Annotated in this window: 56 protein-coding genes and 1 pseudogene (2 of these 57 cut by a window edge); 32 read left to right on the top strand and 25 right to left on the bottom strand. The window is 61.2% G+C overall.

What is annotated here, in order from left to right:
• From PO860_RS03610 to PO860_RS03625, 4 genes are all read right to left on the bottom strand, one after another.
• Positions 1–109, bottom strand: partial view of a hypothetical protein gene (locus PO860_RS03610; protein ID WP_183606065.1) — the 5' portion only. The gene continues 38 nt to the left of window position 1, outside the view; 109 of the gene's 147 nt are visible here — the first part of the coding sequence; the start codon lies at positions 107–109; its stop codon lies off the left edge, out of view.
• A 70-nt stretch (positions 110–179) separates the two neighbouring features.
• Entirely contained in the window at positions 180–542 is a 363-nt protein-coding gene (locus PO860_RS03615; RefSeq protein WP_275038157.1) for a hypothetical protein, read from the bottom strand.
• A gap of 40 nt (positions 543–582) precedes the next feature.
• On the bottom strand, positions 583–846 hold the full coding sequence (locus PO860_RS03620; RefSeq protein WP_183606067.1) for a DUF1488 family protein: 264 nt from the start codon (positions 844–846) through the stop codon (positions 583–585).
• 38 nt (positions 847–884) lie between these two features.
• On the bottom strand, positions 885–1,187 hold the full coding sequence (locus PO860_RS03625) for a hypothetical protein (protein WP_275038158.1): 303 nt from the start codon (positions 1,185–1,187) through the stop codon (positions 885–887).
• 169 nt (positions 1,188–1,356) lie between these two features.
• On the opposite strand from PO860_RS03625, the gene PO860_RS03630 reads away from it, so the two are divergent.
• Both PO860_RS03630 and PO860_RS03635 read left to right on the top strand, forming a co-directional pair.
• A complete protein-coding gene (locus PO860_RS03630; RefSeq protein ID WP_183606069.1) occupies positions 1,357–1,746 on the top strand; it encodes a hypothetical protein in 390 nt (129 codons plus the stop codon).
• A gap of 64 nt (positions 1,747–1,810) precedes the next feature.
• On the top strand, positions 1,811–2,182 hold the full coding sequence (locus PO860_RS03635) for a hypothetical protein (RefSeq protein ID WP_275038159.1): 372 nt from the start codon (positions 1,811–1,813) through the stop codon (positions 2,180–2,182).
• Between the two features lie 192 nt (positions 2,183–2,374).
• Here PO860_RS03635 and PO860_RS03640 read toward each other — a convergent pair whose 3' ends face one another.
• Positions 2,375–3,880, bottom strand: coding sequence for a DegQ family serine endoprotease (locus PO860_RS03640; protein ID WP_275038160.1), 1,506 nt, complete (start codon positions 3,878–3,880; stop codon positions 2,375–2,377).
• A gap of 471 nt (positions 3,881–4,351) precedes the next feature.
• Between PO860_RS03640 and PO860_RS03645 the strand changes: the two genes are divergently transcribed.
• The 12 genes and pseudogenes from PO860_RS03645 to PO860_RS03700 all read left to right on the top strand — a co-directional run bounded on the left by PO860_RS03645 (position 4,352) and on the right by PO860_RS03700 (position 17,715).
• Complete coding sequence (locus PO860_RS03645) at positions 4,352–5,389, top strand: LacI family DNA-binding transcriptional regulator (protein ID WP_275038161.1); 1,038 nt, start codon at positions 4,352–4,354, stop codon at positions 5,387–5,389.
• A 110-nt stretch (positions 5,390–5,499) separates the two neighbouring features.
• Positions 5,500–5,630: pseudogene (locus PO860_RS03650) on the top strand (LysR family transcriptional regulator); the annotation flags it as partial.
• 434 nt (positions 5,631–6,064) lie between these two features.
• Positions 6,065–7,321, top strand: a complete 1,257-nt coding sequence (locus tag PO860_RS03655; RefSeq protein ID WP_275038162.1) for a polysaccharide biosynthesis/export family protein — start codon at positions 6,065–6,067, stop codon at positions 7,319–7,321.
• A 116-nt stretch (positions 7,322–7,437) separates the two neighbouring features.
• On the top strand, positions 7,438–8,211 hold the full coding sequence (locus tag PO860_RS03660; RefSeq protein WP_183606073.1) for a glycosyltransferase family 2 protein: 774 nt from the start codon (positions 7,438–7,440) through the stop codon (positions 8,209–8,211).
• 26 nt (positions 8,212–8,237) lie between these two features.
• Positions 8,238–9,398: a glycosyltransferase family 4 protein gene (locus tag PO860_RS03665; protein WP_275038163.1), complete on the top strand. Its 1,161-nt coding sequence runs from the start codon at positions 8,238–8,240 to the stop codon at positions 9,396–9,398.
• On the top strand, positions 9,385–11,484 hold the full coding sequence (locus PO860_RS03670; RefSeq protein ID WP_275038164.1) for a hypothetical protein: 2,100 nt from the start codon (positions 9,385–9,387) through the stop codon (positions 11,482–11,484). The genes PO860_RS03665 and PO860_RS03670 overlap by 14 nt, the downstream gene beginning before the upstream one ends.
• Complete coding sequence (locus PO860_RS03675; RefSeq protein ID WP_275038165.1) at positions 11,481–12,368, top strand: DUF6492 family protein; 888 nt, start codon at positions 11,481–11,483, stop codon at positions 12,366–12,368. The genes PO860_RS03670 and PO860_RS03675 overlap by 4 nt, the downstream gene beginning before the upstream one ends.
• Positions 12,365–13,189 carry a hypothetical protein gene (locus tag PO860_RS03680; protein WP_275038166.1) on the top strand — a complete coding sequence of 275 codons (825 nt, stop codon included), beginning with the start codon at positions 12,365–12,367 and terminating at the stop codon, positions 13,187–13,189. Before PO860_RS03675 ends, PO860_RS03680 begins: the two co-directional genes overlap by 4 nt.
• Entirely contained in the window at positions 13,182–14,183 is a 1,002-nt protein-coding gene (locus PO860_RS03685; RefSeq protein ID WP_275038167.1) for a glycosyltransferase family 2 protein, read from the top strand. Before PO860_RS03680 ends, PO860_RS03685 begins: the two co-directional genes overlap by 8 nt.
• Before the next feature lie 2 nt (positions 14,184–14,185).
• A complete protein-coding gene (locus tag PO860_RS03690) occupies positions 14,186–15,565 on the top strand; it encodes a polysaccharide biosynthesis protein (protein WP_275038168.1) in 1,380 nt (459 codons plus the stop codon).
• A gap of 16 nt (positions 15,566–15,581) precedes the next feature.
• Positions 15,582–16,763, top strand: a complete 1,182-nt coding sequence (locus PO860_RS03695) for a glycoside hydrolase 5 family protein (RefSeq protein WP_275038169.1) — start codon at positions 15,582–15,584, stop codon at positions 16,761–16,763.
• A 448-nt stretch (positions 16,764–17,211) separates the two neighbouring features.
• A complete protein-coding gene (locus tag PO860_RS03700; RefSeq protein ID WP_272783205.1) occupies positions 17,212–17,715 on the top strand; it encodes a hypothetical protein in 504 nt (167 codons plus the stop codon).
• Positions 17,716–17,897: 182 nt separating this feature from the next.
• Here PO860_RS03700 and PO860_RS03705 read toward each other — a convergent pair whose 3' ends face one another.
• Positions 17,898–18,869 carry a quinone oxidoreductase family protein gene (locus tag PO860_RS03705; protein WP_183606656.1) on the bottom strand — a complete coding sequence of 324 codons (972 nt, stop codon included), beginning with the start codon at positions 18,867–18,869 and terminating at the stop codon, positions 17,898–17,900.
• Positions 18,870–18,938: 69 nt separating this feature from the next.
• On the opposite strand from PO860_RS03705, the gene PO860_RS03710 reads away from it, so the two are divergent.
• The gene (locus tag PO860_RS03710) at positions 18,939–19,805 is read left to right on the top strand and encodes a LysR family transcriptional regulator (RefSeq protein WP_430523298.1); all 867 of its coding nucleotides are present in this window, start codon (positions 18,939–18,941) and stop codon (positions 19,803–19,805) included.
• 219 nt (positions 19,806–20,024) lie between these two features.
• Here the strand turns inward: PO860_RS03710 and PO860_RS03715 are convergent, their stop codons facing one another.
• The 5 genes from PO860_RS03715 to PO860_RS03735 all read right to left on the bottom strand — a co-directional run bounded on the left by PO860_RS03715 (position 20,025) and on the right by PO860_RS03735 (position 25,291).
• Positions 20,025–20,438 (bottom strand): GFA family protein, encoded by a 414-nt coding sequence (locus PO860_RS03715; protein WP_080686066.1) that lies wholly within the window; start codon positions 20,436–20,438, stop codon positions 20,025–20,027.
• 398 nt (positions 20,439–20,836) lie between these two features.
• Positions 20,837–21,478 carry a peroxiredoxin-like family protein gene (locus tag PO860_RS03720; protein WP_275038171.1) on the bottom strand — a complete coding sequence of 214 codons (642 nt, stop codon included), beginning with the start codon at positions 21,476–21,478 and terminating at the stop codon, positions 20,837–20,839.
• A 467-nt stretch (positions 21,479–21,945) separates the two neighbouring features.
• Positions 21,946–23,442: a sulfate adenylyltransferase subunit CysN gene (cysN, locus tag PO860_RS03725; RefSeq protein ID WP_183606088.1), complete on the bottom strand. Its 1,497-nt coding sequence runs from the start codon at positions 23,440–23,442 to the stop codon at positions 21,946–21,948.
• A gap of 1 nt (position 23,443) precedes the next feature.
• Positions 23,444–24,397, bottom strand: coding sequence for a sulfate adenylyltransferase subunit CysD (cysD, locus tag PO860_RS03730; RefSeq protein WP_183606089.1), 954 nt, complete (start codon positions 24,395–24,397; stop codon positions 23,444–23,446).
• A gap of 135 nt (positions 24,398–24,532) precedes the next feature.
• Positions 24,533–25,291, bottom strand: a complete 759-nt coding sequence (locus PO860_RS03735; protein ID WP_275038172.1) for a phosphoadenylyl-sulfate reductase — start codon at positions 25,289–25,291, stop codon at positions 24,533–24,535.
• A gap of 420 nt (positions 25,292–25,711) precedes the next feature.
• Here PO860_RS03735 and PO860_RS03740 point away from each other — a divergent pair, with 420 nt between their 5' ends.
• The 5 genes from PO860_RS03740 to PO860_RS03760 all read left to right on the top strand — a co-directional run bounded on the left by PO860_RS03740 (position 25,712) and on the right by PO860_RS03760 (position 27,951).
• A complete protein-coding gene (locus PO860_RS03740) occupies positions 25,712–26,158 on the top strand; it encodes an RrF2 family transcriptional regulator (protein WP_183606091.1) in 447 nt (148 codons plus the stop codon).
• Between the two features lie 106 nt (positions 26,159–26,264).
• Complete coding sequence (locus tag PO860_RS03745) at positions 26,265–26,651, top strand: DUF6152 family protein (protein ID WP_272783212.1); 387 nt, start codon at positions 26,265–26,267, stop codon at positions 26,649–26,651.
• Between the two features lie 18 nt (positions 26,652–26,669).
• A complete protein-coding gene (locus PO860_RS03750) occupies positions 26,670–27,143 on the top strand; it encodes a DUF6644 family protein (RefSeq protein ID WP_272783213.1) in 474 nt (157 codons plus the stop codon).
• Positions 27,144–27,251: 108 nt separating this feature from the next.
• A complete protein-coding gene (locus PO860_RS03755; RefSeq protein WP_183606094.1) occupies positions 27,252–27,539 on the top strand; it encodes a type II toxin-antitoxin system HigB family toxin in 288 nt (95 codons plus the stop codon).
• 4 nt (positions 27,540–27,543) lie between these two features.
• Positions 27,544–27,951 (top strand): helix-turn-helix domain-containing protein, encoded by a 408-nt coding sequence (locus PO860_RS03760; protein WP_183606095.1) that lies wholly within the window; start codon positions 27,544–27,546, stop codon positions 27,949–27,951.
• 68 nt (positions 27,952–28,019) lie between these two features.
• Here PO860_RS03760 and betA read toward each other — a convergent pair whose 3' ends face one another.
• The 3 genes from betA to betI all read right to left on the bottom strand — a co-directional run bounded on the left by betA (position 28,020) and on the right by betI (position 31,910).
• Complete coding sequence (betA, locus tag PO860_RS03765; protein WP_273880485.1) at positions 28,020–29,669, bottom strand: choline dehydrogenase; 1,650 nt, start codon at positions 29,667–29,669, stop codon at positions 28,020–28,022.
• Between the two features lie 179 nt (positions 29,670–29,848).
• On the bottom strand, positions 29,849–31,312 hold the full coding sequence (gene betB, locus PO860_RS03770; protein ID WP_275038173.1) for a betaine-aldehyde dehydrogenase: 1,464 nt from the start codon (positions 31,310–31,312) through the stop codon (positions 29,849–29,851).
• A 1-nt stretch (position 31,313) separates the two neighbouring features.
• Positions 31,314–31,910 (bottom strand): transcriptional regulator BetI, encoded by a 597-nt coding sequence (gene betI, locus PO860_RS03775; protein ID WP_183606098.1) that lies wholly within the window; start codon positions 31,908–31,910, stop codon positions 31,314–31,316.
• Positions 31,911–32,049: 139 nt separating this feature from the next.
• On the opposite strand from betI, the gene PO860_RS03780 reads away from it, so the two are divergent.
• The 4 genes from PO860_RS03780 (at position 32,050) to PO860_RS03795 (ending at position 36,205) form a co-directional block, all read left to right on the top strand.
• Positions 32,050–32,598: an HdeD family acid-resistance protein gene (locus PO860_RS03780; RefSeq protein ID WP_183606099.1), complete on the top strand. Its 549-nt coding sequence runs from the start codon at positions 32,050–32,052 to the stop codon at positions 32,596–32,598.
• Positions 32,599–32,804: 206 nt separating this feature from the next.
• Positions 32,805–33,047: a ribbon-helix-helix domain-containing protein gene (locus PO860_RS03785; RefSeq protein ID WP_126826347.1), complete on the top strand. Its 243-nt coding sequence runs from the start codon at positions 32,805–32,807 to the stop codon at positions 33,045–33,047.
• Positions 33,048–33,202: 155 nt separating this feature from the next.
• The gene (locus PO860_RS03790; RefSeq protein WP_275038174.1) at positions 33,203–35,026 is read left to right on the top strand and encodes a GGDEF domain-containing protein; all 1,824 of its coding nucleotides are present in this window, start codon (positions 33,203–33,205) and stop codon (positions 35,024–35,026) included.
• Positions 35,027–35,206: 180 nt separating this feature from the next.
• Positions 35,207–36,205: an NAD(P)H-quinone oxidoreductase gene (locus PO860_RS03795; RefSeq protein ID WP_183606101.1), complete on the top strand. Its 999-nt coding sequence runs from the start codon at positions 35,207–35,209 to the stop codon at positions 36,203–36,205.
• Between the two features lie 26 nt (positions 36,206–36,231).
• On the opposite strand, the gene PO860_RS03800 is transcribed toward PO860_RS03795, so the two are convergent.
• The gene (locus PO860_RS03800) at positions 36,232–37,671 is read right to left on the bottom strand and encodes an MFS transporter (RefSeq protein ID WP_275038175.1); all 1,440 of its coding nucleotides are present in this window, start codon (positions 37,669–37,671) and stop codon (positions 36,232–36,234) included.
• Between the two features lie 94 nt (positions 37,672–37,765).
• On the opposite strand from PO860_RS03800, the gene PO860_RS03805 reads away from it, so the two are divergent.
• Positions 37,766–38,398 (top strand): helix-turn-helix transcriptional regulator, encoded by a 633-nt coding sequence (locus PO860_RS03805; protein WP_183606103.1) that lies wholly within the window; start codon positions 37,766–37,768, stop codon positions 38,396–38,398.
• A 28-nt stretch (positions 38,399–38,426) separates the two neighbouring features.
• Here PO860_RS03805 and PO860_RS03810 read toward each other — a convergent pair whose 3' ends face one another.
• Positions 38,427–39,638, bottom strand: coding sequence for an MFS transporter (locus PO860_RS03810; RefSeq protein ID WP_183606104.1), 1,212 nt, complete (start codon positions 39,636–39,638; stop codon positions 38,427–38,429).
• A 582-nt stretch (positions 39,639–40,220) separates the two neighbouring features.
• On the opposite strand from PO860_RS03810, the gene PO860_RS03815 reads away from it, so the two are divergent.
• Positions 40,221–40,559 carry a hypothetical protein gene (locus PO860_RS03815; protein ID WP_183606105.1) on the top strand — a complete coding sequence of 113 codons (339 nt, stop codon included), beginning with the start codon at positions 40,221–40,223 and terminating at the stop codon, positions 40,557–40,559.
• Positions 40,560–40,828: 269 nt separating this feature from the next.
• Positions 40,829–41,836, top strand: a complete 1,008-nt coding sequence (locus PO860_RS03820) for an asparaginase (RefSeq protein ID WP_275038176.1) — start codon at positions 40,829–40,831, stop codon at positions 41,834–41,836.
• Between the two features lie 76 nt (positions 41,837–41,912).
• On the opposite strand, the gene PO860_RS03825 is transcribed toward PO860_RS03820, so the two are convergent.
• On the bottom strand, positions 41,913–42,668 hold the full coding sequence (locus tag PO860_RS03825) for a DeoR/GlpR family DNA-binding transcription regulator (RefSeq protein ID WP_273880494.1): 756 nt from the start codon (positions 42,666–42,668) through the stop codon (positions 41,913–41,915).
• A gap of 142 nt (positions 42,669–42,810) precedes the next feature.
• On the opposite strand from PO860_RS03825, the gene PO860_RS03830 reads away from it, so the two are divergent.
• Together PO860_RS03830 and PO860_RS03835 are read left to right on the top strand one after the other, a co-directional pair.
• The gene (locus tag PO860_RS03830; RefSeq protein ID WP_275038177.1) at positions 42,811–43,167 is read left to right on the top strand and encodes a DUF4406 domain-containing protein; all 357 of its coding nucleotides are present in this window, start codon (positions 42,811–42,813) and stop codon (positions 43,165–43,167) included.
• A gap of 307 nt (positions 43,168–43,474) precedes the next feature.
• Positions 43,475–44,095 (top strand): glutathione S-transferase family protein, encoded by a 621-nt coding sequence (locus PO860_RS03835; RefSeq protein ID WP_273880495.1) that lies wholly within the window; start codon positions 43,475–43,477, stop codon positions 44,093–44,095.
• Here the strand turns inward: PO860_RS03835 and PO860_RS03840 are convergent.
• Positions 44,080–44,439 (bottom strand): MmcQ/YjbR family DNA-binding protein, encoded by a 360-nt coding sequence (locus tag PO860_RS03840; RefSeq protein WP_275038178.1) that lies wholly within the window; start codon positions 44,437–44,439, stop codon positions 44,080–44,082. The two genes, PO860_RS03835 and PO860_RS03840, sit on opposite strands and share 16 nt — an antisense overlap.
• Before the next feature lie 37 nt (positions 44,440–44,476).
• Positions 44,477–44,671: a hypothetical protein gene (locus PO860_RS03845; protein WP_183606112.1), complete on the bottom strand. Its 195-nt coding sequence runs from the start codon at positions 44,669–44,671 to the stop codon at positions 44,477–44,479.
• A gap of 112 nt (positions 44,672–44,783) precedes the next feature.
• On the opposite strand from PO860_RS03845, the gene PO860_RS03850 reads away from it, so the two are divergent.
• Positions 44,784–45,680 carry a LysR substrate-binding domain-containing protein gene (locus PO860_RS03850; RefSeq protein WP_275038179.1) on the top strand — a complete coding sequence of 299 codons (897 nt, stop codon included), beginning with the start codon at positions 44,784–44,786 and terminating at the stop codon, positions 45,678–45,680.
• A gap of 3 nt (positions 45,681–45,683) precedes the next feature.
• Here PO860_RS03850 and PO860_RS03855 read toward each other — a convergent pair whose 3' ends face one another.
• From PO860_RS03855 to PO860_RS03875, 5 genes are all read right to left on the bottom strand, one after another.
• Positions 45,684–46,349 (bottom strand): glutathione S-transferase family protein, encoded by a 666-nt coding sequence (locus PO860_RS03855; protein WP_183606114.1) that lies wholly within the window; start codon positions 46,347–46,349, stop codon positions 45,684–45,686.
• A 192-nt stretch (positions 46,350–46,541) separates the two neighbouring features.
• A complete protein-coding gene (locus PO860_RS03860; protein WP_183606115.1) occupies positions 46,542–47,114 on the bottom strand; it encodes an NADPH-dependent FMN reductase in 573 nt (190 codons plus the stop codon).
• Positions 47,115–47,147: 33 nt separating this feature from the next.
• Positions 47,148–47,813: a nitroreductase gene (locus tag PO860_RS03865; protein WP_183606658.1), complete on the bottom strand. Its 666-nt coding sequence runs from the start codon at positions 47,811–47,813 to the stop codon at positions 47,148–47,150.
• A gap of 73 nt (positions 47,814–47,886) precedes the next feature.
• Positions 47,887–48,798: an MBL fold metallo-hydrolase gene (locus tag PO860_RS03870; protein WP_275038180.1), complete on the bottom strand. Its 912-nt coding sequence runs from the start codon at positions 48,796–48,798 to the stop codon at positions 47,887–47,889.
• Positions 48,799–48,996: 198 nt separating this feature from the next.
• Positions 48,997–50,364, bottom strand: coding sequence for a TIGR03808 family TAT-translocated repetitive protein (locus tag PO860_RS03875; RefSeq protein ID WP_275038181.1), 1,368 nt, complete (start codon positions 50,362–50,364; stop codon positions 48,997–48,999).
• A 239-nt stretch (positions 50,365–50,603) separates the two neighbouring features.
• On the opposite strand from PO860_RS03875, the gene PO860_RS03880 reads away from it, so the two are divergent.
• Complete coding sequence (locus PO860_RS03880; protein ID WP_275038182.1) at positions 50,604–52,901, top strand: sensor domain-containing protein; 2,298 nt, start codon at positions 50,604–50,606, stop codon at positions 52,899–52,901.
• A 33-nt stretch (positions 52,902–52,934) separates the two neighbouring features.
• On the opposite strand, the gene PO860_RS03885 is transcribed toward PO860_RS03880, so the two are convergent.
• Positions 52,935–53,657, bottom strand: a complete 723-nt coding sequence (locus PO860_RS03885) for a helix-turn-helix transcriptional regulator (protein ID WP_183606119.1) — start codon at positions 53,655–53,657, stop codon at positions 52,935–52,937.
• A 473-nt stretch (positions 53,658–54,130) separates the two neighbouring features.
• Here PO860_RS03885 and PO860_RS03890 point away from each other — a divergent pair, with 473 nt between their 5' ends.
• A protein-coding gene (locus PO860_RS03890; protein ID WP_183606120.1) for a methyl-accepting chemotaxis protein crosses the window boundary here: on the top strand, positions 54,131–55,887 show its 5' portion. 37 nt of this gene lie beyond the right edge of the window; 1,757 of the gene's 1,794 nt are visible here — the first part of the coding sequence; its start codon is at positions 54,131–54,133; its stop codon lies off the right edge, out of view.

Below are 55,887 nucleotides of genomic sequence, written 5' to 3' on the forward strand. Positions count from 1 at the left end.
AGGCCACACTGACTGCGGGTGTCAATTTCACCAGGAAGTCGATGTACCGGAACCTGCCGATAGACTGGGCCAGGCTTTTCCAAGAATGGATGCTTACCATGGAAGACATGATGTCCTCCTTCTGTTGGGGCTGGGGGTCTCTCACTACCCCGGAAGCAGCGCCCGTTCACAAACTGCCGCTATAGCAAATATGGGCGCCCATCAGTTTCACTACAAGGCGTGGGGGATTGCCGGTCCGGCAGAATGATCACACAACTGCGCACAATTGCACAGGGCGGCGCCGGCGTGCCAGGATGGTGGAGCGCGCCCGTACAAGATGGGGCCCTTACCTCAACCATCGCTTCGATCAATTTCAGGCGATCAAGTTTTCGCCGTTGATCGTCGTAGAGCCTGCCCAACAGCTCGTAGGCCAATCCTGAAGGTCTGCCTTTGAGCGACAGTTTTCTGATCACCATTTCCTGATCGGCAACGCGGTGCGCCGCTTTCACGATATGGCAGCGTGCCAGCTTCAGGTCTTTCGGGCGGAATCGTGTGGAAACCATAGGCTTTGCTCCCCTGTCTCAGCTCGCCGCGTTCCAGCGATTAGCGAAAGTCTTCGGCCTTGAGCGTGAAGTTGTTGCCGCGTCGATGCTGATAAGCTCTCGATGCGGCTTCCTGAATGGAAGCGCGCGCAGCATCGAAGGCATTCAGGTATTCGGCTTCGGAAGAATTCCGGGTGATCGCACCGCCGAGTGCAGCTTCTTCGACCAGAAACCTCACCTCGAACATACCATCATATCCGGTGAAACGGACAGCTTTTCTCGCTTCGTCGAAGCTCCGACTTCTGTTGGGAAAGATAAGTGCCATTGCGGTTGATCCTTGGAAGTGAGTGCGGCCGGCTGTTCTCAGTGGATGGTCTCGACGATGACCCGGTTATCAAGCAAAGCTTGTGATGTCTTGATCAAGTGCACCGTGCTGGTGATGACCTCGTCGGAATGAAGAGGGTCGGCGCGGGAAATTTCGTCGGTCATGTCCCGCAGAACCCGGTTAATTTCCGCGAGAGGCGGCAGGAATTCCACCAATCCGCCGGCGGCCAGCCCGTGGCTCAGACGCGCGATCGCCGCCCTCAGGTGATCTATGAGAGCACGTCTCTCCGAAACCGAAAGAGCCGACGGCTTTCTGAGGGTCGCTTCACCGTTGAACAGCATGATGCGTATCCTCCTCTCCCTAAAATGGGTTCCGCCACGGCGTTATCAATGGCTGCCGCCGAATGAGGTTGCGGTCGGACGACAAAGGGCGCAAGCTGATCTATCGGCGGGCACGACAAGGGCACCGCTGCTTGGGGCGTGAACCCTAGCCCCAACGAAGGAGGACTGTATGTCTTCCACACCTGATCCGTTTTTCGATGTCACCAATTTGAGAATGCTGGAGCGCATTCTTCGAAAGGCCGGCTTTCGCGGTGGCGAAACTTACGCGATCGATATCAGCGAGATCAGCGCGACAAGTTTTCTCATTCACTGTTTCCAAATGGGAATCGTCGATGAGGCCGCGCTGAAATCGGCTCTGAGAATGTATCTCGCAACCCAGTTGAGTTCGGGCCCGCTTCCTCCGGCGATCGACGACGCTTCTTTTGCGAGATGGCAGGATGATGGCGGCGCTCCGGCGAAGGCCTATCGCATTGCCCGGTATACGGCGCCGAGGCGTGCGAACGCATGGCAACGGCCGCTCGGTTACCGCTTTCCAAAAACCAGGCTGCCTGAGCGATAACCGGCGAACGCCGCCGAAGGTGGCAACGCAGCAGCGGTGACGACACAACGACAAGGATGAAGACATGTCCCGGAATCGCGCCGATCAGGACGGCGCCAGGAAAGGCGAAATCGTCGCCTCCGCCCAGAAGAGCGCAACGCCAAGCCCGACCGCAGACGATCTGATAACCCAGGCTCGTCGTGCCCGCTCCCCGTCAGCGGAGCAGGGGATAGATAGCGCCGATAGCCAAGCCTATGGTGTGGCGCGGACACACAAGGGGCCGTTCGACAATGCGACGGCCTTCAGCGATCCGATCTACGAGCATGATCTGCCGACGCGGCAGCAATTGGAGGCCGCCCAACGCAGCCAATCCGATGCGATAAAACAGCAAGAGGCAAACCGCCAAAGAGGCAGATCCCGCACTCGCGCAAAGAAGACGAAGCTGACATCCCCCTGAACAAGATAGGAAGCAGGAGCGGACGGCTTCCTGTATGGACTTCTTCGCTGACGGAGCCGAGCGCGGTTCGAAGGCGCTGCACTCCGGCCGGTCGAAAAGCCCGCTTTTACGGGCCTCTCCTTCCCAAGCGATCCGTCTCAGGCCGCGGCAAATGGCACGGCGACGAAGGTCTTGCTGCCGGACGCGGCCGCCTCAGGCCGCGGTGAATGGCACGGCGACGAAGGTCTTGCTGCCGTCGCGTTCGACGAGCAGCAGCACCGATTTGCGGCCTGATTTGCCTGCGTCGGCAATCGCGGTCTTGGCGTCGCGGGTGTTGTGGACCGGCCTGTCGTTGACCGAGACGATGACATCGCCCGGCTGGATGCCGGCGGCAGCCGCCGACTTATCCGGATTGACGCTGGCGACCACCGCACCGCTGACGGCGCGCGGCAGGTTGAGCTGCTGGCGCATGTCGGGCGTCAGATCGGCAAGGCCGATGCCGAGGCTCGGCTGGCCGCTGCTCTCGCCCTTGCTGTCGGGGCTTTCGACGGCGGCCTGTTTCTGGCCGTCCTCATTGCCGCCGACGGTGACATTGAGATCGATCGTCTTGCCGTCGCGCCAGACGCCGAGGGACTTTTGGGCCCCCGGCGAAAGGTCGGCCACCAGCCGCGACAGGTCCTTCGGCGTCTTGACGGTCTCGCCGCCGACCGATGTGATGATATCGCCCGGCTTCACGCCGGCATGCGCCGCCGGCGTATCGGCGGTGACGGCGGCAACCAGCGCGCCGCCTGTTTTATCGAGGCCGACGGCATCGGCGACATCCCGGGTGACCGGCTGGATCTGCACGCCGAGATAACCGTGATCGATCGAACCGTCCTTCTGCAGCTTGGCGACGATCGCCTTGGCCTCGTCGGAAGGAATGGCGAAACCGACGCCGACGCTGCCGCCGTTCGGCGAATAGATCGCGGTGTTGATGCCGACGACATTGCCGCTGCGGTCGACGAGCGGCCCGCCGGAATTGCCGTGGTTGATCGGCGCGTCGATCTGGATGAAGTCGTCATAGGGGCCGCTGTGCAGGTCGCGGCCGCGCGCCGAGACGATGCCCGCCGTCACCGTGGTGCCGATGCCGAAAGGATTGCCGATCGCCAGGATCTGGTCGCCGAGCTTCAGCCGGTCGGAATCGCCCCAGGCAATGGTCTGCAGCGGTTTCGGCGCCTCAATCTTGACGACGGCGACATCGGATTTCGGGTCGGTGCCGATCAGCTTGGCCGGCAGTTCGGTGCCGTCGTCGAGCGTCACCTTGATGTCGACGGCATTGTCGATGACATGGTTGTTGGTGACGATCACGCCGTCCGGGCTGATGATGAAGCCGGAGCCGAGCGCCATCGCCTGCTGCGAAGGCCGGTTTTTCGGCGCCTGGCGCGGCAGCGGGATGCCCTGATCCTCGAAGAACTGGCGGAACTGCTCGTCCATCGGCGAATCCTGCTCTCCGGCGCTGACATCGGTCGCCTTCATCGTCGTGGTGATGGTGACGACGGCAGGCTTGTCGGCGTCGACGATCGACGCGAAGGAGCCGCCGGCTGCGAGGACGCCGCCGGTATCCGAAGGTGCTGCAATGGCGTTGGAGGCGTTGATGGCGAACGGCAGGCATGCTGCGCCGGCGATGATGGCGGCCCCGACCAGGGCTGCGGCGCGATGTTTGCGGAGGATGCGTGACATGGTGATGGTCCTTGGATGGGCGCTTGCGGGAGCGTTGGCTTGGGATGGCGTCGGGTTTCCCCCCTGGACCTGGCGTCGGATGGCGTTTGGCGGCAATTCTCTCGTCGCAGCGCAGTCGTTGGGTGCGGCCGGGCGAAAAGAAGAATTCGCGCTCGGGATTCATATGATTGCGGCCCGCGGATTTACAAATTAAATATTGATCATGTTTATATTGCCGATTTGTAAGACATTACTGGAATTTAATCTTCGTTTCCGTTCGAAAGTAAATGCACCTCTTCCCGAAGGCGGTGATCCGGCCGCCCGGCACGCCCGTATGTCACGTCAGACGATCCAGCGGCTCTTCCCGCCGGTTAATTCCCAGATTCTGGTGCTAATTTAAAACGTTAGTAGACTCTAAATTATTTCTTCTTCAGAAAGTAAGGTGCCTCGAATCGAGGGCAGGTGAGTCTCGCAGGCAGTATTTGAGGGGCAATGACCAATTCAGTGGGGCCGGGGCGGAAGGCCAGGCGCGGCACGCAGGTGAAACTGAGCGATGTTGCGAAAAAGGTGGGCGTCAGCCCCATCACCATCTCGCGCGCGCTTCGCAATCCTCAGATCGTCTCGGAGGATCTTCGCGAGGTGATCCTGCGCACGGTCGGCGAGATGGGCTATATTCCCAATCTTGCTGCCCGGGCGCTGGCCGGCCGCCACAACGGCGTCGTCGGCGTCATCACCCCCGCCTTGCACCAGTACGGCTTCACCGGCCTGATGATCGGGATCGAGGAACGCTTCCGCGACACCGAATTCACCGTGCAATATTCCAATACGCTGCGCCATGCCGAGGGCGAGGCCGGCCTGCTGAAATCCTTCCTGACGCAGAAACCGGCCGGCGTCATCATCGTCGGCGCCGAATCCTATCGTAATCTTCTGCCGCTGATCGACAGCGCCGCCTGTCCGATCGCCCATATCACCGATCTCAGCCAGGAGCCGCAAACGCTGGTCGTCGGCCTCGATCACTATACGGCAGGCGTCGAACCCACCCGTTTCCTGTTGTCGAGGGGCTACAAGCGGATCGCTTTCATGGGCCGCGGCGCCGATGTCCGCTCGCGCCGCCGCATCGAAGGTTATGAGGCGGTGATGCGGGAAGCCGGGCATTTCGACCCCGATCTCATCATCGGCGGGGAGGCGGCAAGCCGCACCGGCCTCGGCAGGGAGCTGTTTTCCCGCCTGTTGCAGCGCGTGCCCGATGTCGATGCCGTCTTTGCCCAGAGCGACGAACTGGCGCTCGGCGTCCTCATCGAATGCAAGGAGCGCGGCATCCGCGTGCCGGAGGATCTCGGCGTCTGCGGTTTCAACGATCTGGAATTTTCGGCCTTCATCGAGCCGTCGCTGACGACGGTGCACATCCCGCGCTACGATATCGGCTACCGCGTCGCCGACATGCTGCTGCGCGCCGTCCGCGACGAGCCCCCCGACGAGGACAAGGCCGACCTCGGCTTCTCCATCATAGCGCGCGGTTCGACGCGGTAGCGCGGTACGATCTGCCGAATGAAATACCACTGAATTGTCGGCCATGCTCGAACTAGGCGCAGCCCAGATTATTCCCTATATGGAATGAATGAGCATCACTGTACTGAAAAATGGATAGCGCGGGACTGTCTCTCGGCAGAATGCGCACCTTTGTTCGTCGCCGAACGCGGTAACCTGTCGATGGTTGCAAGAGAGCTGGGTGTCGGTCAATCCACTTGTGACACGGCACCTCAATGAACTCATCCAGGATCGCGACGGCGCAAGTATCGTCCTCGAAGCCATTCTCTAACGCTGGGCTTGGTTCAGAAATCTCCCCGCCGATGGCTGGTGGACCAAAGCTAAGGCCTGGATTGCAAAAGGTCGTAAAGATCACCCTGCAAATCGTCAAATAAATCGATAAGACCAAGGGTTTAGAAGTCCTGCCCGTCGCTGCAAGTTATTACGTTTATTGAATTTTTTCCAAGTTAGACTCTTGGGCTGCTTGGAAGATGTATTAATCATTCTTAAGTACTATTGAATATGATTAATATTATGTTAACCTTAAACAGATCCGGGGGCGATCCAGCGCTTTCAAGGCGGAAATCCGAAAACATGAAGCTTTCGAAGATAATATCGCCAGATATGCCTGAATATAGGTTGAGAAGCGGTTCTCGCCTAAAGCAAACAATACTCTGTATGGTATTTGCAGTAATTGTTCCATTGACGTCAGCAGCGGAAGAGTTGCCTGCGCCCACGGAATCTGTCTCGGTTGTGACATCTGGTGAGACTTCGGCCCGGCAGCCTCAATTGTTGCGTGACGGTCTTCGCTCAGGCGATAAATTGAATCTCGCATTTTACGAAAGCTTGGCCTCCGTCGAAGATCGCTGGACGGGCTCACGGGGCACGGTTCCCTGGAACTTTTACCAGCGGCCCGAGCTCACGGGCGAATACGTCGTTGAAGCGGACGGAACGATTTCGCTTCCGCTTTTGGGACGCTTCCCGGTTCGAGGGCTTCCTCCGGCGGATGTGGAGGCGATAATTCTTCCTTCGTACGAAAGCTTGGTCGGCAGAAAGGGGTTCGTGAGTATCGGCAAGATTGAGCACCAGCCTGTTTATATTACCGGCCCGGTTCGTAATCCCGGCTCGTTTCGATATGTTGACGGCATGACTGTTCTGCATGCCGTTGCGCAAGCGGGTGGCATGGCGGCGAAGAGTATCGAGCCATGGCAGAGCGTGGAAATTACACGCCAGATCGAGCGGTTGAAGGCTGAGTTGGCCGATCTGAAGCGGCTTGCGTCGCGAACCGAGGTGCTCAGGGCGAAGCGCGATTCCGTGCAAATTGCCAGCATTGGGACACCTGTTCTTGGTCCCGATCCCGATGCCCAACGGTTGCTGGATGATGAGACATGGCAGCGCCAATTGGTAACGACGAGCAAGGATGCGCAGAGCAGTGCTTACGCACAATCTGTTGTCAATGCTCAGGCCGATCTCGATCTGCGTCAGGCACGCGTCGGCAATTATGACGCCACCATTCGGGTCCGTCAGGATCGGCTGGCAAGTATCGAGAATTTGGCCAAAAACAAACTTGTCACCAGCATTGAGTTGACCCGGGCTCAGAGCGAACTGACCGAGTCGGAAGATCGAAAGCAGCAAGCCGTCATCGATGTCGAGAGCGCAAAGCAACGGCTGGCGGCAGCGAAACAGGACGTTGAGCGCGATCGTATCGAACGCAAGATCGAGATCGAAAAGTCGGCAGCGGATGCCGAAAGAGGCCTATCCACGGCGTTGAAGACGACCGAGAGCGATCTTGAAATTTTTCGGTCCATGGTATCGTCGAATGATACCGCTGATGTTGAATTCGAAATCGTCCGGCCTGGACCGAATGGTGTCATCGTCGAACCTGCGACCGAAGAAACGGTCTTACAGCCTGGCGATCTGATCAAAGTACATTGAGGCTTAACCACATACTCTTCCCGACTGGGAGAGTTTAGTCCTCCTCTCGGGCAAAGAGCTCAGGGGCATCGTCGATTTGCGATTTGTCACGCGGTCCAAAACGCCAAGGAGAGCTTATGTCTACAATCGAAGCTTTAGAATCATCGCATTCCTCGATGCCGGTCCAAGGTCCGATGTTCAATTTGCCAAGGACCTCACTCGTCATTCCAACCTTGAACGAAGCGGAAAACATTAAGCTGCTTTTGCCCCGCATACCGACATGGGTGCATGAGATTATCATCGTCGATGGGCGATCGACAGACGGAACGCCTGACATAGCGCGAAGCATGCGCGATGATGTCAAGATCGTACTTCAGCCTAAGAAGGGCAAAGGCATCGCATTGCGGACGGGCTTCGAAGCCGCATCTGGTGATATGATCGTGATGCTTGATGCTGACGGATCGATGGATCCCTACGAAATCATCCTGTTCGTCGCGGCTCTTGTTGCAGGTGCGGATTTCGTCAAGGGGTCGCGCTTTATGCAGGGTGGCGGCACCAGCGACATGACGGTCATCCGCCGTTTCGGCAATCTGGGCCTGACCCTGCTGGTCCGGATGCTCTATGGCAGCTCTTTTAGCGATCTGTGCTACGGCTACATGGGTTTTTGGAGACGGCATGTTCCCTTGCTGCGTGCCGATTGCGACGGCTTCGAAATTGAGACGCTGATCAATTTGCGGGCCCTGAAGAACAATCTCAAAATCATGGAAGTCGCGAGCTTTGAATCGGAACGTATCTACGGCGTCAGCAATCTGCGTGCCCTTCCGGATGGCTGGCGCGTGCTGAAGACGATCTTCCGAGAACGCGTCAGTACGCCGACGGGCGTCCAAGTCCTCGAGCAGGGCATTTCCTGAGGTCTGGATTTAATTGGCGAGGCCGCATGATGCGCATTTTGATGCTCAGCGCGAGATACCTGCCTTTTGCCGGAGGAACGGAAACCCATGTAAGCGAGGTCGCAATCCGGCTCGTGCGCAAGGGGCATACGGTGACGGTATTGACGGGCAATCCCGACGGCCTTCTTCCGCCAACGGAAACCCGAGACGGCGTGCAGATTGTCAGGCTGAAGACGTTTCCCCGTGGGCGGGATTGGTGCTTAGCCCCCGGCGTCTTCAGGGCGGTCGCCGAAGGTGATTGGGACCTGATGCATGTTCAGGGCTACCACACCTTTCTGGCACCGCTGGGAATGGCCGCCGCATCGCGCGAGGGGCTTCCTTTCGTGGTCACCTTTCACAGCGGTGGCCATTCGTCACGATTTCGGTCCTCGATCCGGCGCTTCCAACATAGAATGCTTGCGCCTCTGGCTGCCAGGGCAGCGCAACTCATTGGCGTGTCGCGGTTCGAAGCCGATCTATTCAGCCAGAATATGGCAATCGAGCGAGACCGGTTCATCGTTATCCCCAATGGCGCGCGCCTGCCGGAAACGTCCGGGCGGCGGCTGGCTCCACCTCACGACAGGCCGCTGATTGTCTCGCTCGGCAGGCTGGAGCGTTATAAAGGTCATCATCGCGCGCTTGCTGCATTTAGTGTGCTGGCAACAAAAATCCCTGATATGCGCCTTCGGATCCTAGGAGAGGGGCCCTATGAGGCGAAGCTGCGTCAGCAGGTGGCCGAACTCGGGCTCGGCAACCGTGTCGAGATCGGGGCAATTCCGCCGGCCGACCGGTCCGCAATGGCCGCTCTTTTGTCTTCGGCCGCTCTGGTCGTGCTCCTCAGCGATTATGAAGCTCATCCCGTGGCGGTTATGGAGGCGCTTTCGGTCAAGGCTCCCGTACTGACCACCGACACATCCGGCTTTCGGGAGCTGGCTGAGGAGGGCCTCGTGCGATCCGTTCCGCTCAACGCTTCGCCAGCCTTCACCGCGCGTGAAATGCTCGCTGCCATGGACGCGGGGCCGATCTCAATCGAGACGAGGTTGCCGGACTGGGACGATTGCACGGACCGGCTGCTGATGGTGTACAGACGCGTACTTTCGCATCCGCAGCCTGAACTGCGAACCGGTCCAGCACTGCTTGGAGATTTGAAGCACGATGACCGTTGTTAAGGGGCGGGCTTCTCCAGGCCGGCAGAAGGCCTACCAGGACGGAGCTTATCGTCATGGCTATACGGGAAGGGGTTCCATTCCCCGCGTCGATCTGTGGATCGCCGCATTTCTGGGCCTGCGCAGGCAGGACAGCGCGGTCGAGGGTGTTGCCGATCCTTCGTCGCTGGGGATGTCGCCGGTCTTTGCCTTCCTATGCAGCTGCGCCCTTGTTGTGGCCGCTCTTGCTGCAAATGCCAGTCGCCTGGGAGAGGGCTGGGCGGTTCCCACGTTCTATTGCGCCATCGCCGCGATCTTTCTCCCTGCGGCGGCGCGAATCATCCATCCGGGTGCCAGCCGCCTGGAGCGCTTGGCGCTCATAGTGATCGTCACCTCAGCCCTCTTCGTGGTACGCCTCATCCGCGCGCCTGTCGCCTTCATAGACCATGATGAATTCCTGCACTGGGCGACGGTGAACGACATTCTGGAGGCGGGGCGACTGTTCCTGCCCAATCCGCTTTTGCCGGTCAGCCCGCTCTATCCCGGGCTAGAGCTCATAACGTCCGCTTTGGTCAACCTGTCCGGACTGTCCGTTTTCGCGGCAGGCCTGATTGTGTTGGCGGCGGCGCGGATGATGCTGATGCTCACGCTATTCCTGCTCTTCGAGAAGATCACGGGCTCGGCACGGATCGCCTCGATCGCCTGCCTGATCTACATGGGCTCGTCCACGTTTTTGCTGTTCGACGTCCACTATTCCTATGAAAGCCTGGCGATCCCCATGCTTGCGGCGGTGCTGTTGGCTTCGGAAAGCCGACACATGGAGCGAAGCGGCGCGGCAGGCTGGCCGACGGTCGTCGCCACCATGGTCCTGATCGTGGCGCTCGCGGCTACTCATCATCTCACCTCCTATTTTTGCGCGGCCCTTTTGTGCGGCACGGCGGTGATGGAATGCCTGAGGCAGGGCGCGTCCGCTATGCAGAGGCGGCAGGCGATCCTGCTGGCCTCGATCGCCGTGATTGCTCCGGTCGTCTGGTCGAAGATCGTCGGGAACCCCACCGGCAGCTACATCCTTCCCGTACTGGCAGGCGGCATACACGAGGTAGCGCAACTCGTATCGAGTTCGACCTCGACGCGTAAGCTTTTCGTATCGGACACGGGAGCCTTGGCGCCGGCTTGGCAACGTTACCTGACGATGGCGGGCGTCGCGCTGATCTGCCTGGGACTTCTCACCGGCTTTCTCCGCTCGCTCGTTTTCAATGGGCAGCACCGGAATGCGAGTATCCTCTGGCCGCCGACCAGATGGCGCCTATGGCGGTCAAGCCTTCTCCAGGTCCTCGTCTTGGTGACGCTGGCCTATCCCGTCAGTATCATCTTCCGCCTGACGCGCAGTGGGTGGGAGATCGGCAACCGCATCGGCTCGCTATCCTTCCTCGGCGTGGCAATTGTCGTCGCGGTGGCCGTCGCGGCGTTCTGGCACGGCACGTCGCGTGGCTGGCTGCGCGCAACGGCGCTTGCCGCCGCCGCAACGACGGTGCTGATTGCTGGCGTCATCAGCTCCGAGGGACCACGTATTCTGGTTCCGGCCGGCTATGAAGTGTCGGCCGACTCCTCGTCGATAGAACCGATGGGGATCAGCGCCGCAAGGTGGACCCGGGAATGGCTGGGCGGCGACCAGCATTTCGCAGCCGACCGGATCAATCGCCTGCTCCTGTCTACCTACGGCCGGCAAAAGGTCTCGACCACGCTTGAGAGTGGGCAGGATACAGGCATGGCCATCACCGCAGCCGATCTCGGTCCGATGGAACGCAAGCTGCTGATCGACTCGGGCATCGGTTTCGTCATGGTCGACCTGCGCATGACCACCGGCCTGCCCGGCGTCGGCGTCTATTTCGACGGCGGCGCGCAGGACCGAAACCACCTGGTCCCCCTCCAGCCGTCGTCGCTGCTCAAGTTCAATTCCGAGCCCGATGTCGACCGTAGCTTCGACAACGGCTTCATGGTCATTTTCGACGTCGGGCGGCTCGGGAAAACACGGCAGCCCGGCGTCCCTGGTAAGCGGAGCGGCGAGCCGGTGCAATCCTTGGGACGAACAGACGGAGATTTGCGATGATCGATAGCCGTATCGACGCTTTCATGTGCGTCCATTCGCGGGACATTGAATATTTTCTCGAAGCGTCCCTGCGCTCCTACCAGCAGCATTTCCCGGACAAGGGAAACCTGACCATGGTCACCGACAACCCGGCGGCTTTAAGAGCCTTCCTCGACGCGAAGGGTCTCATGCCTGGCGCCGCCGTCACCGGCGACAACGACTGGCTTTCGGCCAGCGAACTGGAACTTCCGGGCTGGTTTCGGCAGCAGATCATCAAGCTGCGCGCCTTCGAATTCTGCCGGACCGAGCATTTCTGCAATCTCGGCGCGGATACACTGCTGCTGCGGCCCATCGCGAGGACCGATCTGATCGACGGGCGCGAACCGGTTCTCTATTATTCCAGCCACAGGCTTCCCGATCTGCACTACCGTTTCGAGAAGAAACGGTTGCGCAATGTTGCAAAGATCCTCGGCGTCGAGCCGGCCCGGTCTTCTCGCTACGTCGATTTCATCAACGATTTCTTCTGCTTCAAGCGCGAATGGCTCATCGCGCTGAATGACTACATCGCGTCGAAATACGGCTCAAAACCCTATGTCGAGCTGCTCAAGGGCCTCAGCGCGTCAAAAGACCAGACACGGTTCGGGGAATGGACGCTCTATTCCGTCTTTCTGCTCGATGTGATGCACCAGTCGCCGACGATGCGCGATGCGCGCGGGGCCTATCTGACGCAGATCCATAGCCGTCTCGGCCTCACTCTGAGCCGGCTGGACAGCAAGATCGTTCATCTCGTCCAGAAATCCTTCGACCCGAACGTGATACGGCAGAAGCTCGTGAAGGTGAACCCGGGCGCCGCTCAGATCATCGGCGCGACGGCATGGGCGGATGCAGGAGCTCGTCCCCGATGATGGCCCGCCGTGTCTTTCTGGGAATCATTCCGCTGTGGGTTCTTGCCGCTGCGTTGGCCGTAACGTGGCTGCCCGAAACCTTTGCGACCTGGAAGGCGGTCCGCCTGGCGCTCTGCGCGCCGCTGATACTGTATCTCCCGGGCCGCATGCTGGTGGACACCCTGCGCATAGAGGGCGATATGGTCATGAGGGGGACGCTCTCGGTGTTCCTGAGCTTCGCGGCCTGCATTTTTTTGGGGCTTCTGCTGCATGTCGTCGGGCATCTCGATGCGCGAGGCTGGGTCTACGCGCTGGGCCTGACGACTATTGCCGTTCGGTGGCTGAATGTCGTTTTGCAGCGCGCAAGTCCGGTTCCAGCCATTCCCTCGGCTTGGCCCGGCCGTCGTTTTGGGATCTTCGCAGCTTCCATGATCGTGGCGACGAGTTCCGTCCTCGTGGCGCGCCCGGTCGCGCTTGAACGCAAGCCGTTTCATTTCACCGAGCTTTGGATGGTGCCCAAATGGAACTGGACGAACAATGTGGTAACGGTCGGCGTGCGCAATTCGGAAGACGCCGAGACGCTTTACAGTCTTGACCTTGTTCTGGGCGGCGCGTTGATCGGAAAGATGCCAGCCTTCGAACTGGCGCCTTCCTCCAGCCAAACCTTCGAATTCTCCGTACCGACAAAAACGCGCCCGCCCGCACGGCTGGAAGCCTGGCTCTACAAGGGCGGCGACAGGGGAACGATCTACCGCAAGGTCTGGATGACCATCGACACGCTCCAGTCGCCGGCACCGACCGGAATAACCTTTCAGTTCGCTCCGGAGAGGAAAAATGGATAATTTCCAGCACCCCGTGCCCGGCAAGCTCACGACGGCAATCGTCATCTGCTGCTATTCCGACCAGCGTTGGGACATTCTCAACAAAGCAATCGAGGCGGCAGCGCGCCAGGTCCCGGCCGCGGATGAGATCGTCGTCATCGTCGATCACAATCCGGCACTGGCGCTGCGTCTGCGCGCCAAGCGCTTCGAAACCCCGGTCAGGATCGTCGAGAACATTCATCCGCCCGGCCTCTCCGGCGCCCGCAACACCGGGATTTCTGTCAGCCGCGGCGAGGTCATCCTGTTTCTCGACGACGACGCCGTGTCGGATCGGGATTTGCTGGCGACCTTGGTGCGGCAACTCGAGGATCCCTCGGTTCTGGGCGCCGTGTCCGCTATCCGCCCGTTGTGGGAAACAGACCGTCCTTCCTGGTTTCCCGACGAATTCCTGTGGACCCTCGGCTGCACCTATCGCGGCCTTCATCCGGGGCCGGTGCGCAACCTCATCGGCGCGTCCATGTGCATCCGCCGCTACGTCTTCGATCATACGGGCGGCTTCGATTCCGGCTTGGGCCGAACGGCCAAGGCTTTGCCGCTCGGATGCGAGGAAACCGAACTCTGCATCCGTGCAACCAAGGCTCTGCCACATGGCCGTTTCGTCTTCGAACCATCGAGCGGCAGCGATCACGCCATACCCGCCGATCGCGCGACGTGGAAATATTTCCTTCACCGATGCTGGGCCGAAGGGCTTTCAAAGGCCAGCCTATCGCTGATGGCAGGCTCCGGCGAGGCGCTGGCGTCGGAAAAGACCTATATGACCAGGACGTTGCCCCAAGGGATTATGCGGGGATTCGCTGATATGTTGCTCGGCCAGCCGAGCGGCCTTCTTCGCGCCGTCGCGCTGGGCGCCGGCCTGGCGGCCACTGCGGCCGGCTTCGCTCTCGGCCGGACCCGCGCTGCCCTCACGCGACCGTTCACCTCCATTCCTGCTCGCGCTCTCGAACCGGTGGAATAGGCATGATGACCGTCAGCGCCGCCACTACCAAGGTCCGCAGCTTCCTGATGAATCAGGCGGTTTTGCTCCTCAATGCAGGCATGCTGGGGCTTGGAACGTTGATGACGGCCATTCTCGGCTTCGTCTACTGGTGGTTCGCGGCGCGTTCCTTCTCGGCTGAAGCTGTTGGGCTCGCCGCCGCTGCCATATCGTTGATGAATCTCCTCGCGAATCTCGGTGAAGTCGGTCTCGGGCCCTTCCTGATGGGCGAGATAGGCCGTCAGAAAAGAGCAGGCCCCTTTCTGACGGGCGCCCTCCTGGCCTCGTTCAGCGCCTCCATCGTCGTGGGGCTGATCTATCTTGTTATCGCTGCCTGTACATCGACGCAGCTTGGCTCGATCGTCGGTTCCTCCGCGACCGATCTCTTCTTCGTCGTTGGTTGCGCTCTGACGGCCGTGACCCTCGTGCTCGACCAAGCCCTGGTTGGCCTTCTGCGCAGCGGCCTTCAACTGGCCCGAAATGTCGTCTTCGCCGCCAGCAAGCTTCTTCTACTGATCGCTCTCGGCCTGACACTTGGCCGGGCGACCAGCGGACTGGCGATCTTCACCACCTGGTTTGCCGGGCAGCTTGTCTCGCTGGTCGTCGTGGCCGGGCTTCTTGTTTATGCCGGCAGGCGCGTTTTCCACCGGCCAGCGATCTACGCCTTCCGCCCGGTGCTCGGACAGGTTTTTGGCCATCACGCGCTCAGCATGGCTGTTCAGGCGCCGGCGCTGCTGCTGCCCGTCGTCGTCACGGTGATGCTGTCCGCAGAGATCAACGCCGCCTTCTATGCCGCCTGGACGGTGCTGAACGTTGCGCTTCTCGTCCCTGCGTCACTCGCCTCGGTATTGTTTGCCATCGCTGTGCGGGAGCCGGAGCTATTTCCCGCGCGCCTGCGCCTGTCGCTCGGCTTGTCGATGCTGGTCTGCGCGGCGACCGCCTTGGCGTTCCTCTTCCTGTCGCGCTTCATGCTCTGGATATTCAATCCGGCCTATGCTGTGATTGCAGGAAATGGCCTCCAGTTTCTGGGCGTTGCCGCTTTCGGAATGGCATCGAAGTATCATTATCTGGCGGTTCAACGTGTCCGACGGCGCCTGGGTTTTGCCACGCTCGTTCTGACCGGCGGTGCGGCGGTGGAGATCGTGGCCGCCGCCGGCGGTGTGCAATTCGGGATCGCAGGCACAGCCAACTTCTGGGTCATTGCTGTTTCGCTGGAAGGCCTCCTTCTGTGCCCGGCATTGTATCGGGCCACACGGCACACTGCGACGCCGTCCACCACCGCGCCACCAGCGGCTGCCGGTGTCTCGACATACGGCAATTCCCTCGACGAGACAGACCAAATCGGAATTGCGTCACGGGCTTGAAAGGGAGTTTCTTCGCATGAGGCGTGTTCACCGTTTCCGGAGTTTCGCTATCGGCGCTGTGGCGCTGGCGCTTTTTGGGTCTGCTCAAGTCGGATCTGCGGACGCGCAGTCATCTGCGCAGCAATCTTTCGTCACGACGAAAGAGGGGGGCTTCCTGCTGGACGGCAAGCCATTTCGCGTGGCCGGCGTCAACAACCATTATCTGACATTTGGCTCGTCAGGCGAAGTCACCCGCGTGTTGGACGATGCCACGGCAATGGGTGCCAATGTGGTGCGCACCTTCCTGCAACCGGTTATAGGGTCGCTGGACGGCCGGGTGCCGACGATCTGGAATTCAAAAAGCACGGCCGATTCCAGCAATCTGGGAACCAAGGGCATCTATATGATGAGTTGGGATCCGACAACCAACCGGATGGTTCCCAACGACGGACCTGACGGCCTGCAAAAGGTCGATTACCTCATCGCGGAAGCGGCGAAGCGCAAGCTTAAGCTGATCCTCGCATTCGTCGATTTCTGGGCCTATACGGGCGGTGCCCAGCAGATGAATGCCTGGTACGGGAGTTCGGACAAATACACCTTTTTTGCCGCTGATCCGCGAACTCGACGCGATTACAAGGAATGGGTTCGGCATGTTCTGTCGCGCGTCAACACGATTACTGGTGTCCGCTATTCCGATGACCCCACCATATTTGCCTGGGATCTGGCCAACGAACCTGACATCCATCCCATACCGCTCCTTCATGACTGGGTGTCGGAAATGTCAGCCTATGTCAAATCCCTGGCACCGAAACAGCTCGTAACGACGGGCCATGGGAACATGGATCAGAAGCTGGCGGATATGAACATTCCGAGCGTCGATTTCGGCACGTGGCATGGCTACCCATCCTACGCCAAAATGAGCCATTCCGATTTCGATGCCCGCATTCGCGAATACTGCGCGATCGGGCGAAATATCGGAAAACCGGTGATCCTGGAGGAATTTGGAATTCCGCGATCCGATGCCGATCAGGCAAACGCCTATGGAACGTGGCTGAACACGATCGCCACCTCGGATTGCGGAGGCTGGGTGGTCTGGCGGCTCACCAGCACGCAGGACTCGGGCCTCTATCCCCAGGACGACTACGACAAATTCGACATCCATAACGATGGAAGCCCTGCTTGGCAGGCTCTGCGCGACGCCGCCCTCAAGCTTCAATAAGCAGGGCCACCGGAGCCATTCCGCCGTTCACCATTCGTCGTCTTGAGCGATGGATCGGTTACGGCACCGGGTGTTGCCATTCGATTTGATGGCTGCCAACAACATGTGGCATATCGCTCGAAGGCGGAAACCGATTTCAAGACGAAAACACGCGTGACACGACGATCGGAAGCGCGCCCGCGAACCGGGATGGTGGCGCGAACGGACGAGTGATAGCGATCTCAACACGCCGGAATATTGACCTAAATGCTTCCATATTTTCTTGCGATCTAAACTGGGTCTAGCTTCGCCAGATATTCGCGGTATATCCAGGATATTGGGGACAAACGGGAGATTTTCGAAGGTCAGCGGTTGGTAACATGAATAATGCGGACGGCTCGCTCCCAGAAGCGGTATCGTATATTGACTCATCATCGGGCTATCCCGATTCGAAAGAGGGATTCCGGCAGTGAACTCTTCACGCTTTCTCCAATCAATCGTCGAAGCCGAATCCCATGATACACGCTTGAATTTCGCCCGCGCCGCGATTTTTCAGCTTTATAGCGCTTGCCTGCCGACCGGTTCTGCGCCGGCTCAGTTTTCCGTCGAACTCACTCTAGCTGAAGAAGAAGCGGTGACGCTTGTCGTGCGGCCGTTCGTCAATAAGGTCGAAGCACTTGGCGGGCTTGTGAAATCCCTGTTTTCGACAAACGCGGAGACCGTGCTGCGAGCTCTGCCATGCAGGGTGGAGGATAAGGTTGGATCCGGCATTGGATTGATACTTTTCGTGGACGATGAGCCGATGATTACCATCGGATCTCTTGCAGACGATAGCGGGCTGTTTCTTCGCCAGATCGAGCCCGCATCCAGGAATACCTCCGGGGTTGCCACAATCGGTGCGGTGGTAGGCCAACGACTTGCCAGTGTGGTTCCTATTCCGACTGGATCTCTCGATCTGCGTAAGCCCAAATAACTGTAGCTTGGCAGGGAATCGAGGTCTGCCTCGCTTTGTGTGTGACCAAGTCGGCTGAGCTGCAACATGCGTGCCCTGGGTGCGGTTCAGCTCTAAGCCTCTTCTTCATCCAGGCCGCAATGATTAAGCTCATGACGAGAAGGCCGCCCCGCTACCCGCTGTCTTGAACGGACTCTGAGCAATCAAGGGATCAGCAGGATACTGCCCGCCGAGCGTCCGGATTCCATCTCTTCGTGCGCCTTCGCAACATCGGCCAAACGATATTCGGCACCGATCTGCGAAACGATGCCTGTTTCCATCATCCGGACTGCAGCGAGAGCAGCCTCGCGATACTGTCCGATATCGGCGCACCAGGCCATGATGCTCGGATGGCAGAGCGCCTTGCCCGGACGAAGTTCCTCGACAGGCACCGGTGGGATAGCACCGGCGGCCTGGCCGATGGTGACAGCCATGCCGAATGGGCGGACAGAGCGTATGCTCTTGAGAAGCGTGTCGCCGCCTATCCCGTCATAGGCGACGTCGACACCAATCCCGTTCGTCAGGCGTTTCACTTCCGCGACGATATCGGCGTCTCGTCCGACAATAAGCTGATCGGCTCCATAAGATGCGGCGAGTGCAGCCTTTTCGGAAGAGCCGACCGTCCCGATCACCGTGGCATCGAGCGATCTGGCCCAACGAACGAGGATGCTCCCAAGCCCGCCCGCTGCGGCATGGATCAGCACCTGAGTTCCTGCACGCACATCATAGGTCTTTTTCAACAGCAAGTAGGCGGTCATGCCTTTGAGCAGCGAACTCGCTGCCGTTTTTGCTGAAACGGCACCGGGAAGCTTGATCGCCCTTTCAGCGGCAATATTCCTCGTGGAGCGATAGGCTCCAACCGGAGGCCCGGCATAGGCAACGCGGTCACCTTTTTGGAACATGGAGACACCAGGACCGACATCGTCGACGATGCCCGCCGCCTCGGCACCGATCACCGCGGGGTAGGACGGCATGGGGTAGATGCCCCTTCGCTGATAGACGTCGAGAAAGTTGGTTCCGATCGCCTGATGACGGATTTTTATCTCGCCATCACCGGGAGGCTCACAACGGTGATGCTCGATATGGAATTGGGTGATGTCACCAGGGGCGTTCAGCCATATGATCTGGTCAGTCATCTCTCGTGCTCCTTCATGGGCACAAACTAAGCGATGGCATGATGTGTGAAAATTCCCTATTGCTGCACAATGATTGGGAGAGAATTCACAAAGATCGACTGGGACGACCTTCGCCATTTCCTGGCGCTCGCGCAGTCCGGAACGTTGCTTGGCGCCGCAAAGCAGCTCGGCGTCGAACACGCGACGATCAGTCGGCGCATTTCGTCGCTTGAAGCCAGCCTGGGTCGTAAGCTCATAGACCGCCGCGGACGGCGCATCATGTTGACCGCGGACGGAGAGCAGGTTGCCAAGCGCGCAGCTCTTGTCGCGACGCAGACTGCGGCAATCGAGCAGCTTGGTCGCAGCAGCGCCACGGAATTGCGTGGCCATGTGAGGATCAGCGCGCCTCCCGCTCTCTCAAGCGTGTTCCTGGCAGAGCCGATCGCGGCCGTCAGGCGAGACCATCCCGGTGTTCAGATCACGCTTGTCGGAGAAAAGCGCCTCGCCTCCCTGAACAGACGAGAGGCGGATATCGCCGTACGAATGTCGCGTCCCGAGGACGGCGATTACGCCATCGTCAAGCTCGGCGAGACAAGCTTTCATCTCTACGCATCAAAGACCTATCTCGAAACGGTTCCGCCGTCGGACTGGACCTTCATCGGTTACGACGAAACCATGAACGCCTCACCGCAACAGCTGCGGCTGATCGAATTGGCCGCCGGCCGGCCGATCGCTGTGAGGTCGTCCGTTCTGGAGTTTCAGGCCGCAACCGCAAGCCTTGGCGCCGGTGTCGTCATGCTCCCCGATTTCGCCGTCCTGGAGTCCAGCGGTCTCCAGCGCATTGAGACCGAACAGCCGTTGACAAGAGAGGTCTGGCTGGTTGTCCATTCTGATATCAAAGACGTCCCCTCCGTCCGCGTCGTCGTCGATGCGCTGAAAAACGCTGTCGGCAAGTAGTGCGTTCAGGTTGGGAGCATGTCGGCGAAAAGGAGAATGAGCTTCTTTTCGAACGATCACTTTGAGTTTTGCGCGACTATCTGCCGAGACGGCTCCGTCCGGACGCGACGGTGTTGTCAGCGATCAATGGTCTGCGCGAAAGGGTCGTCTAGCAGGCAGCGAAAGAGCTTCCGCTGCCGATGATCCAAAGTCCGCTTCAGGCCGAAAGCCCGCGTCGATTCATTCCAATTGGCGGATTGGATGGCTTTGAAAGTGCTCTACCGTTTCGTCAAGCTGCACCCACTTATGTTTCGATTGTTCGAAGACTGATAGGGCAGGTGGCGCGAAGGCTGGGTCGGCAAGGGAACCGACCGCCACCCCGATCCAGGACGGCGCAGCATCGGCCTTCCAATAGACGGTCGAGCCGCAAGTTGGGCAAAAATGCATTCGGACCTTACGACCGCTCTCGGCAGTGCGAATGAATTCTGTGGACGTTCCAGATATTTCGACACAGCCAATCGAGTAGAAAGCATTTGCGCTGAACGGCGCACCCGTTCTGCGCTGGCAAGCCAAACAGTGGCACAGCGCAGTCAATTGTGGTGGTTCGCTGAGCATCAGTCTCAGAGCGCCGCAGGCGCATTGGGCATTGGCCATGGAAACTCCTCCCGCTTGCACGGTGAAATTGCGTTGAATGGGGGGTGAAGCGCAGGCCCGAACCACAAATGGTTAGGGTGGGCGATGCGAAGGGGCTGAGACCTGACATAATTTCAGGCTCACAGAAGCTCAAATGTAGATCGCGGAAATGCCGAAGTCTAGAGGAAAGCCATCTGACCGCGTCAGGCCGGAAGCGGAGCCCTCATTGCACGGTCTCAGGTTCTGATCGGTTCTTTGCAGCAAGCGGAATTTCAAATCCACTGGTGATCTATAGCCAATTACGGAGTGCAGTCGCTCGCGAGCAAGCGGTAAACAGCGAATCGATGAGCATCTCGAACGATGCTTCAATCCACTGAGCACCACCCGGGCGATGGGTCGTCGAGCGTGTTTTTTCGTTGTTAATGTACGACTTGGGAAGCTGCCGACATCAATTCCTGGGAATTCGGTGCCTTGAATGTCTGGAGCCCAGCCTCCAGAACTTCAGTGAAGCTCCAGCGTACGATGCCCTCCCGGTCGATTAGGAACTGACCGACAAGCTGCCCGTGGTCGGCAGTCATCATCTGCTGATCGGCTTCGGTAATCTGATACCCTTCCTTCTCGTTGATAAATTCGTCCATTGCCATCACGCTCATAGGCTCGGGCAACTCGCCCGGAAGATCGATCCGTATCGCCATGACCGTGTCGATCCCGACCTCGCGTAAGCCGAAGGCTTGGTGCGAAGCCCGTACCGGGTCGGAAGCAGCAAGAAGATCGGGTATCGGATGGTAACGGAAATAGAGCCGCGCGCGTTCGACCGGGGTGTTTACCACCGCCAGCGATTGGACGCCTTTCTCACGCAGCATCGGGTTGAGATATGCCATGGCCGCGACATGGCGCCGGCAGAACGGACAATGCAGCCCTCGAAACAAACCGATCAACAATGGGCTGCGGCCACGAAAATCATCAAGTGCGATCTTCCCCTCGCGCGAGATCGCATCAAACACAACGTTCGGAACCCGGTCGCCCGGTTGTAGCGGATGGTCGACATAGCTCGTGGACATGGACAACCTCCTCGCTCGGGGATCAGTCGAGAAAAGGCAGTGCTTCGAGGTCGAGATTGAGCGTTGCAGGGCCTGACCTCTCGTCTTACCGCACCGCCAGGATCCGATCTAAGCATGGCCCCACATTGGCCCGCGGGCAAGCGGTAAACAGCGAATCGTGAATGGAAAAAGCCCGTTTTCTGCAAACTCTGATTTTTTTAGCGGCCGTAGAGGCCGACACGGAAAATTGCGCTGGGGGACCAGCCAATTTTGCGTTCAAGCAGCATGGGGCGCGTAGCGGAAGTTAAGGCCGGATTTTCGACTTTTTCAACACTATCGGCGGGAAGGAAGCGGACTCGAAGCCCCTATCGCAAAGTCTCAGGTTCTGATCGGTTCTTTGCCGCTCGACAGGGAATCCGCCAGCCTTGCCAGCGGATTCGGCTGCGGTGAGGGGCCAGTCTTGCTGGCCCCTTATCCCTTATCCCTTGTCAGATATCGCTTGCAGCGCTCGACCAGAGGTCGGCCGCTTCGGCTGCCGTCATCCGCCGCACCTCGGCCTCGTGGCTGCGGCTGGCGAAGAGTTCGCTGGCCATGATCTGTTCGGCAAGGTCGGCCGGCAGCGAGAGGATGACGCGGCCTTCGCCATTATGCAGCCCGCCGAGTTCGGTGCGCTTGCCGGTCACCATGCCGCCGGCGACGGTGTTGTTGGTCTCCGGATCGATCAGGATGAAGGAGCCGGAATTGCGGTTCTGCTCATAGGGGTCGAAGATCGCCGCTTCGTCGAAGACGAGCCGGACTTTGCCGATGGCGTTCATGTAGAGCCGCTGGGCGGCGTTCCATGTGCCGGTCTTCAGTTCGAGCTGGCTGAGCGGCTGCACCTGCACGCGCTGGCGGCGGCTGCCACTCTTCAGCCAGTAGCGTTTGCCGGGCTCGATGCCCTCGGGCTGGAGGGCGACGATCTGCGCGTCGAAGGCAAGGCCGACCTGCGGCTGGGCGTCAATCGAGACGATCATGTCGCCGCGCGCCACATCCACCTGGCGGTCGAGCACCAGCGTGATCGCGTCACCGGCGACGGCGGCGTTGCGCACCAGATCGAAGGTGACGATCTTGGAGACATTGGCGACCATGCCGGACGGCAGGATCATGACGCTGTCGCCCGGCTTAACCGAGCCGCCGGCAACCGTGCCCTGATAACCGCGGAAGCTTTCGCCGGGACGCGAGACACGCTGCACCGAAAGGCGGAAGCCGACCGTCTGCGACGAGCGGACGGTCGCAAGCTCCAGCGTCTCCACCAGCGTCGGGCCGCTGTACCAGGGCATGGCGGCCTGGCCGGAATAGACGACGTTTTCGCCCTTCAGCGCCGACATCGGAATGGCGGTGATCTGCTTGACGCCGAGCGACAGGGCAAATTCCCGGAAGTCATGGCTGATCTTGTCGAAGCCGGCGCGGTCGTAGCCCGTGAGGTCGATCTTGTTGACGGCGAGCACGAACTGCTTGATGCCGAGCAGCGAGGCGATCGTCGCGTGGCGGCGCGTCTGCTCGAGAATGCCGTAGCGCGCGTCGACCAGCAGGATGGCGAGATCGGCGGTCGAGGCGCCGGTCGCCATATTACGGGTATATTGCTCATGGCCGGGCGTATCGGCGACGATGAAGGAGCGCTTGTCGGTCGAGAAATAGCGATAGGCGACATCGATGGTGATGCCCTGTTCGCGCTCGGCCTGCAGGCCGTCGAGCAGCAGTGCGAAGTCAGGCAGGCCGAGATCGTTCTGCTTGCCGGTGGAATCACGCTGCAGGGTGGCGGCCTGGTCTTCCTTGACCGCCTTGGTGTCCCAGAGCAGGCGGCCGATCAAGGTGGACTTGCCGTCATCGACGCTGCCGCAGGTAATCAGGCGCAGCGGGCGCGAGTCGCGCAGAGCTTTCTGCTGCTCGGCGGCGGGCAGGGTGACGACGGTGGCGGCCGAGACGGCGGTTTGGGCTGCGGTCATCTCAGAAATATCCTTCACGCTTCTTTTTTTCCATGGAGCCGGACTGGTCGCGATCGATGGCGCGGCCCTGGCGTTCGGACACCGTTGCAATTTCGAGTTCGGCAATCACCTCTTCGAGGGTGGTGGCCTCAGAGCGGATGGCGCCGGTCAGCGGGAAGTCGCCGAGCGTGCGGAAGCGGATCATGCCTTCCTGGCGGACTTCGCCGGGCAGCAGTTCCAGGCGCGGATCCTCGGCCAGGATCATCATGCCGTCGCGCTCCACGAAGGGCCGCTTCTTGGCGTAATAGAGCGGCACCAGCGGAATGTCTTCGGCCTGGATGTAGCGCCAGATATCGACCTCCGTCCAATTCGACAGCGGGAAGGCGCGCACGCTCTCGCCCTTGCGGATCATGCCGTTATAGATATTCCAGAGTTCCGGCCGCTGGTTGCGCGGATCCCAGCGATGGTCGGGGGTGCGGAAGGAATAGATCCGCTCCTTGGCGCGGCTGGCTTCCTCGTCGCGCCGCGCGCCGCCGAAAGCGGCATCAAACTGGCCGGCATCAAGCGCCTGGCGCAGGCCTTCGGTCTTCATGATGTCGGTAAAGGCGGCCGAACCATGGGTGAAGGGCGTGATGTTTTCGGCCGCACCGCGCGGGTTGATGTGCTCGATCAGATCGAGATCATACTTCTTCGCGGTCTCGTCGCGGAAGGCGATCATCTCGCGGAATTTCCAACCGGTGTTCACATGCAGCAGCGGGAAGGGCACACGGCCAGGATAAAAGGCCTTGCGCGCCAGGTGCAGCAGCACCGAGGAATCCTTGCCGATCGAATAGAGCATCACGGGACGCTCGAACTCGGCCGCGACCTCGCGGAAGATATGGATGGATTCGTTTTCCAGCGCCTTCAGATGCGGGTCGAGCGGCGCCTTGGTGCTCTGCGGATTGCTGAGTTCCGTATCCGGACGGCTATCGGGCATGTCTTACTCCAGACTGTCGATCCTTACGGCTGCCCGCAAGGCAATTTCTTAAGTGTTGGCCTCCCCGGGGAAGCTCGCTTCCCCCAAGGGCCCGCGGCGATCGCCGCGCCCTGATCCGGTAAGCCGTGAAGTTGATTATTGTGCGGCGACCACCGCGGCCTCTTCGGCGACATGCAGGCCGCATTCGCGCGTCTCGTCCTGCTCCCACCACCAGCGGCCGGCGCGCTCCGGCTCGCCGGGCTTGATCGCCCGCGTGCAGGGCTCGCAGCCGATCGAGGGATAGCCGCGGGCATGCAGCGGATTGATCGGCACGCCGTTTGCGGCAACGAAGGCCTTGATCGCCTCCAGGTCCCAATCGGCGAGCGGATTGACCTTCAACAGATGCCGTTCGGCGTCATATTCGGCAAAGGGCGTTTCGGCGCGGTTGGCCGATTGGCCGCGGCGCAGGCCGGTGATCCAGATTGCAGCACCATCGAGTGCGCGGGCAAGCGGCTTCAGCTTGCGCACGCCGCAACAGGCATGCCGGGCTTCGACGCTCTCGTAGAAACCATTGAGACCATATTGCGCCGCATAGGCGTCGATATCGGCCTTCTCCGGCTCGAAGCGGCGGATCACGATATCGTACTGGTTTTCGGTCTCTTCGATCAGCGCCAGCGTTTCGGCAAACAGCCGGCCGGTCTGCAGTGTCGCGACATCGATCGGCAGGCGGTGCGTGCCGATCTCGGCGGTGATCACCTGGTCTTCGATGCCGAGCGAGGTGGTGAACACCACACGGCCGCCAAGGCCTGAAACCAGCGACAGACGTCCGGCAAGGTCGAGACTCGCCAGCCTGTCATTCAGCGCCTTGGCTTCTGCAATCGGCCCGTCTGCCGCAATCAGATTGATAGCAGTCATGAGAATCCTGTCCTTTGTTGACGGGAGTATCGCAGTTCACACAGGGATCGGACAGAAAAAGGGATTTCGAAAGCTGCGGCCGGAGGAGCAAATATCTCTCCGAAGCCGCCGCGATACAGAAAAGCAGCCGCCTGCGGATGAAAATCCACACGAGCAGCTTGAATGTCTATAGAAATAGTAGGGTTACACGCGGCCTGTCAATCGGAAATCTGAAGTGATGCCGAAAATGGTGCAGAAGGCGCGCTTTTGGCATAGATTAACAGAGCTTGGCCGAGAGCAAAAAACAAGGCCAAAACGCTTGTCTCTCAAGGCTTTCTCCGGCGCGTTCAAATTCCGTTCATGCGGGTTGTGCCATAGAGACGAAAGTACTTCCGTAGCAGTGCGGAAATCTGCACTGCCTGTGTGTGTCGATGGTCAAAAATGATTACGCAAAAGGCGAAATATGCGCTGCGGGCGCTCACGGTCTTGGCTGATGCCGATGCCGATGAACCGGTGATGATTTCCGATATCGCGGCGCAGCAAAAGATCCCGAAAAAGTTCCTCGAACAGATCCTGCTCGACCTCAAACATCACGGCGTCGTCGCCAGCCGCCGCGGCAAGCAGGGCGGTTATCTCCTGCTCAAACCTGCCCACGCCATCACCTTCGGCGAGATCCTGCGCATCGTTGACGGCCCGATCGCGCCGTTGCCATGTCTGTCGATCACCGCCTACCGCCGATGCGACGATTGCGACGGTGAGCAGAACTGCCAGATCCGCCACGTCTTCGCCAAGGTGGCCGACGCCACCCGCAAGGTGCTGTTCTCGACCACCATCGCCGATGCCGTCGCCCCAAAACACAGCGCCGAAGTCACCCGACTGCTGGCCTGAGCATTGGGTTGAGCTGACCCCACATCTTTCTTCAAGATTTGGTGAAATCCCTTTTCTTCGCCCGGTGATGCTCCACCTGCCTGCCCAGACGGGTAGGGAGGACATCATGTTTAGAATCTCAGCACAGAGAATCGTTGCTGCGGCCATGCTCTCGGCAGTTTTCGCCACAGGCGCCGCCGCCCATCACGGCTGGTCGTGGGCCGAGGCGGATCAGATCGAGCTTGCCGGCACCATAGAGAAGATCTCGATGGGCGGGCCGCATCCGACCCTTAATGTCGCCACCGCCGATGATGGCGTCTGGCTGGTCGAACTCGGCAATCCGCGCCAGACGGAACGCTCGGGCTTCGTCGAAGGCGTCGCCAAGCCCGGCGATAAGGTGGTGGCGCTCGGAAATCGTTCGCAGGATCCGAAGGAGAAGCGGATGAAGGCGGTGCGCCTCACCATCGGCGAGAAGCGCTACGATATTTATCCCGACCGCATCCGGACGAACTGACCCCGGGCGAACCGAGCCGTGATCGACATTCTCGAATGGCTGTCAGCCACCGCGCCCGCGGGCGCGCTGCGGCGCTCCGCAACAGCCTATATGTTCGTCAATGCGGGCCATATCCTGGCGATCGGCATTCTTGTCGGCGCCATCCTGCCGCTCGATCTGAGGCTCGCCGGTCTGTTCCGCAAGGTGCCGGTTGAGATCCTCGCCCCGTTTCTCTCCCGCGCCGCCGGCGTCGGCCTTGCCGCGGCTGTTGTGACCGGTTTCTGCCTGTTCACAGTCCGGGCGGTCGAATATGCCGCCAATCCCGCCTTCCTCGCCAAGCTTGGTCTGATCGCCCTCGGCCTCCTCAACCTGTTGATCGTGCATTTCGGGCGAGGCTGGAAAACGGCAGTGTCGACAGGCATCGTCCGGCCCGGCCTGCGCTTCTCTGCGGCGCTGTCGGCCACGGTCTGGATCGCTGCCGTGCTCGCCGGTCGGTGGATTGGTTTCCTCTGAGGCACAGATCCGCCCGCCGGCCTTCGATCTCCTTCATAGCAACTTGCTATAGTCAGATGGTTGCGCTAGATTGTATATAGCAAAATACGATGTCGCAATTCCGGATTTATGCACGTCATCACACAGAAAAAGATCTGGGAGGCGAAAGACCGATGGCCTCAAGCAGCCAATGCCCTGGATACTTGGTATCGACTGATGAAATCGTCGGAGCCGACAGACTTCGCCGATATGAAGGCACTGTTTCCAGCAACAGACAAAGTCGGGCAACACCACGTGTTCGACATTGGCGGCAACAAGCTGCGCTTGATCGCGGTGGTGCATTACAAATTCAGGAAGGTCTATATTCAGCGGATGATGGATCATGCCGAGTACGACAAAGGAGCGTGGAAGGGGTAGGCCGATGAGCGCACTTGTAAAACTGGTCAGCGAGCACTGGACGCATGTGGCTCCTCTTCTTGCCACGCCGGCCAATGAAGCTGAGTATGATCATCTCGTGGAGCAACTCGACGAGATTCTCGCCGAAGTTGGCGACGACGAGGATCATCCCTTGGCGTTGCTTGCGTCTCGTATGGCGGACCTCGTTGAGGCCTATGACGAGCAGAACCGTCCAATGCCTCCGGTGACCGGCGCCGATGCGCTCCGTTATGTCATGGAGGAGCGCAACCTTGGCCAGTCCGAGCTGCCGGAAGTGGGCGCTCAGTCCGTCGTGTCTGAGATTTTGAGCGGGAAGCGGCAAATCAATGTTCGACAAGCCCGCGCGCTGAGCGAGCGATTTCTGATTCCGGCATCCGCATTTCTATCGCTCTGACGATAGACATCCCTGACGACCAGCGACTATCGGTCGGTGGCAGTTGGCGCCCAATAGTGCTCTGCGCTTCAGCGGTCGCTGACGGCCGCGCGCGGGTTGACCCACGGTTCCTGGTTCGAGCGTGCCAGCGGCTGTTTGCCGAGGATATGGTCGGCGGCCTTCTCGCCGGTCATGATCGACGGGCCGTTCAGATTGCCGTAGGTGACGTGCGGGAAGATCGAGCTGTCGGCGACGCGCAAGCCGTCGACGCCGATCACCCGCGTTTGCGGATCGACCACCGCCATCGGATCGTCCTTGGCGCCCATCCGGCAGGTGCCGCAGGGGTGGTAGGCGCTTTCCAGATGTTCGCGCAGGAAGGCATCGATCTCCTCGTCGCTCTGGACGCCTTCGCCGGGCTGGATCTCCGGGCCGCGATAGTCGTTGAAGGCGCTCTGGCCGAAGATCTCGCGGGTGAGGCGCACGCAGTGGCGGAACTTCTCCCAATCCTCGGCATGGCTCATATAGTTGAAGCGCAGCACCGGATCGGCCTTGGGATCGGCGGAGCGTAAGCTGACGCTGCCGCGCGATTTCGACAGGTTGTAGCCGACATGCACCTGGAAGCCGTGGCTTTTTGCCGCCGCCTTGCCGTCATAGCTGATCGCCACCGGCAGGAAATGATACTGGATATCGGGCTGCTTCAGTCCGGGTGCGGAGCGCAGGAAGGCGCAGGCCTCGAACTGGTTGGAGGCGCCGAGCCCGCCGCGCGAGAGCAGCCATTGCGCGCCCGCCACCCCCTGCCAGAACCATGGCAGCCAGGAATAGAGCGACACTGGCTTGGTGCTCACCTGCTGGAAGTAGAATTCCATATGGTCCTGTAGATTGGCGCCGACGCCCGGCCGGTCGGCCTTCACCGCAATGCCCATCTCCTGCAGATGCTGGCCGGGACCGATGCCCGACAGCATCAAGAGCTTCGGCGAATTGAAGGAGGAGGCCGAGACGATCACCTCGCGGTTCGCCTTCACCACCTCTGTTCTGCCCTTGCGTTCGATCTCGACGCCCGTCGCCCGCCCGTCCTCGATCACGATCTTGCGCGCCAGGCCGTAGACGATCCCGACATTGTCCCGTTTCAGCGCCGGTTTCAGATAGGCATTGGCGGCAGACCAGCGGCGGCCGGAAAAGATGGTCTGCTCCATCAGCCCGAAGCCTTCCTGCTTGCTGCCGTTATAATCCTCCGTCGTCTCGAAACCCGCCTGTTTGCCGGCCTCGATGAAGGCGCGGAAGAGCGGGTTGGTGAAGCCGCCGCGCTGTACGTGCAGCGGCCCGTCGGTGCCGCGCCAGCCCTCTTCGCCGCCATGCGAATGTTCCATCCGCTTGAAATAGGGAAGCACGTCGGCATAGGCCCAGCCGCTGGCGCCGAGCTCTTCCCAGCGGTTGAAGTCCTCGGCATGACCGCGCACATAAACCATGCCATTGATCGAGGAGGAGCCGCCGATCACCTTGCCGCGCGGCGCGGTGATGCGCCGGTTGTTGAGGTTCGCCTCCGGCTCGGACAGATAACCCCAATTGTAGCGCTTCATGCTCATCGGCCATGCAAGCGCCGCCGGCATCTGGATGAACGGCCCAAAATCGCTGCCGCCCGCCTCGATGACGAGGACGCTGTTCTTGCCGTCTTCCGACAGGCGGTAGGCGAGGGCGGAGCCGGCCGAGCCCGAGCCGATGATGACGAAATCTGCTTGCATGGTCTTGTCTTTCCTAGAGCCTGCCCCTCATCCGGCCGCCGCCACCTTCTCCCCGCTTGCGGGGAGAAGGGACATGCCGCACCGGCTTCCCCAACCTCGACGCTGCGTTTGGCACGCCCCCTCTCCCCGCGAGCGGGGAGAGGGTTAGGGTGAGGGGCAAAGGGCAGATGTGTTTCAATTCAATAAGGCGCCACCACCGGCCCCATGCCGACATAGACCGTCTTCAGCTCGGAATAATGCTCCAGCGCCGCCAGCGAATTCTCGCGGCCGAAGCCGGATTGTTTCGAGCCGCCGAAGGGGATTTCCACCGGGCAGAGATTGTAGGTGTTGATCCACAGCGTGCCGGCTTCCAGCCGATCGACGACGCGGTGGGCGCGGGTGAGGTCGGCGGTGAAGACGCCGCCGGACAGGCCGAATTCGCTGGCATTGGCGCGCGCAATCACCTCGTCCTCATCGTCGAAATCGAGCACCGACATCACAGGCCCGAAGATCTCCTCGCGGGCGATGGTCATGTCGTCGGTGACGTCGGCAAACACCGTCGGCTGCACGTAATAGCCTTCGCCGGAGACGTTGTTCGGAATGCCGCCGCCGGCAATCAGCCTTGCGCCCTCGGCCTTGCCCTTCTCGATATAGGCGATCACCTTCTCGCGCTGCGCCCAGGAGACCATCGGCCCGACCTGCGTCGCCTCGTCCATCGGATCGCCGATCAACATCGCTTCGGTGCGGACTTTCAGCCACTTCAGGAACTCGTCCTTAACAGCCTTCTGCACGAAGACGCGCGTGCCGTTCGAGCAGACCTGGCCGGTCGAATAGAAATTACCGAGCATCGCGCCCCCGACCGCCGAATCGAGATCGGCATCGTCGAAGACGATCAGCGGCGACTTGCCGCCGAGTTCCATCGTCACATGCTTGAGGTTGCCGGCGGCCGCCGCCGCGACCCTGCGGCCGGTCGGCACCGAGCCGGTCAGCGACACCTTGGCGACATCGGGATGGTTGACCAGCAGCGGTCCGGTGTCGCGGTCGCCCTGGATCACGTTGAAGAGCCCCTTCGGCAGTCCCGCCTCATGCAGGATCTCGGCGATCTTCAATGCGCCGAGCGGCGTGTTCTCGGATGGCTTGAACACCATGGCATTGCCGCAGATGAGCGCCGGGGCGGCTTTCCAGCAGGTGATCTGCTGCGGATAGTTCCAGGCGCCGATGCCGACGCAGACGCCGAGCGGCACCCGCTTGGTATAGGCAAAGTCCTGCCCGAGCGGGATATGCGAGCCGTTGAGCCCGGCCGGCGCGACGCCGCCGAAGAATTCGAGGGCATCGGCGCCCGAGGTCGGGTCGGCGACAATAGTCTCCTGGATCGGCTTGCCGGTATCGAGCGTCTCCAGTTCGGAAAGCGCCCGGTTCCTCTCGCGCATGATGTCGGCGGCGCGTTTGAGGATGCGACCGCGCGCCATCGGGCTCATCGCCGCCCATTCCGGCTGGGCGCGTTTGGCTGCGGCAATCGCCTTTTCGACGATCGCAGGCGTTGCCGCATGCAGCCGGGCGATCACCTCGCCGGTCGCGGGATAGAGGCTCTCGATGACGGTGCCGTCGGTATCCTCGACATATTCGCCGTCGATGAAGTGCGAGGCTTTCGGCTGGGCTTTCATGTCATTTGTCCTTGGGGGAGGTGGTGGAAAGAAGCGCGTTCAGATAATCCTCTGTCAGCGCGATCGAGGCTTCGATGCCGATCGGCGCGGATTTCAGACTTTGCCTGATATAGAGCCCGTCGATCATCGCTGCTGCGCCCTCGGCAATGCGTTCTGCGGCGTCGGACGGCAGCAATGCCTTGAGATTGGCCAACAGATTCGAGCGCAGCCGCCGGGCATAGATCACCAGGAAGCGCCGGGTCTCCTCCGAGCGCTGCGCTTCGGCGTAGAAGGCAAGCCAGGCGGCTATCGTCTCCGGCGCGAACTGGTCGGCGTGGAAGCTGACACGAATGACGGCCGAAAGCCGTGCCCGCGGCGTCCTGGCGGCCTTGAGGGCCGCCACCGTATCGCTGCGCAGCTGCCGCAGAAGCGAGCGGATCGTCTCGATCAGCAATTGCTCCTTGCTGCCGAAATAATGATGCGCAAGGGCTGGCGACACGCCGGCCTGGCGGGCGATGTCGGACATGGTGACGGCAAGCGAGCCGTGATCGCCGATCACCCGCAGCGCCGCATCGACAAGCGCCTTGCGGCGCACTGGCTCCATTCCGACCTTCGGCAAACGAAAACTCCCTGAAAACCAGACCAGATTATTTTTGATTGACTGACCAATCAATAAAAATCTTTGTCAATTTGATCTGGCGCAGATCTTTTCCGGAAGAACTGGCGCAACATATGCGAAGTTGATCAGGAGGTGTGTTATGACCAGTCTCTTCGATGGAATGCCCGAATCCTCGCTGCGGTCGAAATGGGTATGGTTCGTCGGCCTCGGCGTACTGCTTCTCATCTGCGGCCTCATCGCCCTCAGCAACCTGTTGATGGCGACCGTCGCTTCGGTCTTTTATGTCGGCATGCTCATGCTGGCAGGCGGCCTCATCTATCTCATCCATGCCTTCCAAGTGCGCGGCTGGGATCATGTGCTCTTTTGGGCTTTGAGCGGCGTGCTCTACTTGCTTGCCGGTATCTGCGCCTTCATCAATCCCATCTTCACCTCGGCGGCCTTGACCCTGTTGCTGGCCATTGCGCTGCTCGTGGCCGGCATCTTCCGTCTCTGGGTCGGCATGCGCATGCGGCCACTCAAGGGCTGGGGCTGGATCACCGCAAGCGGTCTCATCACTGCGCTTGCCGGTTTCGTCATCGCGCTCGGCTGGCCGGTGAACAGTCTCTGGATCCTCGGCCTTTTCCTGGCGGCAGATCTCATCGTCCAGGGCTGGATGATGATCGCTTTCGGCTTCGGTATCCGCAGTTGAAGCTGTGGAAATCGGCGTTCCGGCCGTTCTTTTTTGACAAGGGGATGACAGGGGATTAGACTTTAGGGGTTAGGGCTCGGTCCGAGCACGCGGATCGTCCTATGTGCGAATGCACCAAGGCACCGGCTGATATCGCCGAGAATGCTGAAAATGGTCATGCGTCCCCCAAAGGCAGGGTTCTGCCTGATCAGAAAGGGAGGAAGTTCATGCCGATGGTCACCGTTTCCATCTCTCCGCAACAGGCAGCGGGTATCCGCGCCGCCGTCGACAATGGCGGTTATGCCTCGAGCAGCGAGGTCGTCCGCGAGGCGCTGCGCCTCTGGGACACCGCTCGGAAGCTCAACGAATTCCGGGACGATGTTCTGGGCGACGAGGGCGCGCCATCCGGCGGCAGATGCGTCGCCGACATGTTCGCCGATCACGAGGCGGAGCGCCGTCGCTCCGCCTGAGCAAGCATTTGATTGCATTAGAAAAATTGAATAGGCCGGAACGCGTGGGTGCCCTGCGCGTTTCATAAAACTTTCACATTGGCGAAAGGGTTCATTGATCCTTCTGCGGCAAGTTCCGGACGAAAAAGAACAAGTCACAGTGGAGATCGGCCCACATGAAGACTGGAACGTCTGCGGCTGCCGCCGTCGAGCCCGGCGTCCTGCGCCGCTATGCCAGCGATCAGATCGTCACGCTGGCCAAGCTGGTGGTCGAGAACGCCTTCCAGCCGATCGTCGAGGCCGGCACCGGCACGGTTTTCGGTTATGAATCGCTGATGCGCGGCCAGGAACGCATCGGCTACGACACGCCCCTCGACATCCTCGACGAGGCCCATCAGGCCGGCCAGCTGCTGCAGTTCGAACAGATGCTGGCGAGCCGGGCGCTCGCCAAATTCGCCACGCTGTCGAATTTTTCCACCGCGACATTGTTCCTCAATCTCGATGTCCGGCTGATCCCGCATGGCGAACGCCTGGTCGAGAACCTGCTGCAGCATCTGCGCAAGGCCAATATTCCGCCATCCTCCGTCTGTTTCGAATTCTCCGAGCGGTTCGACAATACCAGCGTGCCGGAATTTGCCGGCCTGGTTTCGAAGCTGCGCAAGGCCGGCTTCAAGCTGGCGATCGACGATTTCGGCGTCGGCCATGGCGAGATGAAGCTGCTTTGCGATTATGCCGTCGATTACCTCAAGATCGACCGGCATTTCGTCGCCGAGATCGACCGCAGCCCGCGCAAGCGCCATCTGTTGAAGAGCATCGTCAACATCGCCCATGTGCTCGGCACGCGCGTCATCGCCGAAGGCATCGAGACCGAGGCCGAATTCATCGCCTGCCGCGAATACGGCGTCGACCTCGTCCAGGGTTGGTTCGTCTCCCGCCCGACGACGCATTTATCGGAGCTGGCGTCGTCCTTCCCGCATCTGCAGGAGCTCGGCAAAGGCAAACGGGGCAGCCAGTCGCTCGACGAAATCCTGATCCGCAAGCAGATCGAACTCCTGCCGACGGTTTACGAGAACGACAGCATCGACAGCGTTTTCGAACTCTTCCGCCGCAACCCGCGTCAGGCTTTCTTTCCCGTCCTCAACGCCAATGACGAGCCGCGCGGCATCATCCACGAGCATCATCTCAAGGAATATATCTACCAGCCCTTCGGCCGCGATCTCCTGAAGAATAAGATGTACGAGCGCAGCATTTCCCATTTCGTCGAGATGGCGCCGATCGTCGGCCTCGACAGCGATGCCGAGCAACTGATGGCGATCTTCGCCAATATGGAAGGCAGCAACTGCCTGATCCTGACCGACAATATGCGTTATGCCGGCGTCGTCTCCGCCGCCTCGCTGATCAAGGTCATCAACGAGAAGCAGCTGAAGACCGCCCAGGACCAGAACCCGCTGACCGGCCTGCCGGGCAATCGCGCCATTCGCGATTTCATGCGCCAGTCCGGCCGCGACGGCGATGAGGTCCGCCACTTCTGCTATTGCGATTTCGACAATTTCAAGCCGTTCAACGATGCCTACGGCTTCCATCTCGGCGACCACGCGATCTCGCTGTTTGCCGCGCTGATGCGCCGCTATTTCTTCGCCGAGCGCCATTTCCTCGGCCATGTCGGCGGCGACGATTTCTTCGTCGGCGTCGTCGGCTGGACGCAGGAGGAATTGACGGAAATTCTCGACCGGCTGATCGGCGATTTCCATGACGACGTGCTTGATCTCTATTCCGAGGAACACCGCGCCGCCGGCCGCATCCTCGGTCACGACCGCACCGGCGCCGAAGCCCTGTTCCCGCTGATGCGCTGCTCGATCGGCGTCATCGAACTGCCGGAAGGCCTCGTCATCGACGATATCAACCGCGTCAGCGCCGAAATCGCCGTCATCAAGTCGGCCGCCAAGGACAGCGACGAAGGTCTGGTCTTCCATCTTCTGCAGCCCAGCGCGTCTTTCTGAGCATGCCGTGCAAAACTGTGCAGCGGTTTTGCGGCAACGATATGCGAGAAAATAAAGACCTGACGCGCAAGTTGCACGGATGCCGTGGGCGAGGCGAATTGACGCCCTTGCCACTTCCAGCCTTCCCAAGCCTCCGGGGCTGATTTATTCCGGTTGCTTCGGATCAGGGAGGGTCGGGTCATGTCACTGCCTCAGCAAATGCGTTTCGTCGATCTGCCGTCCTTCGGCGGGCCGGAGGTGATGATGATCGGCAAGCGGCCGCTGCCGGTGCCCGGTCAAGGCGAGGTTTTGGTGCGCGCCGAGGCTATCGGCGTCAACCGCCCTGATGTCGCCCAGCGTCAGGGCAGCTATCCCGCGCCCAGGGATGCGAGCCCGATTCTCGGCCTGGAACTTGCAGGCGAAATCGTTGCGATCGGGCCCGGCGTCAGCGGCTATCGCATCGGCGACAAGGTCTGCGGCCTGGCCAATGGCGGCGCCTATGCCGAATATTGCCTGCTGCCGGCAGGCCAGATCCTGCCCTTTCCCAAGGGTTATGACGCGGTCAAGGCTGCCGCTCTCCCGGAGACCTTCTTCACCGTCTGGGCCAATCTCTTCCAGATGGCCGGGCTGACGGAAGGCGAGACGGTGCTGATCCATGGCGGCTCCAGCGGCATCGGCACCACGGCGATCCAACTTGCCCGCGCCTTCGGCGCCGAGGTCTATGTGACGGCCGGCTCACGCGAGAAATGCGAGGCCTGCGAGGCGCTCGGCGCCATGCGCGCGATCAACTATCGGACCGAGGATTTCGCCGAGGTGATCAAGACAGAGACCGGCGGCGGCGTCGATATCATCCTCGATATGATCGGCGCCTCCTATTTCGAGCGCAACCTCGCCTCGCTGGCAAAGGATGGATGCCTGTCGATCATCGCCTTTCTCGGCGGCGCGCTCGCCGAAAAGGTCAATCTGTCGCCGATCATGGTGAAGCGCCTGACGGTGACCGGCTCCACCATGCGCCCGCGCACGGCGGAGGAAAAACGCGCCATCCGCGACGATCTGCTGTCGCAGGTCTGGCCGCTGTTGGAGTCCGGCTCTGTTGCCCCTGTTATCCACAAGGTCTTCGCCTTCGAGGAGGTCATCGAGGCGCACCGGCTGATGGAAGACGGCAGCCATGTCGGCAAGATCATGCTGCGTTTGGGCTAGAGCAATTCCAGCAGGAGAAAGCACTCTCAGCGCGTCCTGCTGGAGGCGCGGCGCCCGAGCGTCAGGGATATGCCGACGGCGAGGACCCCCGGCAGCGCCATCAGCAGATAAAGCCAGCGCGCCGCTGCAAGCGCGCCCGATATGCCGCCGGGATCGACGAGGCCGGCGCCATTGGCGATGACGCCTGAGAAGGCGGCCCCGAAGGCGCCGCCGAGCGAACTCATCGTCGGAATCGCCGAAGAAGCCTTGTCCTGTTCGCTGTCGGCCACGAGCATCAGCACCATGGCGACGAGATGCCTCCAGCCGAGACCGATGCCGAAACCCATCATGAACATGCCGATCGCCGCCGGCACGATGACGAGCATATGCGCCGAGGGATTGTCGCTGGCGAGGAAGAAAGCCAGCGATGCGGTCGCTGCCGCCTCGATCAGCGTCCCGATGACGATCGCGGCGTGCGCTCTGCTGCCGGTCAACGAGCCGCCGAAGAAGGCCGCAAACGTCCAGCCGAGCGCAACCAGCGCCACGAGGTAGCCGGAAATGATCGGCGTCACCCCGTGCAGGACCTGCAGGAAATAAGGAATGAAGACGTCGCTGACGAGCACGACGGTGACGGCGAACATCGTCAGGTAAACCCGTGAAATCGGCGTGGAAAGGCTGACGGCGCCGGAAGGCAGCAGGCGGTTGCGGCTTCGCCGCTCGACGGCAAGCATGGCCGATACCGCGGCGACCGAGGCGGCGATCAGCACGATTTTTGCGCCCGTCATTTCGATCGTGCCTGCCGTACTGACCATCAGCACGGCCGCAAGCAGCAGCCCGATCTGCACGACCGGCGTCTTGACCTGTTCGCGGTCGTCCTCGACCTCAGGCAGCAGCCGCGGCGCCAGAACCGCCATCACAAGGCCGAGCGGCACGAGCACGATGAAGGCGTAGCGCCAGCTGCCGCCTGAGGAAAAGAAGCCGCCGAGCGTCGGCCCGATGACGGTCGCCACGCCCCAGATCGCCGCATAGAGTGTCGAGGCCTTCGGCCATAGCGGCTCGGGATAGACGAAGCGGATGAAGGCATAGCCGAGTGCTGCCAGCGCACCTGTCGAAAGACCCTGGATGGCACGGCCGATCAGCACCACCGGCATCGACGGGGCGGCTGCAGCAACCAGGCTGCCGACGCCGAAAACCAGCGCGGCGATCACATAGACGGCGCGAAGCGTGATCCCGCGCGGCCGCATGGCGACGAAGATCGAGCCGAGCACGGCAGCGGCGACGAACAGGCTGGTGACCCAGGAAAACAGCGCCAGCCCGCCGATATCGCGCACGATCGAGGGGGCGATCGTTGCGGTGATATAACTCTCGACCGCATAGAGCGCGACGCCGCCGGCAAGCATCAGCGTTGCCGGCAGATGCCGGGGCAGGAAAAGCGCCAGAACGGAGCTGGACTCCGGAATGGCGGCGGTCTGATCGATATTCGACATGGGATGACTCCCCGAGGTTTTTGCTGGCGAAGAATTATTTTCCAAGTTATAAATTGGAAAATTACATGCTGCGTCGATTAAAACAAGACTTGACTTGGAAAATATGCGCCAATCCCCCGCCAACCGGATTCTGATCCTGATAAAGACCGACGGCCCCCAGCTTGCCGCCGCCATCGGCGATGCGCTCGGCATTTCGGGCGAGGCTGCCCGCCAGCAGCTCGCCAGGATGGCGGAGGAGGGGCTGGTGGAACCGGTGACCGTTGCCGCTGCCGGCAGGGGACGGCCGCGCCAGCTCTGGCATCTCACCGCCGCCGGCAACCGCCGCTTTCCCGACGGCCATGCCGAATTGACGGCAAATCTGCTCGGCACACTGGTCGAACAACTCGGCCCGGCAGCGCTCGACGCCGTCATCTCGGCCCGCGAGGCCGAGACGCTGCAGCGCTATCGGCAGGAACTGGAGAGGGCGGGCGACCTCGCCTCGCGTGTCGAGGGCCTCGCCGCCATCCGCACCCGCGAAGGTTATATGGCCGACAGCTGGCGGGAGGCGGACGGTTCGTTCATGCTGGTCGAAAACCACTGCCCCATCTGCGCGGCGGCGGCCGCCTGCGCCGGCTTCTGCCGCTCCGAACTCGAAACCTTCCGCGCCGTCCTCGGCGCCGACGTCGAGCGCAGCGAACACATTCTCGCCGGCGCCCGCCGCTGCGCCTACCGCGTAACCCCGCATTGAGGCGGAGCGATCGGAAACCCGACGCGTGTCACGCCGGCTGGCGCACCTGCCGGCGGCTGCTTTCGAGATAGAGCAGCACCCCGATCGATGCGAGACCGGCGGCCGCGCCGACGAAGGCGGTGCCGGAATAATCGGTGATCGCTGTGCCGAAGGCGAAGAGCCCGGCGCTGATGCCGGTCCCGATGAAGGTGTTGAGCGAGAGCAGCGAGGTTCCGAGCCCCGGCCGGTCGGCGATCAGGTCCTGCAGATAGGTGATCGGCACGCTGAGGATCGCCGCGGCGCCACAGGCATTGAGGAGGAGCAGCGCATAGATGTGCCAGGGCGCGGACGCAAAACCGAGCAGCAGCAGATAGGCGCAATAGATCAGCGCGCCGAAGGCGAGCACATGCACGGTGCGGAAGTGCCGTTGCGCCATGCCCCAGATCATCATGAACGGCATTTCGAGAAGGGCCGTCAGCCCGGCGATGAAGCCGACATCGACCACGGTTCCACCAGCCGCATGGGTGATGATCAGCGGCAGGAGCATGCTGTTCAGCCGCTGCAGCCCGAACAGCAGCGCCATGACGATGACGCGCACCAGCACATAAGGCATGAAGATCCGTTTCAGCGACGCAAAGAACCCGGGCTGATCGGGGGACGGACCGGCAGTGCCGTTTCCGGGCGCGAAGAAGAAATACAGGCAGAAACAGCTGAGGCTTGCGAAGGCCGCGATCCCATAGGCCGGCGTCATCGACGGCGAGTTGACGAGATAGAGGCCGATCATCCCCGGCGCCAGTGCCCATGAGCCGGAAAACAGCGCCCGCACCGTTGCGGTGATCGCCGCCCCCTGGCCGCGGTCCATCTGATTGGTCCTGGCGCGCAGGCTGGCAAACAGCAGCGAATAGCTGGAATTGCTCATCGGCACCAGCAACAGGGTCGAGACGATGAAGACGGCGGGACTGTGGATGATCGCGATCGACCCGAAGCCGAGCATGCCGGCGACCGAAAGCCCCAGCACCAGCGGCCGGCGCTCTTTCAGCCTGTCCGACCAGATGCCGAGCGTCAGGCTCGTCGTGACGTTGACGATTGCCGAGAAGAAGATCAGCGCCGAATAGGTGCCATTGCCAAGGCCGAGTTCGTTGATCCCGATGATCGACTGATAGGGCGCGGTCGAGGCATAGGTGAAGGCGAGCGCGACGAGGGTCACGGCCGGAATGCGAATCCTGTTGTCGCCAAGGATCAAGGAGAAAGTGGATGACATGGGATGGTTCCTGATGCACCACTCTTAGCTGCATCGGACACATCAGAGAAACGATAGTTTTCGATCGCTTCGGTCAATTTATGTGATGAATGTTTGGGGATGTGATTGCCGTCGGAGTCCGCAACGGGGGCTGAACGCCTCAGAATTTCGCGACCAGATTGGAGAACCAGAAGTCGATTTGCCCCACGGGAAGAACGTGTCCCAAAAAAGCGGCCAGAGCTGAGGTGGTGAATATCAACACCAGTCCAAGAAGGACTCCAAGGGCGATTCCGACGCTCGCCTTTGCGGGCCGGCGTGCCAACCAACACGCTAAGCTCAGAGAGACAATCGTGAAAAGTGCCAACAAAGTGGACTCGGTGATAGATATGCCCGATTGCAAAATAATTCCTTGGAATGTGAACCGGGTTGCACGATAGCGTCTCGATGCGCCGAAACTCAAGGCCTGGGATGGCGGAGGTTGCGGGCTGCGGCCCACCAACACTCGCCGCCTCCGGCGTAAATGCTCGCCGTGCCCGCAACCGATTGATTCTATCAATCTTCTGCCGTTAGTGCTCGCCGGGGTTGATCAATTGGATGGGGACAATGAAATTTCGCTTTGTTGGCGCTGTTGCGCTTTCTTTCGCCGTTGCAGGTTGCAGTAGCGTTGCTCCTGACGGTCGGCCGCTCATTCAACACTTCTTTCGGGATATTGTGATGAGGGGATGTGGTTTCCAGATGACATGGGAATCGGCGAGACAAGCCACAGACACCTTTAAGCCAGTCATACCGACTGACAGAGAACGCATGACTGACAGAGGCCTCATGAGAGCTGCGATTGCAATTTGCGGCAAGGCGAAACCCGGAAATAAGAGCAAAGCCATCGAAGTCCAGGTTCCTGACAGTGGCGGTGTCCTGCGTAAAATCGTTGTTGAAAGAGAATAGAAAAGCGCAGACCGGAAGGTAGGCGTTCGCGATATCGATGGGCCGAGACCACAAAAGCCCCTTCATCCGGCTGCCGGCACCTTCTCCCCGCTTGCGGGGCGAAGGGGGATGCCGCGACCTCTCCGTTCCTCGCCAACTTTTCGCAGGGCACGTCCCCTCTCCCCGTTTTACGGGGAGACGGTTAGGGTGAGGGGCAGCCTAACCCCCGTTGGCTTTCGCCGCGTGACGCGTTATGCCTGCCCATCCCGCCAGCATCCGGACAAGAGCTCATGACCAATCCCGTCACCGTCGAAGTCACCCGTGGCCTGCTCGTCGAAAGTCGCCATCGCGGCGTGGTGGCTGTCGTCGATGGCGACGGCAGGCTGGTCTTCTCGCTCGGCGATATCGACGCCGCGGTCTTTCCGCGTTCGGCCTGCAAGGCGATGCAGGCGCTGCCGCTGGTCGAGAGCGGCGCTGCCGATGCCTATGGTTTCGGCGACAAGGAATTGGCGCTGGCCTGCGCCTCGCACAATGGCGAAGACGAGCATGTGGCGCTTGCCGCCTCCATGCTCGCACGTGCCGGCCGCAATGCCGAAACGCTGGAATGCGGCGCCCACTGGTCGATGAGCCAGAAGGTCCTGATCCATCAGGCCCGCACGCTCGATGCGCCGACTGCGCTGCACAACAATTGCTCGGGAAAACATGCGGGCTTCATCTGCGCCTGCTGCCATCAGGATCTCGATCCAAAGGGCTATGTCGGCTACGAGCATCCGCTGCAGGTCGAAATCCGGGCGGCGATGGAAAGCCTGACCGGCGCCGTGCTCGGCGCCGAGAGCTGCGGCACCGACGGCTGCTCGATTCCGACCTATGCCGTGCCGCTCAGAAGCCTTGCCCACGGTTTTGCCAAAATGGCGACCGGCGCCGGCCTGGAGGCCTTGCGCGCCAAGGCATCCCGCCGGCTGATCGAGGCCTGCATCGCCGAGCCCTTCTATGTCGCCGGCACCGGCCGCGCCTGCACCGCGTTGATGCAGATCGCCCCCGGCCGCATCTTCGTCAAGACAGGCGCCGAGGGCGTCTTCTGCGCCGCGATCCCGGAAAAGGGCATCGCCATCGCGCTGAAATGCGAGGACGGCACGACCCGGGCCGCCGAGGCGATGGTGGCGGCCACACTCGCCCGGTTCTTCGAGACCGAGGACGAGGTGCATGCCGCCCTGATGGCCCATGCCGCCACGTCGATGCGCAATTGGAACGGCATCCATGTCGGCGATATCAGGGTCACCTCCGCCCTGACCGCATAAGCGCTGAAGCGCATATTTGCCGGCGAGCTGAGCATGGTTCCCGGATGCCGCAAGGGCAGGGCAGCCCGCAGGGTCCTCACGCTGTGGCGATCGTGCCGTTGAGATCGCGATAGGGTTTCAGCCGCTCGACCGTCATCTCCATCGGCACGATCAGCCCCGCCACCTCGGAAACGCCGAGCACCGGGCAGGGCGAGACGAGGTCGAACTTCTCCTCCGTCAGCAACACATGCGTTTCGGCTGCGCAGCGGGCGATATGGCGCTTGATCGCCGCCTCCTCGAAATCGCCGGTGGAAAGCCCGTGCACCGGATGGGCGGCGGTGACGCCGAGGAAGAACAGGTCGGGGCGAAGCTGCGAGATCGCCGCCGCCGCCGCCGCGCCTGTTGCCACCATCGAATGTTTATAGAGCCGCCCGCCGGCCAGGATCACTTCGGCTGTCGGATGGTGCTCCAGTTCGGCGGCGATCGTCGGGCTGTGGGTCGCAACCGTCAGCGGCATGTCGCGCGGCAAGTGCCTGGCGATCTCCGCCGTCGTCGTGCCGCCGTCGAGGAAGATCATCTGGCCCGGCCGGATCATTGCCGCCGCCGCGGCCCCGAGCCGCGCCTTGATCTGTGATGAAACGCTGCGCCGCGCGGAAAAATCCGGCAGATCAGGCGAAAGCGGCATCGCCCCGCCATGCACCCGTTTCAACAGCCCCTCGGCCGCCATTTCCCGGAGGTCCCGCCTGATCGTGTCCTCCGAAAGGGAAAAATCCTCGGCGACGCGCTTGGCGACCACCTGGCCGTCACGGCGCAGGATATCGAGAATCAGGGCCTTGCGTTGCGTCGTCAGCATCGTCTCTCCGCACGAAAATGAACGAGATGGCATGATATTGCACGAAGTGACTCGACATTCAAGAAATATCGTGCATTTTCACGCTATCCCGCGCATGAAGCCGGGAGTGTGCTCACGCATAAGCGGAGCGAAGGAGTGGATCATGTTGATTTTGATTGCCGGCCCCTACAGGTCGGGAACGGGTGACGACCCGGAAAAGATGGCCGCCAACCTGAAGCGGCTGGAAGCGCCTTCGCACGCGCTCTTTGAAGCCGGCCACGTGCCGATGATCGGCGAATGGGTGGCCCTGCCGATCTGGCGCGCCGCCGGCGGCAAGTCGGTCGGCGATGTGCTCTACGAGGAGATCTTCCACCCGGTCGCCGGCCGGCTGCTTGAACTCTGCGAGGGCGTGCTGCGTCTGCCCGGTGAATCCAAGGGCGCCGACAACGACGTCCGCATCGCCAGGGAACGCGGCATCCCGGTCTGGCACCGGCTGGAGGATGTGCCGGGCTGCGGGTGAGCGGCGCCTGTTTGCTCCGGAGAAAGAAGAGGCGCCTATCGTATCCGGCTGCGTTGGCTGACAAGGCAATCTCAAGTGCCATGTGCAACCGGTTAGATAGTTGGGAGGGAACGGAGAGGGTGCGGCATGTCCCTTCGCCCCGCGCGCGGGGAGAAGGTGGCGGCAGCCGGATGAGGGGCGCGACACGGCACACCGATCATACCCTCACACCCACCTTCGTCCCGACGGAAGATCAAACCACCAATCTCCGCAGTTCCGGCGCACCGACCGCTACGCTATAACCCTTGCCGAAAGGGAGTCGACAATCATGCTGACACTATATTACGCGCCGGGAACCTGCGCGCTCGCAAGCCTTATTGCCCTGGAAGAATCCGGCCTGGCCTTCGAAACAAAGAAGATCAGCATCCGCGATGGCGAGCAGCGCCTGCCGGACTACCTGAAGATCAACCCGAAGGGGCGGGTGCCGGCGCTGGTCACCGACCGCGGCGTGCTGACGGAAACGCCGGCGATCCTCGGCTTCATCGCCGCAAGCGCGCCGGCCACGAAACTCGCGCCGCTGGACGATGCCTTCGAAATGGCGCGGCTGCAGGCCTTCAACAGCTATATCTGCTCGACCGTGCATGTAAATCATGCCCATCGCCCGCGCGGCTCGCGCTGGGCCGACGATCCGGCCGCCATCGAGGCGATGAAGGCCAAGGTGCCGCAGAATATGGCCGATTGCTTCACGCTGATCGAACAGACGATGTTCGAAGGCCCTTGGGTGATGGGCGAGGCCTATTCGCTCGCCGATCCCTATCTCTTCGTCATGACCGACTGGCTGCCGTCGGACGGCGTCGATCCCGCCCGCTTCGAAAAGGCGAGCGACCACCACGCCCGCATGCTGCAGCGTCCGGCCGTCCAGCGGGCACTGGCCTACGATCGGGCCTGATAGCGACTGGCAAGCTTCTTCGGCGCCCGGAACAGCCAGGCGCCGATCAGCCGCAACCGCAATTCCTCGTCGCCGATCATGGCGGCGCGCACCGGCAGATGCGGCCAGCCGACATAATGGTCGGTCTGGAAGTAGATGTCGGGCGCCATCTCCAGCAGGTGATCCTTGTCGTCGAGCGAAATCGAGATGACGATCGTTTCGGCGTTCTTCACCGCGACAAAACTCTTGCCGCCGACCTTCAGGGCCGGATGGCCGTAGGAGGTGTTCTCCTCGACATCGAGCAGGCCGGCTTCCGCCGCCAGCCGCTTCAGGCGCTCGAAGATCTCATCGACATTGTCGGCCATGTCAGCCCTTTCCGTCAGGGCGAAACCTAGCACATCTTCACGCGCATTTCGCCAGCCTCGGCTTGGCCTCCGTGGGAAAGCCGGCCGGCATCCCGAGCGGCAGATCGGCGATCTCCCGCATCGACATGCGCTCGACCTCGGGATGCCGAAGCGGGTCGTCCTTCCAGGCCGGAGCAATGTCTGCGCCTTCCACCTGAACGGTATCTCTCAAGAAAAACTTCAGCAACGACATGGCATGCCTCGCTTTCTCAAGCGGTGAGGGATCTCAACCGCATGCTGCAATGTCACCTCTGCCAGGCGGATTTTCAATTGAGATTAATGCGGTGCTGCTATAGAAAAACTATATGAAGAACTTGAATATGGTACATCTCAACGGCCTGCGGGCGCTCGAAGCCGTCGGTCGTCTCGGCTCGCTCCAGGCCGCCGCCGATGAGCTCGGCGTCTCGGTCGGCGCCGTCAGCCAGCAGGTTATCAAGGCCGAAGCCCAGCTCGGTCAGGTGATCTTCGAGCGTACCGCAAGGGGCATGATCGCCACCGAAGCCGGCCGGCCGGTGCTCTTGGCGCTCGACGAGGGGTTCGCTCGGCTTTCGGCGGCGGTATCGATCGCAAGCCGCAAGGACGATACGATCCTGACCATCTCGGTGGCGCCGGTTTTCGCCGCCCGCTGGCTGGTCTGCCGGCTCGATCGCTTCGCCGCGCGTCACCCTGATATCAAGCTGCGGCTGGATGCAACGACCAATCTCGTCAGTCCGGCGCTTTGCGATGTCGATATCGGCATCCGCGTCGGCACCGGCAAATGGCCTGACGTGAAGGCCGAACTGCTGCTGGAACAGGAGGTCTTTCCCGTCTGTTCGCCTGAGATGGCGGCGAAATTGCAAGAGCCCGCCGATATTCTCGCCCTGCCTGCCATCATCGATGACCATGCCATGTTCACCTGGGAGGTCTGGATGCGCGCGGCCGGACTGTCAGGCGCGACGCTGGCAACGCGCCACGTCTTCAACGATGCCTCGCTCTGCCTCGATGCGGCGATCGCCGGGCAGGGCGTCATGCTTGCCTGGCAGACCCTTTCCGGCTTTGCGCTCGCCGAAGGCCGGCTGGTCGCCCCCTTCGGCATTCGCGCCCGGACTGGCTTCGGCCACTACTTCGTCACCGCCGAAGGCATTCGCGAGCCGAAGAAGGTCAAGGATTTCAAGGCCTGGATCCGCGAAGAGATGGCCGGCACCGTCGCGCTTTTCCGGTAATCTTCATATCTCGATCGGCTCCCTGCCGCGCGTCGCCTGCATCGCCCGATAGGCCGGCCGGGACTGGCAGCGCTCGATCCAGGCTTTGACATTCGGATGCGCATCGAACAGGGCCTCTTCGCTCTGGGCATAGCGCAGCACCTCGGCGAGGTTGAGATCGGCAACCGTGAAGCGGTCGCCGACGATCCATTGCCGGCCGGCAAGGTGGCTTTCGAGGACCGCCAGCGGCCGGCGCAGCGAGCGGCAGGCAACGGCGATCGTCTCCTGGCCGCCGTCGCTGTTTTCGAGCTCGTTATCATAGGTCAGCACGATCTTCACCGTCTGCGGCTCGACCTCCGCCGCCGCCCAGACCGTCCACATCGTCAGCAATCCGTCTTCCTCGACGGTTTGGCCGGAAAGCGGCCCGCCATGTCTACGAGCGAGGTAAAGATTGATCGCCAGCGACTCGTGCATGACGAGGTCGCCATCCCGAATGCTGGGGATTTGCGCCATCGGGTTGACGGCGATGAAATCAGGCGAGTGCGTGTTGAGCGGCGCTTCGGGCGCCAGCGGATCTGCGAGCCGCCTGGCCTGCAGCACCGGCACCGACTGAAATTCGAGCCCAAGCTCCTCCGCCATCCAGTAGACGCGTGAGGCGCGCGATCGATAGACCCCGTAGATTGTCAGCATGAACGTTTCCCCGCGATGTTGTGCGAGCAAGGGTAAATGCCGGATCGGCCTCGGAAAAGTCCGTGGCGCTGATAGGACGATGAAAGCTTTTGATAGCAAACAAGTCCCGCAAAAGTGCGTCGCGGTTTTGCGTCCGGAATTGCGTCAACGTCGCGGCCGACAGTTCATGGCCGCGAATTCCGAATACGCCCTCTAGGCATCTCTCGGCAGCACCGAGCGAACCCTTGCGATGAAGACATGGAAGTCCTGCATGAAGGTGTGAAGGAACTTGGCGGTGGCCTCGTTGGTGACCTCGCCGTCATCGGTGATCAGCCCCGGTGTGAACTGAATGTAGGCTTCCGGGGCATTCATCTGGGGAGAGTTGCAGAAACTCAGCACGCTGCGCAAATTCTGCTGGGCGACGGCTGTGCCGATCGCGCCCGGCGACGTGCCGATCACCGCGGACGGCTTGCGTGTGAACGAGTTGGTGCCGTAGGGGCGGCTTGCCCAGTCGATGGCGTTTTTCAGCCCGCCGGGTATGGATCGATTGTATTCGGGCGTGACGAACAGCACGGCGTCGACGGCCGCGATCGCCGCCTTGAATGCCTTGCCGGCCGGAGGGTAGTCGGCGTCATAGTCGTAGCTGTAGAGCGGCAGATCCTTGAAGGATATCTCCGACATATCAAGTTCCGGCGGGGCGAACCGCACCAACGCCTTGGCGAGCTTGCGATTGATCGAACCCTTGGCGAGGCTGCCGATGAGATAACCGACTTTATGTGTGGTCATGGCGTTCTCCCTCTTGTCCTTTGATCGCAGTCGCTATTCGCCGAGGAACGTGACCGTCTCGGCAAGCGGGGCGCGGCCGGTACGGGCGTAACTTACGTTGGGGTCCTCGTAGCCGATCGACATGCCGCAGAAGAGGATGAGCCCGTCCGGGGGTGACAGGGCCTCCGCCACCGTCTCGCGAACCTGCGACCACGCCATTTGCGGGCAGCTGTGCAGCCCTTCGGCGCGGAGCAGCAGCATGACGGTCTGCAGATACATACCGACGTCGGCCCATTGGGGCAGGCCGAGGTCACGGTCGATGTAGCAGAACAGCGCGGCGGGCGCGCCGAAACAGTTCCAGTTGGCGATTGCCGCCCGTTGGCGCGCCTCCCAGTCCTCGCGCGCAATGCCGAGCGCGCTGTAGCGCTCTTTGCCGAAGGCGGATCGGCGCTCCCCATAGGGGGGCTTCAGCGCGGACGGGTACATCTCGTACTGCCGCTTGTCCCAGGCGTCGCCGTGGGCCACACGCTCGACGGCCGATGTCTTGAGCTCGGCCAGCGGTGCGCCGGTCATCACGTAGGTGTTCCACGGCTGGATGTTCGATCCCGATGGCGACCAGGCTGCGGCCGACAGCACACGCTCCAGCACCTCCCGCGCCACCGGCTTGTCTTTGAACCCGCGCACCGAGCGTCGACTTTTGACTGCCTCATATACATCCATGATCGCCTCCTTGCCGCCTTCGTTTCGTTCAAACACCCAGCAGTCGTCCAGTTCGGCCCCGACCCGCAAGCGGTCAGTAGTCCCAGAAGATCGGTACCCAACGAAAGGCGTCGCCTTCGATCGCCACATGGCCGATGGATGGGAAGGGCAGGTGAGTCGCCACCAGCAGCTCGCCGGTTGCCGCCAGCTCCCGCAGAAGACTGATACGGACGCGAGCCGCCTCTTCCGGGTCGTGTTCGAAGCCGTTGAACCAGTCGGGATGCTCGAACCCGACCGCGAACACAGCATCGCCGGCAAACATCAGCCGGTCGCTGCCGGACGCCAGGCGGATCACGCTGTGCCCGGGAGTGTGGCCGCCGGTGCGGGTGACGACCACGCCCGGCGCCACCGTGTACTCCTCCTCGAACGGCTGCAGATGGCTGCCGTACTCTTCCGCGAACTGCTTGGCCGCCCGTCGAAGCGCGTCCGGGAACCCCGGCGGCATGGAGACGTGGGAGAAATCGGGCGCGGTCCAGAATTTGACCTCGGCCGCCGCCACGTGGATTCTAAGGTCCGGACGCAGTTGCTCCTTCACCCCGTCGACGAGCAGCATGCCGATATGGTCCATGTGCATGTGGGTCAGCACCACGTCGGTCACCGACGCAAGATCGATGCCGGCGGCCTGAAGTCGATGGGCCAGTTGCCCGGCCCGCGGCAAGTTCAAGTTCGGGTCCGATCCCAGCCCGGCATCGAGGAGAATGGTTCGGCCGCCGCTGCGCACCACGACCACGTTCAGCCCCCAGTCGAGCGTCTCCGTCGGCAGGAAATTATAGTCCAGCCAGGCCGACCGCAGGGCCGGGTCGGCGTTGTGGCCCAGCATCGCGCCTGGCAGCGTCAGCACGCCATCGCTGACCACCATGACGTCGATGTCGCCGATCTGCAAAGAGTAACGCGACGGAACCAGTTCGTCGGGTTTCGGGCTACCGGGGCGTGCGATATTGTCCATATTCGTCTCCTCCTGACTGTCCGTTGCTGATGTGGTTCATTATCTCCATTCGCGCTGGAGACGGAATCACACCCAGGTCTAGGAGGCGTACGTCAAACGTATATCAGGCTATTGCCCTAAGGCAGTCTCTGTCACGGAAATGACATGAAAACAGAGAGATAGAGAATTTTTATGGCGTCAGTGACGCAAATGCTCTCGTCAGGAGGCGCGGTTTCGCTCGACGGTCAGTTGCGCATAGGGGGCGCCGCCGCCGGCCATCTCGCCCGACACCTTCTTCTCCCACTCAAAGCCTAAAACCGCGCCTTCGGCGGTCTCCTGAAAGATGTTGTCGGTGATGACGGCGGTGCCGGCGCCATTGGCGACCGAGACGGCGCATCCCACCGGCGCCTTGCGCACCACATTGCCTGTCACAACGACGTTTCTGAGATAGGGACCCCAACCGATCTGCATTCCCCAGCGCGGTGCGCCTTCGATCACATTGCCTGAAATCAGCGTATCGGCCTCCGCCGCAATGCCGATGCCGAAACCGACCTCGTGCTGGTAGGGGCCTTTCAGCGTCAGATTGCGCACGACATTGCCGGTGACGCTCGCCAGCCTGCCGCCTTCGTCGAAATTGGCGATCGAGATGCCGTTCGCCGCCCCGTCGATCATATTGGCGGAAACCACCGCACCCTCGAAGGCGAATTCGACATAGATCGCCGTCTCGCCGGATCGCCGGCACTGATTGCTGTTGATCTGAATGTCCGAGGCCGAATTGGCGCGGATCGCCGTGAAGGCGCAGTCGGAAATCAGGTTATTCACCACCATCACGCCATCGGCGCGGAAGATATTGATGCCGTTGCCGTTCTGGCCGGTGCCGCCGTCATTGGCGCGGATGTTGGAGATGCGGTTGCCGGAGACCACCGTGCCGTCCTCCGCCTTTTTCCAGCGATGCACCAGGATGCCGCCATTGCCGCAATCGGCGATCGTATTTCCCGTGACCGACAGATTGGCTGAATCGACGGCATAAAGCCCGGATTGGGCGGCACCGGAAATACGGCTGCGCTCGACCCGCCCGCCGCAGCGCTCCAGCTGCAACCCGTGTTTGCGGCTGCCGCCGATCTCGCAATTGTCGATCAGCACCTCGTCGACGCCGGTGAATTGGACGAGCCCGCCGGCATAATCGCCGAGCCAGCGGTTGCCGCCGTCGATGACCAGATTGGAAAGCTCGATGCGGCGCACGTTCTCGGCCGAAAACAGGTGACCTTCGCCGGTATAGACGATCCGCGAGGCGCCGGGCACGCCCGTGATGCGGGTATTGTCGGGCAAGGCAAGATTGGAGACCTTGTAAGTGCCGGGCGGCAGGAAGACCGGCACGTTTTCGCGCGCCGCCTGTTCGATCATCTGCTGCAGGTTGCGGGTCTTGCGGTCGCCGCTTTCGGGAATGGCGCGGTATTCCACCGCGTCGATCGCACCGCGCAGATCGGGCTCGGCAACAGCCGTCAGCGGCGAGGCAAATGCGCGCGAGGTTCCTCCTGCAACGGCCGAGGCGGCGAGAAAGAAAAGCATGTCGCGGCGTGAAGGCATCCGGGGCTCACATGTCATGACGCGCCCGTAGCAGGAAATGTGCCAGATGGGCTTGTGTTTTTTTGGTGCAGGCCGGCCGAATTGCCGTTACCGCTGCCGCCGACGGCAGGATATCGCCGCCGATATTGTCCTCTTGTTCACCCTTTCATTTAAGCAAGCCGAAGGGAATGAGGACTACTTTGAGGGGAATTTTAGGGATTATGCGGGTACGGCTTTCGGCCGCCGGGGAGAATGGCGTCATGCACGAACCGAGTGTCAGGCGATGGGAATCGGCCGATGCCCTGTCGGCCGAAACGCGGCGCATCGTCGCCGCGACGGAGGCGATGATGGCCTCGACCGCCCATCACCTCTCCGAAGGCATCGAAAACCTGCGCCTCAAGGAAATCGTCCATGAACTTCCGGATTTTCTCTACGTCAAGGATCGCGACAGCCGCTTCGTCTTCGCCAATGCCGTCACCGCCAGCAGCCTTGGCGTGGAGAGTGCGGCGCTGATCACCGGCAAGCGCGATTTCGACCTGTTCGATTTCGAGACGGCGCGGCGTCATTTCGATATCGAGCAGCAGATCATGGCGACGGGCGAAGCCCGCATCGACATGGAGGAATCATACGTCGTTCCCGGCAGCAGAAAACAGATATGCCGGTTGACCTCGAAGATACCGCTGCGCAACGATCGCGGCGAGGTCATCGGCCTGATCGGTGTGTCCCGCGATATCACCGAGCGCAAGCTTCAGGAGGACCTCCATCGCGGTCAGGCGAAACTGCTCGAAATGATCGCCCGCAACGAGCCGTTGCCGATGATTCTCGAAGCGCTGGTGCTGATGATCGAGGCGCAGCTGACCGATATCGACGGCTCGGTGCTGCTGCTCGACGGCGAGGGCATCAGGCTGTACCACGGCGCGGCGCCCAATCTGCCCGGCGGTTACAGCCGCCTCATCGACGGCGTCACGATCGGTCCCAAGGTCGGCTCCTGCGGCACCGCCGCGTGGCGCGGCCAGGCGGTGATCGTCGAAGACATCATGAGCGATCCGCTCTGGGAGGATTTCCGTGCGCTGGTTGCCCCGTTCGGTTTCCGCTCCTGCTGGTCGACGCCGATCGCCACCGCGCAGAACAACGTGCTCGGCACCTTCGCGCTCTATTCCAGGGAGGTCCGCCGTCCAACCGAGTATGAGATGACGCTGGTGGCGCTCGCCACCCACATCGCCGGCATCGCCATCGAGCGCAAGCGGGTCGATGACCGCATCCATTTCATGGCCCATCATGACGATCTCACTGGCCTGCCGAACCGCGCTTTCCTGAAGGAACGGCTGGCGAATATCCTCGACCAGGCGCGGCGCAACAACCGCAAGGTGACGGTCGCCTATATCGATCTCGACAATTTCAAGGACATCAACGACGGCCGCGGCCACGCTGCCGGCGACGAGGTGCTGAAGGAGATCGCCACCCGCATGGCCAACAGCATCAGGGCGTCCGATATGGTGGTGCGTCTCGGTGGCGACGAATTCCTCGTGGTGCTCGTCCACCAGTCGAGCCATGATGCTGGCATCACGCGCCGACTTCGCGAGCTGCAAAAGGCGATCAACCGGCCGGTGCGCGGCGCCGATGGCGAGATCATCGTCACTTCGAGCATCGGCGTTGCCGCCTTCCCCTTCGATGGCGCAACTTCGGAAGAGCTTCTCGCCAATGCCGACCGCGCCATGTACCGCGCCAAGGAGCTCGGCCGCAACACGTTGCAGCACTACGATGGCGGCGGCACGCCTGTGGGAATGCCGCTCGGCGAGCAGGAGGAACTGCATCTGGCGATCACCGGTCACCAGCTGTTCCTGCAATACCAGCCGCAGGTCGATGTCGCCACCGGCCGCATCACCGGCATCGAGGCGCTGGTGCGCTGGAACCATCCGGCCAAGGGCAGGGTGCCGCCGGTCAATTTCATTCCGCTTGCCGAAGAGACCGGCCTCATCGTTCCCCTCGGTCTCTGGGTGCTGAACGAGGCCTGCCGCCAAGCGCGCCAGTGGCAGGATATGGGGCTGACGCCGCTGACCATCGCCGTCAACGTCTCCGCCAAGCAGTTTGCCGATCCGGATTTCGCAACCCACGTCGCCGAGGCGCTGGAGCGCCACCGCCTGCAGGCGCGCTGGCTGGAGCTTGAGGTCACCGAAAGCGTGGTGATGCAGGATGCCGAACGGGCGCTCGCCATGATGGAATCGCTGCGGGCGCTCGGCGTGCGCCTGTCGATCGACGATTTCGGCTCCGGCTATTCCAGCCTGGCGGCGCTGAAGACCTTCCCCTTCGACCGCCTCAAGATGGATCGGTCGCTGGTCGAGGCGTTGCCCGGCGACAAAACCGCCGTCGCCATCGCCTCGGCCGTCATTTCGCTGGCGCAGACGCTGAAGCTTTCGGTGCTCGCCGAAGGTGTCGAAACCGACGCCCAGATGGATTTCCTGCGTCGCGCGCGCTGCGAGGAGGCGCAAGGCTACCGCTTCTCCAAGCCGGTCTCCCCGGAGGAGATCCCGGCATTGCTGCGGGGGCGGGGGCTCTGACCCTCACTGTGGCAGTCTTCTCAGCCCGGATCTCTAGACGCGAATGATGTTGAGCCGCAGAGCGCTGACGACGGCCTGCGTTCTTGTCGTGCATCCCAGTTTTTTGATCGCGCTGCCGATGTGATTGTTGACCGCATTTTCCGTGAGGTCGAGAAGCTTGGCAATTTCATTGCTCTTCTTGCCGCCGGCGGTCAGCCGCAGGCAGTCCAGCTCGCTCGGCGTAAACTCGATGGGCCTGTGTTTCTCGTTCAATGTCAGCTGTGAGAGCCGGTCATAGATGAGTGTGGCGATAAAGAGGAGCTTCGCCATTTCGATCATGCTGAAATTGCGCGGCCCTGAAATCGACATGGCGCCGCGTCCGCCCGCAGCATCGTGGACAGGAAAATAGGCGCCCTTTTCCATGCCGTACCGGTAAAACAGCTCGATGACCGTGGACTTCTTGCCTTCGCCGCGATTGGTGTTGATCGCTTCGACGTCATAATTGAACGGGCTGGTCGATTTCAGCATCCGTCGGATGACCGGGCTGTCGATCAAGAGGTTATGGGCGTCATAATAATCCACCATTTCCGCCGGCCAATTGGTGATGATTTTGGTCGCGCCGATTTCGACACTGTCGACGGTCGGCAGCGTCATGAACAGGAAAGCATTCATCTGAAGGTCCTGGGTGAGACCTTTCATATATTTGAACACTTCGTAATGCGTGTTGAAGCCGGCCGCGACTTCCTCAATACGGCTGAATTCGGCCTCGAGCTTCATGTTTTTCTCCGATCAATTGTCAAGCTGGAGCGCTTGACGAGCGGCTGTTGAACAGCTCGGATCCGGTAGTATCGAAGTAGATTCCACAACTATATCCGGCGCTCCAAAATGCACTTGAGGCACACAATTGCAAGGCCTGCCGCGAGCGCCATCCTGCGGGAGATTAGATTAACAACTGGTAAATATATCGTCCGATTTCATTGGCGAAGAAAGGCGCGCAATTGCTGGGCTCGCGCATTTGGCACCCGCCTCGCGGAACGTCTCCTTCACGAAGGCGTTCGTTGATAAAGTTATAACAAGCTGATTTCGTTTGTTAAACTGTACCATTTTTTTTCGATGGGATGAGCAGGCCTCAGCAATTGCGGGGTTAATGGATGCTTAAAGATTTTCATAGATTTTATCCTCAGATTGCTCGTCCGATCAGCGTATTGGGATGGTAGCGGTCAGCTCTCTTGTCCTGAATGGGAAACAGCATGAACGGAATAGCATTCGGCTTCGGATCCGATGCCAAGGCGATACTCGCGGCGATGAACAGATCACAGGCCATCATCGAATTCGACCTCACGGGAAAAATCCTCACGGCCAACGCAAATTTCTGCGCCGCTCTCGGCTACGAATTGCGCGAGATTGTCGGCCAGCACCACCGAATGTTCGTCGATCCGGCAGAGGCTTCGTCCGCCGATTATCGCGATTTCTGGGCGCGGCTGAACGGAGGCGAATTCGACCGGCGCCAGTACAAACGCATCGGCAAGGGGGGCAAGGAGATCTGGATCGAGGCATCCTACAACCCCGTCTTCCGCGGTGGGAAACCCTACAAGGTCGTCAAGTTCGCAACCGATATCACCGAGCAAAAGCTCAAGGCGGCCGAGGATGCCGGCAAGCTGAACGCGCTCTCACGCGCCCAAGCGGTCATCGAGTTTACGCTGAAGGGCGAGATCCTGTCGGCGAATGAGAATTTCCTGTCCGTGCTCGGTTATCAGCTTCCGGAAATCCTGGGGCGCCACCATTCGATGTTTTGCGACAGTGCCTACGTCAGCAGCGACGATTATCGTCGGTTCTGGCAACGCCTGGCCGATGGCGAGTTCGTCGCCGATGAGTTTCTTCGCATCGGCAAGGGCGGGAAGAAGGTCCATATCCAAGCCTGCTACAACCCGATCTTCGACATGAATGGCAAGGTCTTCAAGGTCGTCAAATTCGCGACCGACGTCACGGCCCGCGTCAACAATGTGAACGAGCTTGCCGGGTCGTTGCAGGCCATGTCCGGCGGGGATCTGACCCAGCAGGTCACAACTCCGTTCACGCCCACCCTAGAAAAACTGCGGACCGACTTTAATGCTGCGGTCGGCAAGCTGCGCGGCGCGATGCAGACCGTGGCGGAAAACGCAACCGGTATCGCCGCCGGCGCCCAGCAAATTCGCTCCGCCTCGGACGACCTGTCGAAACGAACGGAACAGCAGGCGGCCTCCGTCGAGGAAACCGCGGCCGCCCTTGAAGAGATCACCACGACTGTCGCCGATTCCAGCAACCGCGCCCAGGAAGCGGGCCAACTGGTGCGAAGGACACGCGAAAACGCCGAGCGGTCCGGGGCGGTGGTGCGAAATGCGGTCGATGCGATGGGCAGGATCGAAACCTCGTCCGCCGAAATCAGCAATATTATCGGTGTGATCGATGAGATCGCGTTTCAGACCAATCTCTTGGCGCTCAACGCCGGGGTCGAGGCTGCACGTGCCGGCGACGCCGGCAAAGGTTTCGCGGTCGTAGCTCAGGAAGTCCGCGAGCTTGCTCAGAGATCGGCGAAAGCGGCAAAGGAAATCAAGGAGCTGATCACCACGTCCAATCAGCATGTGAAAAGCGGCGTCGCTCTCGTTGCAGAAACCGGCAAGGCGTTGGAGGAGATCGTCGGCCAGGTTCAGCAGGTCAACGGTAATGTTCTCGCAATCGTCGAAAGCTCCAAGGAACAGGCGACGGGATTGAAGGAAATCAACACTGCCGTGAACATCATGGATCAGGGCACACAGCAGAACGCGGCCATGGTCGAGGAATCGACGGCGGCGGCCCATAACCTCGCGAAGGAAGCTGACGCGCTTTTCCAGCTGCTGGGTCAGTTCAACATCGGCGGCAGCATAGCGTCACGTCAACATCGCCCGACCGCGGCAACTGCTGCCTCCAAGCCTGTGACGTCGCCGGCGCGGGCGAGGGTCGCCAAGGTTGTCTCCGCCTTTCATGGCAA

The organism is Rhizobium binxianense (assembly GCF_028994275.1).
Lineage (GTDB): Bacteria > Pseudomonadota > Alphaproteobacteria > Rhizobiales > Rhizobiaceae > Rhizobium > Rhizobium binxianense.

Bases quoted from the DNA above. Each gene is read 5' to 3' on its own strand.
- PO860_RS03615 (WP_275038157.1), bottom strand. From the start codon at position 542: ATGGTTTCCACACGATTCCGCCCGAAAGACCTGAAGCTGGCACGCTGC.
- PO860_RS03620 (WP_183606067.1), bottom strand. From the start codon at position 846: ATGGCACTTATCTTTCCCAACAGAAGTCGGAGCTTCGACGAAGCGAGA.
- PO860_RS03625 (WP_275038158.1), bottom strand. From the start codon at position 1,187: ATGCTGTTCAACGGTGAAGCGACCCTCAGAAAGCCGTCGGCTCTTTCG.
- PO860_RS03630 (WP_183606069.1), top strand. From the start codon at position 1,357: ATGTCTTCCACACCTGATCCGTTTTTCGATGTCACCAATTTGAGAATG.
- PO860_RS03635 (WP_275038159.1), top strand. From the start codon at position 1,811: ATGTCCCGGAATCGCGCCGATCAGGACGGCGCCAGGAAAGGCGAAATC.
- PO860_RS03640 (WP_275038160.1), bottom strand. From the start codon at position 3,880: ATGTCACGCATCCTCCGCAAACATCGCGCCGCAGCCCTGGTCGGGGCC.
- PO860_RS03645 (WP_275038161.1), top strand. From the start codon at position 4,352: ATGACCAATTCAGTGGGGCCGGGGCGGAAGGCCAGGCGCGGCACGCAG.
- PO860_RS03655 (WP_275038162.1), top strand. From the start codon at position 6,065: ATGGTATTTGCAGTAATTGTTCCATTGACGTCAGCAGCGGAAGAGTTG.
- PO860_RS03660 (WP_183606073.1), top strand. From the start codon at position 7,438: ATGTCTACAATCGAAGCTTTAGAATCATCGCATTCCTCGATGCCGGTC.
- PO860_RS03665 (WP_275038163.1), top strand. From the start codon at position 8,238: ATGATGCGCATTTTGATGCTCAGCGCGAGATACCTGCCTTTTGCCGGA.
- PO860_RS03670 (WP_275038164.1), top strand. From the start codon at position 9,385: ATGACCGTTGTTAAGGGGCGGGCTTCTCCAGGCCGGCAGAAGGCCTAC.
- PO860_RS03675 (WP_275038165.1), top strand. From the start codon at position 11,481: ATGATCGATAGCCGTATCGACGCTTTCATGTGCGTCCATTCGCGGGAC.
- PO860_RS03680 (WP_275038166.1), top strand. From the start codon at position 12,365: ATGATGGCCCGCCGTGTCTTTCTGGGAATCATTCCGCTGTGGGTTCTT.
- PO860_RS03685 (WP_275038167.1), top strand. From the start codon at position 13,182: ATGGATAATTTCCAGCACCCCGTGCCCGGCAAGCTCACGACGGCAATC.
- PO860_RS03690 (WP_275038168.1), top strand. From the start codon at position 14,186: ATGATGACCGTCAGCGCCGCCACTACCAAGGTCCGCAGCTTCCTGATG.
- PO860_RS03695 (WP_275038169.1), top strand. From the start codon at position 15,582: ATGAGGCGTGTTCACCGTTTCCGGAGTTTCGCTATCGGCGCTGTGGCG.
- PO860_RS03705 (WP_183606656.1), bottom strand. From the start codon at position 18,869: ATGACTGACCAGATCATATGGCTGAACGCCCCTGGTGACATCACCCAA.
- PO860_RS03710 (WP_430523298.1), top strand. From the start codon at position 18,939: ATGATTGGGAGAGAATTCACAAAGATCGACTGGGACGACCTTCGCCAT.
- PO860_RS03715 (WP_080686066.1), bottom strand. From the start codon at position 20,438: ATGGCCAATGCCCAATGCGCCTGCGGCGCTCTGAGACTGATGCTCAGC.
- PO860_RS03720 (WP_275038171.1), bottom strand. From the start codon at position 21,478: ATGTCCACGAGCTATGTCGACCATCCGCTACAACCGGGCGACCGGGTT.
- cysN (WP_183606088.1), bottom strand. From the start codon at position 23,442: ATGACCGCAGCCCAAACCGCCGTCTCGGCCGCCACCGTCGTCACCCTG.
- cysD (WP_183606089.1), bottom strand. From the start codon at position 24,397: ATGCCCGATAGCCGTCCGGATACGGAACTCAGCAATCCGCAGAGCACC.
- PO860_RS03735 (WP_275038172.1), bottom strand. From the start codon at position 25,291: ATGACTGCTATCAATCTGATTGCGGCAGACGGGCCGATTGCAGAAGCC.
- PO860_RS03740 (WP_183606091.1), top strand. From the start codon at position 25,712: ATGATTACGCAAAAGGCGAAATATGCGCTGCGGGCGCTCACGGTCTTG.
- PO860_RS03745 (WP_272783212.1), top strand. From the start codon at position 26,265: ATGTTTAGAATCTCAGCACAGAGAATCGTTGCTGCGGCCATGCTCTCG.
- PO860_RS03755 (WP_183606094.1), top strand. From the start codon at position 27,252: ATGCACGTCATCACACAGAAAAAGATCTGGGAGGCGAAAGACCGATGG.
- PO860_RS03760 (WP_183606095.1), top strand. From the start codon at position 27,544: ATGAGCGCACTTGTAAAACTGGTCAGCGAGCACTGGACGCATGTGGCT.
- betA (WP_273880485.1), bottom strand. From the start codon at position 29,669: ATGCAAGCAGATTTCGTCATCATCGGCTCGGGCTCGGCCGGCTCCGCC.
- betB (WP_275038173.1), bottom strand. From the start codon at position 31,312: ATGAAAGCCCAGCCGAAAGCCTCGCACTTCATCGACGGCGAATATGTC.
- PO860_RS03780 (WP_183606099.1), top strand. From the start codon at position 32,050: ATGACCAGTCTCTTCGATGGAATGCCCGAATCCTCGCTGCGGTCGAAA.
- PO860_RS03785 (WP_126826347.1), top strand. From the start codon at position 32,805: ATGCCGATGGTCACCGTTTCCATCTCTCCGCAACAGGCAGCGGGTATC.
- PO860_RS03790 (WP_275038174.1), top strand. From the start codon at position 33,203: ATGAAGACTGGAACGTCTGCGGCTGCCGCCGTCGAGCCCGGCGTCCTG.
- PO860_RS03795 (WP_183606101.1), top strand. From the start codon at position 35,207: ATGTCACTGCCTCAGCAAATGCGTTTCGTCGATCTGCCGTCCTTCGGC.
- PO860_RS03800 (WP_275038175.1), bottom strand. From the start codon at position 37,671: ATGTCGAATATCGATCAGACCGCCGCCATTCCGGAGTCCAGCTCCGTT.
- PO860_RS03810 (WP_183606104.1), bottom strand. From the start codon at position 39,638: ATGTCATCCACTTTCTCCTTGATCCTTGGCGACAACAGGATTCGCATT.
- PO860_RS03815 (WP_183606105.1), top strand. From the start codon at position 40,221: ATGAAATTTCGCTTTGTTGGCGCTGTTGCGCTTTCTTTCGCCGTTGCA.
- PO860_RS03820 (WP_275038176.1), top strand. From the start codon at position 40,829: ATGACCAATCCCGTCACCGTCGAAGTCACCCGTGGCCTGCTCGTCGAA.
- PO860_RS03825 (WP_273880494.1), bottom strand. From the start codon at position 42,668: ATGCTGACGACGCAACGCAAGGCCCTGATTCTCGATATCCTGCGCCGT.
- PO860_RS03830 (WP_275038177.1), top strand. From the start codon at position 42,811: ATGTTGATTTTGATTGCCGGCCCCTACAGGTCGGGAACGGGTGACGAC.
- PO860_RS03835 (WP_273880495.1), top strand. From the start codon at position 43,475: ATGCTGACACTATATTACGCGCCGGGAACCTGCGCGCTCGCAAGCCTT.
- PO860_RS03840 (WP_275038178.1), bottom strand. From the start codon at position 44,439: ATGGCCGACAATGTCGATGAGATCTTCGAGCGCCTGAAGCGGCTGGCG.
- PO860_RS03845 (WP_183606112.1), bottom strand. From the start codon at position 44,671: ATGTCGTTGCTGAAGTTTTTCTTGAGAGATACCGTTCAGGTGGAAGGC.
- PO860_RS03850 (WP_275038179.1), top strand. From the start codon at position 44,784: ATGAAGAACTTGAATATGGTACATCTCAACGGCCTGCGGGCGCTCGAA.
- PO860_RS03855 (WP_183606114.1), bottom strand. From the start codon at position 46,349: ATGCTGACAATCTACGGGGTCTATCGATCGCGCGCCTCACGCGTCTAC.
- PO860_RS03860 (WP_183606115.1), bottom strand. From the start codon at position 47,114: ATGACCACACATAAAGTCGGTTATCTCATCGGCAGCCTCGCCAAGGGT.
- PO860_RS03865 (WP_183606658.1), bottom strand. From the start codon at position 47,813: ATGGATGTATATGAGGCAGTCAAAAGTCGACGCTCGGTGCGCGGGTTC.
- PO860_RS03870 (WP_275038180.1), bottom strand. From the start codon at position 48,798: ATGGACAATATCGCACGCCCCGGTAGCCCGAAACCCGACGAACTGGTT.
- PO860_RS03875 (WP_275038181.1), bottom strand. From the start codon at position 50,364: ATGCCTTCACGCCGCGACATGCTTTTCTTTCTCGCCGCCTCGGCCGTT.
- PO860_RS03880 (WP_275038182.1), top strand. From the start codon at position 50,604: ATGCACGAACCGAGTGTCAGGCGATGGGAATCGGCCGATGCCCTGTCG.
- PO860_RS03885 (WP_183606119.1), bottom strand. From the start codon at position 53,657: ATGAAGCTCGAGGCCGAATTCAGCCGTATTGAGGAAGTCGCGGCCGGC.